A 55978-nucleotide genomic window follows, 5' to 3' on the forward strand; every position below is an offset into this window, starting at 1 on the left:
TGTAATTTCAAAATACCGCCAATTGCTTGCGTTTGGGTTTAACTTTTCCAACGTGCAGTTAATCAAATTGATGCTAAATGGTATGCTCGTACTACGCCCATTTCTCTCTAATTCGCCGACTGTGATCACACCTAAATCTACAGTTTGATTTAAGCTGTTCATATCAATGGTGCAGGCGCTTTCGATAATGCTGCCACGCATATTCAATCTTCCATGGCCAGCATCTTTGCCAACAACAGGATTAATAAAAATAATGTCGAGACATAAAAGTAGAAAGAATATGGTTTTTTTCACGATTTATTCTCGCTTTAAGCAGACACGAAAAGTAAATACTTAACGTGCCTGTATTAAAGTTACTTATCTGAATTATTATTCGTAAGCAAGCGCGTAGTTAGCGATAGAGGTGAATTCACCTGGGATAATAGAAACACCCGGACCGGTATCACCCTGAAGATAAGCAGAGAATACTAACGTATTGCTTCCGTCCATAATCAGTTGCTTAGCGGTAGGAGTACCAAACTTAATTGGAGTACCTGCGCCATCGGTCAGAACGATACTTGCACCTTTCGCAGAACCAGTAATACCCAGCAGGTCTGTATTATTTGCTGATGCTGGACCAGTAAAGGTTGCGGTTACGCCAGGAAGAGAAGTTGTATCACATTTCTCTAGGTCGATTTGGAAAGTAACAGGAGTTGATTTCCCACCATCTTGCAAAGCAGTTGAAGAAATCTGACCCAACTCAATGTTCTGGTTAGAGGTGCCTGGGGTAATTGAACAAGGCGCTTCAATGATTGAACCTGTGAATTTGATCTGACCTTTACCTGCTTCAGTAGCAACAGCAAATGCATTAGACATAAAACCGGCAGCAACGACCAGTGCTAAAATATTTAATTTCACCTAATTTCTCCTTTGTGATTTTCTACTTTTCATAGAAAAGTATTTTCCTGCCCTAATGTTCCTGGCCTTTATAGGTGACTACACTCACTTCACCACAAATCCACTTAACCTGATTGGGCAGAAGGACTATAGGGGGAATTTATATCGCGTTCATCCAAAACAAGCTCAAATAACATTTATCCAATTAAAACAGATGGTTATGATTTTATTTTTTGTTAAGGATAATGCGTCATTCAATTGATTTAATACTTTTTCAGGGTGGTTTTAAAAAGTTATGCCTTAGAGACGGTAAACAGGTGAGGCAGGATGAGAACCTTTTGTGCGGAATACTCTGTATCTCACAGGGACAAAGGAAAAAGGTAGAAATGGCGTACTGTCTGCACTGATCTGAGAAGCCAGCTGAGCAGATACTGTTTGGATAACCCTGGACGGGTAATGGAAGATATTCTGGAGGGGCCTTCAGACTTCGTGCTAGCGGATAGTCGGGGAAGAATTATCCGGAAGAGGTAAAAAAAGAGACCGCTACGTTATCCGTTACGGCCTCCTTCAAAACTTAACTGGCAATCATCAGGTTTTTAGGAAGAATTAAAAAACACCTGGCGTGCATATAACTGAGAGTTAGTTATAGTTATAGTTTTAGGAATGTATTGGTTGAGTAATAAAATATGTTCTTTAATTAGTTACATCTGAAGTTATTCTCAATGTTTTCTGGTTAAATAAATCCTAAGTATAATAAACTAGAGTCGGCATAATCTATACCTATAATAATTAATCAACGCTTTATTGAAATCCCCTTTTCGTTCACATCCTATTTTTTTCATTATTCTCATGCGATAGTAGCTAACAGTTTTAGAGTGAATCCCCAGCAATGAGCCTATAAATGATGGAGTAAAACCATTATATAGATAAAAGCATATACGCTTCTCTCTCTGGTTTAGACTCCAGAATGAGGAGTGTTCACGTACCCGGAATTGTTGAGAATGAGCAGGGTTCTGTGAGTTTAGCATTTTGTCAAAATAGCTTAAATTGCAATCCTCGCTTGATATGAAAGAGACAGACCGTGAAATCTCTTCATTTACCCCAAGCCCCAGCATATGTAAAAAGTCCTTATCTGCAATAATGACGTGTGAGGTTTTTCTTAAGTAAGAGTTTCTATGAATATCTTCATAAACAGAGAGTACTTTTCCAGAGAGATAACACTGGATGGAAATACCAGCGTTTAGTTTTCCTGGTGCTATCTTACTGATGGTGTTTTCAATATACTTTACGACACCTAGACTAAAGTACATATTGTCTGTGACTATATAATAGTTAATATTTTTGACAGGGGAATCATAAGATAATTTGATTGCTCCATTATCCATAATGGTTCCATGTAGCCCATCAACCTCAGGCAGGCAGTTAAATTCACTCATGATATTAATCTCATCTCTCTTATAATTCTTAATTTCTATATGTATAGAAAATAAGGCTAAGATAAACTAGCAAATGAGAAGTTGTGTCTCTTTGCGTTGTTGGTAAGAATTATCTGACTTCAATGTTAGCTATTCTAAGAATAAAGTAAACTCAATAAAAATTAATAAGCTTTTTTTGGGTTTTGGTGGGGAATGATGTTAATGACTCAACCCCCGCGTACCAACATAGAGGTTCTTAATTTACGAGTATAACAATATGATATTTAAGGATAAAGATTGTGTTAAGCTAAATTGTTTCTTTATGGGCGTACTGAGAATACCATCCTTGAAGGCGCTACCGACTCGAAAATTCTGATATTAATGTCGATAACCACAATGTTAAAATTATAACAAAATATCAAGGGGTTAATGCGACTTAAATGACTTTCCTCCCCATGTTGATAATGAAAATGTTAAAATAACACCATGGCATCAAGTAATTAATGCGACTGAGGTATTAGTTCTGTGAAAATTGCCAATCTTCGTCATAGTTGAAACCATTGATCACCAAAGAAACCATAACTAATTGATACTAATCAGTAAATAATAATTCATCGCGAAATTACCTTACTAAGTACAGTGTTAATTTAAGGCGATGGCCTGCTCATTTATTGGTCTTACAGAAAATTCTTAGACACAGATCAAAGCGAGAGCCGTAGCTTAATGTCATAATATTCACATTATTTAATGGAGGTAATGTAATGGATAACGTCATTAAGACCAGCGACCAGGAGACATCATCATGCTTTGTGATCGCGGATGCTGTTATCTTTTGTCCCATGGAAAATATTTTTAAATCAATTAGTAATGGAGTTGAGTTCCCTATCCTTGTCTCAGCTTCTGAATGTTTTCTCCACCTGATAAAAAATCATGGAGTCCTCATCACTAAGGGCACTCTCATGCAAATAGGGTGGGAGCAATATGGGCTTCATGTCAGTGACAATACGTACTATCAGAATATCCTCACTCTGCGTAAAGGGCTCAGGCAATGTGGTATTGATTGCGAAGTGATCAAAACAGTCCCCAGAAAAGGTTTATTGATACCGAGTTCTATTAAAATTATACCGTTATCTAGTGGCGTTCAGGTTGTTCAAGAAGCTCAAGAAGCTCAAGAAGCCCAAGAAGTCCAAGGCGTACAAGGCGTACAAGACGTTCAAGGCGTTCAAGGCGTTCAAGGCGTTCAAGGCGTTCAGGCCAACATCTCAACTATTTCACCACAAGATCAAGTATCTGCTCGCCCAGTTGAAGAGATACCAGTACAAACCCAAGTTTTAACGCATCATCCAGAATCATTAAGAAGTAAGCGAATAATGCATTTTGCCTTTGGCATACTTGCATTCATATCGTTATTCGTCGGAGGGGGAGTATTTCTTTCGGAGAGCTACTCATCAATGTTTCATAATATTGGCAATATAAATGGTTGTCGGGTTAATATTAATGAAAATAGAAGCACAGAAGATGACTTTTATAAGTTTAATGCTAAAAATCCGGTCAGTTGTCAAGGTGACGAAGTAGTCTATTTCTCAACTTTTCAGTTCATACCCAGGGTTTCCGTTATAAAGTGCCGGGATGAGTTTTCGTATCTAAGCCGAAATGATTGTATCTCCAATTACTATATAGAGAATCAATCGTGATTAAAAAATCGTTTTTTTTATTTATATATGCATCAGCCATTGCTATTACATTCATAATGCTAGGCAAATGGTTGTTTACAGGCGTTGGTTATTGGCGTGATGCGCACTTTTCGTGCGATACAACGCTCATTGTCAAGAAAGAAGATAGTGAAATTTCGCTGGTAATGACATATTTTTTAAACGGGGATAATGGTTTTGTGGTAATAAAAGGCCAGCTAGAGAAAGAGAAACGTCAATACAATGTGAGCCGCAAAACCTATTTTAGTATGCACAAAACGGGGCATTTATTGCATGTAAAATCAACATTAACTGTCAAAACACCAGCCGATGACACCTTAATGCCTGATTTAAAGGATATTTTGCCTGTCTTTTATTTAGAAAAAGACATGAGAATGGAGATAGCTGTTGATCGACAGGGATGGAATGGTTACCTGTTTTCCACAGGATATGTTCCTTCATTTTATTGCAAAAGAACATAAATATCGTGAGGCTAAAAATCGAGAGTTGCAATAAGTACTAAGACAAAAATAAATTGCAAAATTTGCGAAATAAAAAATCCGAACGACATACAGGCTAGGAAGGCGCTATTTAGCCACAGCCTGTGGTGCCTTTCATTACCCTGCATGACGATTAGAACAAAATACTTTGGGCGAGAGTTATGCGTTCAGATTATTGCTGGCCATCGGCGGCCAGCAGCGTTTGATCGTGAAATTACCCCTATTAAAATAGGGGAGTTGAGCGCTATTTCGCCTGGGCTAACACGTTACCTTCCCAACCCTGTTGGGCATAGTCGTTAAGATGTGCGATCTTACGCACCGGTTGCCCTTGGCTGAAGTTGATGTTATGCAGAGGAACCCAGACCTGCGAGGCCGCAAAGGCCGACTTGAAGTGATATTCCGCATGGCTCAGATCTGAAATCGCCGTCCAGTAAGTCCCGATGCCTTTGTTTTGGTCCGGGCGCTTGCTGTATTTGGCATACATGTCGGTGACCTTTTGTTCGCTTGGCTCTGCCGGTGAGCCGATCGGGTAAGCCACATTATTAAGCACCGATAAGATGAAGCCCTGTGCCTGATTTTTATTGTCCGGCTGCGGCAGGTTTTTCAAATCATAGCTGGCACGAACCAGGCGTTCATCCGCTTCCAGGCCGCCAGGGATCTCGCTGCGCTTGGCATTCTGGTACTTGGCCAGGTTTTTGAGTTGTTGGTCGTAAGAAGGGGGATTGGTCATCACCCGATAATTTTTGTCGTGATAGATGTTCACTTTGCCGTTATCGATCTCGATGATGGCCGAGTCACCGCTAACGTCTTCGATCGCGATGTGTTTGGTATCCGAAGCGTAATCGATAGGCATATGGGCGGCGGCCAGGCGCACATCGCTACGGATGGCTTTAACTGCTTCCTCAACGGTGGCGTAATTATCCAGGATATAGCTCAACCAGGCGCGGCTTTCGATCACCGGCTTGCCCTGATTGTCCTGCTGCACCTGGCTGCCGTTCATATAAAACAGCGTATGGCCCGCTAGCCCCTTTTCATTCATACCGTCCATTGGGAACACGCCATCGGCGTAAACCACGACGCTGCCGTAATGGGTTTGCCACTGGGCGGCGTTCTTCGCATCCCCACCGTTATGCGCAATCCCGCGTGGCGTGATCACCAGTGAGGGATCTACCGGCCCGAAGAAATCCAGATTACGGGCGCTAACCATATAGCCCGGATACATATTCATAAAGGCGCGGGTGCAGGCTTGCGCCCCGGTTGCCAGGCTGGCGCTGAGTGCAGCACCTACCAGTAGGGCTGATACGCTGTGTGTGAACTTTTTCATGGTTTTTTCCTTACCTGAATGAGGTGAACAAAATAATGGTAAGCCCGCGAACTCATATCGTAGAGTGGATGAACGGGGGAAAATCCCCCGCAATTTTGTGGAGGAGAGATGGGGAAGATAGGTTTTTCGTTGGCGCAGATTGAAGCTTTCGCCAGCGTTTGCGAGACCGGCAATCTCACCCAGGCCGCCAAGCGGTTGGGGAAGGATCGCACCACCGTCAGTGAACTGATCGAAAATCTGGAGTTGGATCTAGGCTATTCACTGTGCGATCGCCGTACCCGCCCATTACAACTGACCGAGGCGGGACAACGCCTTTACCGGCAAGCTCGGCTGTTTTTGCAGGAGGCAGAGGCCCTTAGCCTGCTGGCCCAGCATATTCCGCAGCAGGTGCGGCAGAAACTGACACTGTGCTATGACCCGTTTACTCCGCGTGCTTTTTTAACGGAACTGGCGATGTTTTTGGGCCAGCGCGGCATTCAGCTTGACTTGCTGATGATGGAGCGTGGCGAGGGTGAGCTGGCGTTGGCAGACGATGTGGCGGATATTGGCGTTTATCAGGCGATCAACCGCTCGATTGGCGAAAAATTTAAGTGGCGAGCCCTGGGGGCTATTGAGCTGGCCGCCTATGCTCGCGAGGGTTTTTTCCCCGCAGGTAGCCCGGTCACCTTGCTGTCGCTGGCATCCAGCACCCAACTTATTCCCTTTTATGACCTGCCCGAACCGATGGCGAAGCGCTTGCAAATCGCCGATCGCATTCAGGTCGTCAATGAACCAGCGTTGCTGCAAACGTTGTTAACCGCCGGGCTGGGATGGGCATTCCTGCCAACACATCTGAACATGCAGCACTTGCCGCAGGTAGAGCGGCTCGATACGGAATTGGGGAAACAGGGGTTGATGCACCCGATGGTGGCACTGTGGAAGCCTGGGGCCAATAGTGAATTGCTGAGCCTGATCGAAAGCATGCAGCAGATCTTTGATGGTTCTGTGGTGGCTTGAGAAACAATTCGCCCCCTTATCTGGTGTCACGCTTGCCAGCTAAGGCGACTCATTTCCCCTTATCCAAGGTATGCCACCAAATTTTCAGACTCACTCGATCGGTCCCCTCTCCTTTTGGGAGAGGGTTAGGGTGAGGGGCATTACCGCTCGTCTTTCTGCTCTTCAGCCTCGACCTTACGGTACCAGCGGGGGTGATGCTTCTTCGCCCAGCGGCGGCTGACTTTGCCTTCAATCATGCCTTTGATCGAGCCTTTCACCCAGAATGCCATATACATATGGATCAGAATGGCGTGGATCAGGACGATCGCCGACGCGGCGTGGATCAACAGCGCATAGCGGATCACCGGGATCGGGAAGCTGTGGGCGAAATAAGGGCGCCAAATGATAATGCCGGTGATCAACAGCACGAAAATCATGCTCATGATGCTCCAGAACATCATCTTCTGGCCGGCATTATATTTGCCGACGTCAGCAACCTTATGCTCATTGCCCTTCAACACTTCCACGATGCCTTTGACCCACGGCAAGTCCTCTTTCTCGGGGATGTTATGCTTCACAAAGCGGAAGAACATAAACATCAGCGCGATAAAGATCAGCACGCCAAAGAAAGGATGCAGGATACGGCCCATCTGCGGCGTACCAAAGGTCTCGGTCAGCCATTGTAGCGTTGGGAAGAACAGCGCAATGCCGGACAGCGACACCAGGAAGAAGCAGATGACTACCGTCCAGTGACAGGCCCGGTCGATAAACTTGGTGCGAACGATCATTTTACTTTTGCTCATGATGGTCCTCCTCGTCTTCATCATCCACTTCCTTGTTCGGGCCAATGCCGATGTAGTGGTAAATCAAACCGGCAAAGGTGGCGATAAAGCCCGCCACGGATAAAGGTTTGAGCACGCTTTTCCACAGCCCGATCGACAGATCGATATGCGGGTCTTTTGGCAGATTGTGGTACAGCTCGGGGTTATCGGCATGGTGCAGTACATACATCACGTGGGTGCCGCCAACGCCTTGCGGGTTATACACGCCCGCATGCTCAAAGCCGCGTTTCTTCAGCTTTTCGACCCGCTCTTGTGCCACGTCCAGCATTTCTGCCTTGGTGCCAAAGTGGATAGCACCTGTCGGGCAAGTCTTCACACAGGCCGGTTCCTGGCCCACGCTGACGCGGTCAACGCACAGGGTACATTTGTACGCCCGGTTGTCTTGCGGGTTCAGCCGTGGAATATTGAACGGGCAGCCGCTGATGCAGTAACCACAGCCGATGCAGTGCTCGGACTGAAAATCCACGATGCCGTTGGCATATTGGATAATCGCGCCAGCAGACGGGCAGGCCTTCAGGCAACCTGGATCTGCGCAGTGCATGCAGCCATCCTTGCGGATCAGCCATTCCAGCTTGCCGTTCTGCTCCACTTCCGAGAAACGCATCAGCGTCCAGGATTTGGCACTCAGATCGGCGGGATTGTCATAAACCCCGACGCAGTGGCCCACTTCATCGCGAATGTCGTTCCATTCGGAACAGGCCACCTGACAGGCCTTGCAACCAATGCAGGTGGAAACGTCAATCAGCTTGGCGACCTCAACCTTGTAATCACGCGCTTGCGGAGGCGGTGTCAGGGTGTTGGTGGCCGAACGTTTGATAATGTCTTGGGATTGCATGGACATAAATTCGGCTCCTTACACCTTTTCCACGTTAACCAGAAACGCCTTGTATTCCGGCGTTTGCGAGTTGGCATCGCCGACAAACGGCGTCAGGGTGTTGGCCAGATAGCCTTTGCGGGCAGCCCCTTCAAAGCCCCAATGCAGTGGAATACCGATGGTGTCGACATCCTGCCCGTTAACCTTCAGGGTTTGCAGACGGCGGGTCACCACGGCTTTCGCCTTGATAAAGCCGCGTTTGCTGCTGACCTTGACGGTATCGCCTTGCTCAATCCCTTTCTCTTTCGCCAGACGTTCACTGATTTCCACGAACTGTTCCGGCTGCATGATCGCGTTAAGGCGCGCGTGCTTGGTCCAGGTGTGGAAATGCTCGGTCAGACGATAGGTGGTACCGACGTAAGGGAATTCGGATTTGTCACCCATGCGCTTGGCGTCAGACGGATAGAGACGGGCCGCCGGGTTGGAGATCACGTTTGGATGCAGTGGGTTGGTGCCCAACGGCGTTTCAAACGGCTCGTAGTGTTCCGGGAACGGCCCTTCGGCCATTTTGTCGAGCGCAAACAGCCTGCCAAGCCCTTCCGGTTGCATGATGAACGGCCCAACGCCGCTGCCCGGGGCGGCGGTGTTGTAGTCTGGAATATCATTCCCGACCCACTTGCTGCCGTTCCATTCAATCAGCATGCGCTGCGGATCCCAAGGTTTACCCATTGGATCGGCGGAGGCGCGGTTGTAGATAATGCGGCGGTTCAGCGGCCATGCCCAGGCCCAGCCCAGCGTGTTGCCCAACCCGGACGGATCGCTGTTATCACGGTTGGCCATCTGGTTGCCCTTGCTGGTCCAACTGCCGGTATAGATCCAGCAGGCTGAAGCCGTGCTACCGTCATCGCGCAGCATCGCGAAGGAATCCAGCAACTGGCCTTTTTTCGCCAGCAGATTACCGTTGGCGTCATACAGATCTTCCAGCGCGTAGCCGTTGCTGTCTTTGGCCACTTCCTCGGATTCTGGGTGATCTGGCCGTTCATAGTGCCAACCCATCTTCAGTAACGGTTCGACACCTTTACCGCCCTCGCTGCCATACATCTGGCGCAGGCGATGGTACAGACCGGCCAGGATCTCGCCGTCGGTAATCGCTTCACCTGGGGCATCGCCGCCTTTCCAGTGCCATTGCAGCCAGCGGCCGGAGTTGGCAATCGAGCCGTCTTCTTCGGCAAAGCAGGTGGAGGGCAGCCGGAACACTTCGGTTTGGATCGACGCGGTATCGACATCGTTCATCTCGCCGTGGTTTTGCCAGAAATTGGAGGTTTCCGTGACCAGCGGGTCAATGATCACCAGATACTTCAGCTTGGCCAGTGAGGCGACCACCTGATTTTTATCCGGGAAGGAGGCGACCGGGTTAAAGCCCTGGCAGATATAGCCGTTGACCTTATTCTGATCCATCATCTGGAAGTACTTCATGACGTCGTAGGACTGATCCCACTTCGGCAACCAATCAAAGCCCCAGTTATTCTCTTTCTGAGCAGCGTCGCCATAGAAGCTTTTCATCAGACTGACGAAGAATTTGGGGTAATTGCTCCAATAGTTAACCTGGCCAGGTAGGGTGGCCTTTGGCGTATTGGCGGCCATATAGGTAGCCAGATCGGTCTGTTTATCCGAAGGTAGCGTCAGGTAACCCGGCAGGCTGGTGGACAGCAGGCCAATGTCGGTCAATCCCTGAATGTTGGAGTGACCGCGCAGGGCGTTGATGCCACCACCCGCCATGCCCATGTTGCCGAGCAACAACTGGATCATCGCCATGGTACGGATGTTCTGCGCGCCGACCGTGTGCTGAGTCCAGCCCAGGGCGTACAGGAAGGTGGAGGTTCGGTCTGCTGCGCTGGTGGAAGCCAGGACTTCACACACTTTCAGGAAATCTTCCTTCGGGGTGCCGCAGATGTTTTCCACCACTTCTGGCGTGTAGCGGCTGACGTGTGCTTTCAGCAGGTTCCAGACGCAACGCGGATGCTGGAGCGTATCATCACGCAAGGCATAGCCATCTTCACCAAACTGGTAGTTCCAAGTGGTTTTGTCGTACTGACGTTTTTTTTCGTCATAACCGCTGAACAACCCGTCTTCAAACGTAAAGTCATCCCGGACCAACAGGTTGGCGTTGGTGTAATGCTTCACGTATTCAGCGTTGATCTTGTTGTTGGAAATCAGGTACAGCAACACGCCCGACAGGAAGGTAATGTCGGTGCCGGAGCGGATCGGCGCGTAGATATCGGCGACCGAAGCGGTACGGGTAAAGCGGGGATCGACGACGATTAACGTGGCGTCGTTGTTGTTTTTGGCTTCCATCGCCCAGCGGAATCCCACCGGATGCGCTTCAGCGGCGTTGCCGCCCATCACCATCACAACGTTGGCGTTTTTGATATCAACCCAGTGGTTGGTCATCGCACCGCGACCAAATGTTGGAGCAAGACTTGCTACCGTTGGTCCGTGTCAGACACGCGCTTGGTTATCAACTGCCAGCATGCCCAGCGATCGGACAAACTTTTGTGTCAGCATGCCGGTTTCGTTACTGGCTGCAGAGGCGCATAACATCCCGGTGGAGAGCCAACGGTTTACCGTCACGCCAGCGGCGTTGGTGGCTTCGAAGTTGGCATCCCGGTCATTTTTCATCAGCCTGGCAATGCGGTCAAAGGCCTCATTCCAGCTGATACGCTGCCATTTATCTGAACCCGGCGCGCGATACTCAGGGTAACGCAGGCGGCTATCGCTGTGGATATAGTCCAGCAGGCCGGCGCCTTTCGGGCACAGTGCCCCGCGGTTTACCGGGTGATCCGCGTCGCCTTCGATATGGAAAATCGTCGATTTGGCGTTTTTTGCCCCATCGCCCAGGCTATACATCAATAAACCGCAGCCTACGGAACAGTAGGTACAGGTGTTGCGGGTTTCTTTGGCGCGCAATAGTTTGTAGTTGCGCGTTTCCGCTAACGCAGCCTTTGGCGCGAAGCCTAATGCTGCCACCGTGGTCCCAGCCATCCCGCCAGCGCAGATTTTAAAAAACTGTCTGCGATTGACGTCCATTGCTTTCCCTAATGCTTATCAGTGGTTTTTTAGTCATGGCAAACTAACAGTAATAACCCAAGCGTTATTGAGGGAAATCAACATAAGGGAGAGTTAGCGGGAAAATACTCCTTAATAAGTAGCCAGCGGTGCGGGGAGTAATCCTTAATTTATCGCCATCAGCTGAAATTCGGTAAGTGGTTAATTTAAATTATTAATTTCAAGTGAAAACTATCTGTGAATATTGTAGATAAACCTGTTTCACTGATTGCCAGGCGAATTATCGACGGCATTTACTTATCCATTTCCGAATGGGTATGGTTTTTAAGTGGTTATTTTCTTGCAAGAAATAGAGTTAATTTGGAATTTGTTTCGCAAAGTTAATACGCGATCCGATCGAATCGTTGAATAGTTCGTTTTGCAAGCAACAATAGGTGGGGAACTAGCCGCGAGAATGACGGATAGATTTTTTAAGGACGGAAACCCATGATGCAGACCTACCTGACGTTGCGTGCGTTGGCGAGGGGGATTAACCCAGAAACGGGGGAGTTTTTGAATCACACCTCGCTGGTTCATTCCCCAGAGACGATCCGGATGCTGTTTGCCCTGGCGGATGAGTTTTACGCCGAGCGAGAACGGGTGAAAAAGGCAAAGTTATCGCCCGAGGAGCGGCGGCAGAAAAATATTGCCGTGGGTAGGCCCGCTAACTTCAATTTCCCCTGGTCGGAAGACGACAGGAAGCTATTGGAGGAAGGCTATAGCGGTGGCAAAACGATAGAGGCGTTAAGCGTGGAGCTTGGGCGTTCACTGCGCGGCATTGCGGTTCAACTTGAAAAGATGGAGCTGATCACCGAAGAGCAGGCCGCCGCTTATAATTGACCGGGTTAAGCCTCCCTTCTGGAGGCCACTTGTCCGCTAGCTTCAATCTACCGGCGAGGTGGGTAGGCGAACGATGTCCTGATTGTCGTTACCCATCCAATAGACGCCTTCTTTTGCCCAGAAGGGGCCTTCGACAAAGTCGAGCAGGTCGGAATACTCTTCGTAGAGCTGCTTGCCGTTTTTGTCATAAACCCGCATGTAGCCCGAGTAATGCCCGCCATCGCCTGGCATGGTGAAGCGCGGAATAAACTCGAAGGTTTTATAATTGCGCACCACATACTGCTGGTTAGGGCTCCACTCTTCGTATCGCAGTGTCCCTTGTTTCCACCACAGGTAGCTGCCAACAATGGCCGCCACCAGGATCGCCAGCGCTGCCCAGCGCTTACGCTCGCGTACCAGAGTTTCCTGGCTTTTTATTTTTGGCATCAGTGTCAGACCCATTCCAATTTAGCTTTTGACCAGCATACCAGCACCGCCGCTTTTACTGACCTATGTCACATACATCGGCCGTATCAATCTCTATCATGCTGCATAACGTCCGAGGTTCGGAGTTATTTGGAGTCACACCCCTCATGCAGCATCCTACCTTCCCGACGCCATTTCCCTGTTTTCCGTATCACCAACCCCACTGGGGTAAAGGATCTTATCGTGGAGACATCAACGCCGTCTACGGCACAGTTTTATGCCTTGCGTCTGTTACCGCAACAAGACCTGCTGGCTGCACTTCGTGATTTTATCCGGCAGCAGGGTTTGCGTGCCGCCTGGATCAGCGGTTGCGTCGGTAGCTTGAGCGACGTGGCGTTGCGCTATGCCGCCTGCGAAGACCCCACGTTATTGAGCGGAAAATTTGAAGTGGTCTCACTGATTGGCACGCTGGAGGCCGGAGGCGAACATCTGCACCTGGCGGTGGCCGATGAGCATGGCCATATGACCGGCGGCCATGTGATGGCAGGTTGCACCGTGCGCACCACGCTCGAATTGGTGATTGGGGAATTGAACGATGTCGTATTTAACCGACAACCTTGCGCGCTTTCGGGCTATGACGAATTAAACGTCGAGCAACGCTAATTTTCCTACTAGTTGAGTGAGGTTGTTATGGCACGTAATGGGTTATCGAGTCAGACGTTGGTGTTGATGGTGATTTCAATAGCCATCAACATGATCGGCGGGCAGTTGGTATCGATGTTGAAGCTGCCTATTTTTCTCGATTCTATCGGTACCTTGCTGAGTGCAATCCTCGCCGGGCCGATTATCGGCATGTTGACCGGTTTATTGACCAACCTGGTCTGGGGCCTGCTCACTGGCCCGATAGCGGCGGCATTCGCTCCGGTGGCGATGGTGATTGGTTTGGTGGCTGGCCTATTGGCGAGCATCGGCTGGTTCAGGACATTACCGAAAGTGATCTTAAGCGGAGTGGTGATCACCTTGGCCGTAACGATAGTTGCCGTGCCGATCCGTACCTATCTCTTCGCTGGGGTCACTGGCAGTGGTGCAGACTTCTTTGTCGCCTATGTGCATTCGATGGGCAGCAACCTGATCGAATCCGTCGCAATGACCGTGCTGGGGATTAACCTGATAGATAAAGTGCTGGTTGCCATCATCGTCTGGCTATTGGTGCGTAATATGTCGCAGCGAACCCTGCGTAATTTCCCTGCAATGGCCGCCGTGCGTTAATGCACCCGTTTACCTCGCTGGCTCTTTGGCTGGTGCTGGGTACCAGCAGCTTGCTGATGCCGTTTGGTTATCCGTTGCTAGCCTATAGCCTGGTGAGCTTTCTGTTGCTGATCCTGATGAAAAGAACAAGGCATCGTTGGCGCTATGTGGCGTGGATCATGTTACCCATGGCGGGTGGATTATGGTTGGTGCATAGCGGTTGGCTGGCGTGGTGGCTACGGGGTGAGGCGCGTGATGATAGCGAAATGCTCAACGCTGCCGCGCTCTGGCTACGCTTGTTGGCGTTGCTGAGTTTTGGGCAAATCTGGCTGCAATACGTGCCGCCGCAGCGTGTTATTCGCGCTCTGTTTGCCAGCCGTTTGCCGCTCGGGCTGGCCTACCTGCTGGCAGGGCCGTTGCTGGTTGCCGAACAGCTGCGCGCGCAACTGGCCGCGATTTACCAGGCACAGCTGGCGCGAGGCGTACCGCTAGACGGTTATTGGTATCAACGGTTGCGCTACATTCCGGCATTGGTTATCCCGTTAACCCACAGTGCGTTGAATGATTTAACCGCGCGCAGCACGGCGCTGGATATGCGCGCTTTTCGGCTACATCCCAGACGCACAACGCTGTGGGCACCGAACGATAGCCCGCTGCAACGTAGCGTGCGCTATGGCTTGCTGTTGGTAGCGGCATTGGAAATAGGAGCCTGGCTGTGGTTGTGGCACTGAATGCACTGAGCTTTATTCCTCAAGGTAGTATCTGGCAGTTGGAAAACATCGATCTACATTGCGAGGTTCCAGGCTTATATGGCATTAGCGGTGGGAATGGCAGCGGAAAAACCACGCTTGCCCAACTGCTGGCAGGCTGTTTCCCCGATTTTTTACCCGGCACATTTCAGGGGCTAGGACAGGTCCTCGGTGATGAAATAGGTTCGCGCCCGCTGGTTGAAATGGCGCAGCAGGTGCAGCTCATTCAACAGGCACCCCAGTTGCAACTCTCCGGTTGTACCTTCACGGTCGAAGAGGAGATCGCCTTCGGGCCGGAGAATCTGTGCCTGGATGAAGCCGAGATCATGGCGCGTATCGAACAGGCGCTGACGTTCACCGATTGCCACGCTTTACGCCATCGTCACCCGGCCACGCTCTCTGGCGGCGAAGCGCAGCGAGTGGTGCTGGCCTGTGCATTAGCGATGCGCCCTCGGTTGTTATTACTGGATGAAGCCTTTAGCCGTCTAACCCCCGATGCTACCACCAAGCTGTTACAACAGCTGGCCACCTACGCTAACCAGCAGCAGTGCGTGATTTTGCTGTTTGAACGGTCGCTCACCAAGGTTGCCGCTTATTGCCTGCAAACCTGGGCGCTGGAGCAAGGCAGGCTCTCATTATGCTAACGATTGAATCGCTGGAATATCAGTGGTCAAGCGTGAGCGGACCCGTCATTAACGGTTTGGATCTCACCATTGAGGCAGGGGAATGGGTGGCCCTGATCGGGGATAACGGCGCCGGGAAATCCACGTTATTACGCCTGATGGCCGGGTTGCTAAAACCGACCGGCGGCAAGGTTTTCTTACAGGGGCGAAATATTGCCACCCTTAAAGCGGCACAGCGTGCGCCGTTGCTGGGAGTATTATTTCAGGAAGCGGAACGGCAGATATTTCGCAACCGGGTACGCGATGAGATCGCTTTTGGCTTACGCCATCAGGGTGTGCGCGGCGATAGTCTGGAGCAGCGAGTTGCCCAAACGCTGGCGCTTTGTGAGCTAACGGATGTAGCGGATGCCCATCCATTGGATTTACACGCAGGGCAGCGGCGTATGGTAGCCGTTGCTAGTCTCGCTGCCGTTGCGCCGCCTCTGCTGCTGTTGGACGAACCCAGCCGTGACTTTGATAACTATTGGTTGGGGGTATTTACCCGCTGGTTAGCGGTTTGCCGTTCGCAAGGCACCACCGTGCTGGCCATCAGCCATGATTATGCTTTTGTTAAAACGTACTTTCCGCGCGTGATCCGTTTGGCCGATGGGGTTATTGCGGAGGATGGTGATGCGGCGCGGGTATTGGGCTAGCCTTCAACTCCATCATCGTTTTATCCCATTCTTGACGCATATCGAGTGATGATTTTCCCTGGTTTTTTCTTACCGTATCAACGGCTGCCTGCGCATATTTGGACATAGGAACACCTCGATTGGTGATATTAAAAAGCCCGCGGTTATGCGGGCTCTCTGTTCAATGATGACGCTTAAAACTTACTCGATATTCTGAATTTGCTCGCGCATCTGCTCAATCAACACCTTCAGCTCAATCGCTGAGGTAGTCACTTCGGCATTGATCGACTTGGACGCCAGCGTATTCGATTCGCGGTTGAATTCCTGCATCATAAAGTCGAGGCGACGGCCAACGGCTTCTTTCTTCTTCAGGATGTTGTGCGTCTCTTTGACGTGCGCTTCCAGGCGGTCCAGCTCTTCGGCGACGTCGATACGCTGTGCCATCAGCACTAGCTCCTGCTCCAGGCGAGTGTTTTCCAACTGCACCTGGGCTTCTTCCAGCTTGCTGACCAAACGTTCGCGCTGCCATTGCAGGATATTAGGCATCTGGGCGCGTACTTTGATCACTTCGGCGCTCACGCCGTCGAGGCGTTGCTCGATCAGAGCTTTCAGCGCGGTGCCTTCGCTTTCGCGTGCCACGATGAAATCATCCAGTGCGCCTTCCAGCGCCTGCATCAGTTCGTTGCTGATGAGGTCCAGATCCTGTTCCTGAGCGGACATCACGCCCGGCCAGCGCAGGACGTCGATTGGATCGATTTCCCCTTCGTCGCTCTGCATTTTGACCCAGTTGGCGGCTTCAACCAGCTGCTTGGCCAGTTTTTCGTTCAGGATCATCGAGCTTTGTGCGCTTGGGTCGAGCTCAAAGCGCAGGTTGCACTCCACTTTGCCACGCGTCAGGCGGCCACGGATACGCTCGCGGATCACTGGCTCGAGGCTGCGGAACTGCTCAGGCAAGCGGATGTAGGTTTCTAAATAGCGTTGGTTAACGGAACGCAGCTCCCAAGCTGCGCTGCCCCATTCACCCTTGATTTCACGCCGGGCGTAGGCGGTCATGCTGCGGATCATTGTGCGTACCCGTAAATAGGAAAAGATGGAACGATTATAGCGTTGCACCTGCGGGCAGGATAGGCATAACGTCACGAAGCCCGTATAATGCGCAGCCAAACGTTAATAAGAAGCCGGAGAGAGCCCATGCGTCCTGCAGGCAGAGCACCACAACAAGTTCGCCCCCTGACACTGACCCGTCACTACACGAAACACGCTGAAGGTTCAGTGCTGGTTGAGTTTGGCGATACCAAAGTTTTGTGCACCGCCACGGTAGAAGAGGGCGTTCCGCGCTTTTTGAAAGGCCAAGGGCAAGGGTGGATCACCGCAGAATACGGCATGTTGCCGCGTTCGACCCACAGCCGTAATGCCCGCGAAGCGGCCAAAGGCAAGCAGGGTGGCCGTACGTTGGAGATCCAGCGTCTGATCGCTCGTTCACTGCGTGCCGCGGTGGATCTGAAAAAGCTCGGTGAGTTCACCATCACTCTGGACTGCGATGTGCTGCAAGCCGATGGTGGTACCCGTACCGCTTCTATCTCCGGAGCCTGTGTGGCACTGGCCGATGCGCTGAATGCGCTGGTTGCGGCCGGTAAACTGAAAGCCAACCCGATGAAAGGGATGGTGGCCGCAGTTTCTGTCGGTATCGTTGGCGGCGAAGCGCTGTGCGATCTGGAGTATGTGGAAGATTCCGCCGCAGAAACCGATATGAACGTGGTGATGATGGAGGATGGCCGCATGATCGAGGTGCAAGGCACCGCCGAGGGTGAGCCGTTCAGCCACGATGAGCTATTGGCGCTACTGGCGCTGGCCCGAGGGGGCATCGAAACCATCTTCCAGGCGCAGAAAGCGGCGCTGGCAGACTGATTTTTAAAGGCGACCAAGCAGTCGCCTTTTTTATGCCCGGAAATCGGGCTGCAATAGAACTAAAGTTACCGACCAAATTAGGAGAAGCAGTAATGAAAGCCTACCAGCGCCAGTTTATCGAGTTTGCGCTCCGCAAGCAGGTATTGAAATTCGGCGAGTTCACCCTGAAATCCGGCCGTACCAGCCCCTATTTCTTCAATGCCGGCCTGTTTAATACCGGGCGTGATCTGGCGCTGTTAGGGCGTTTTTATGCCGAAGCGCTGGTGGATTCCGGCATCGAGTTCGATCTGCTGTTTGGCCCAGCCTACAAAGGTATCCCGATCGCGACCACCACCGCAGTGGCATTGGCAGAACATCACAATCTCGATGTGCCTTATTGCTTCAACCGTAAGGAAGCCAAGGAACATGGCGAAGGCGGCACGCTGGTAGGCAGCCCGTTGCAGGGCCGCGTGATGCTGGTGGATGACGTGATCACCGCCGGGACGGCCATCCGCGAATCGATGGAAATTATCAGTGCCCATAACGCCAGCCTGGCTGGTGTGCTGATTTCTCTCGATCGTCAGGAGCGTGGCCGTGCCGACATTTCTGCGATCCAGGAAGTGGAGCGTGATTATCACTGCAAAGTGATCTCGATTATTACGCTCAAGGAGCTGATTGCTTATCTGGAAGAGCAGCCGGAAATGGCCGAAAGCCTGGTGGCAGTGCGAGCCTATCGCGAGCAGTACGGAGTTTAAAATAATAGCGCCGGGTTGAACCCGGCGATATTTGTTACTGCAGTTGCGCGGCTAACAGCGGCCAGCGGGCATCGAAATCCTGCGTTGGGCGGTAGCGGAATTCAGAGCGAATATAGCGCGACAGCATCCCTTCACAGAAGGCCAGTATCTGGCTCGCCAGCAAGGTTTCATCGACGATAAAGCCCTTCCCTTCCCGGAGTTTACGTTCCTTCAATACCTGACGCAGTTGCGCTTCAATACGCTCGAACAACTGGTTGATCCTGCCCTGAAGGCGATCTTGCTCAAACATCAGCGCGTGGCCGGTCATGATCCTGGTCAGGCCTGGATTGCGTTCTGCAAACCCCAGAACCAACAGCACAATCAGGCGTAGGCGGTTGAACGTCTCTTTTTCATCCTGCAAGATCAGGTTGATGCGCGTTATCAGGCTATCTTCAATAAACTCGATCAGGCTATCAAACATCCGCGTCTTGCTGGGGAAATGCCGATAAAGGGCAGCCTCAGAGACACCAACGTTTGCGGCAAGCTTGGCTGTGGTAATGCGCTGGCTGCCGTCGCTGGATTCCAGCATCTGGGCTAACGCCTGCAATATCTCCTCACGCCGATTCCTTTTGGTATTTTCTTTTTCTGCCATGTTTGATTAGACCCTTGCTAAAACGGCTTATCCCCTCAATCTCTTCGGGTATAGATTTGCGAAAACCCGCGCACCGGCCGTTGCAGAGTAAACTCTGTGCGGCTTATAAGATCGCTGTTGTACGGTGTAATGGTTAACGGTCTTGCAGACCCTTATTCTCCGTGCGTTACTCTCAATTGCCAAACCAACCGTGCCGCATTGCATGCGGCGCGGTTACAGGCGCCATCCCTGTAGATCATCTTGTTATGGGTGCGATCTATTGGCGGCCAGAGTGGCCAAAACCACCGGTGCCCCGTTCGCTGCTATCGAACTCTTCCACCAGATTAAACTCGGCTTGCACCACCGGCACAAATACCATCTGTGCGATGCGTTCACCTGGCTCGATGGTGAAGGATTTCTGGCCACGGTTCCATACGGACACCATCAGCTGGCCCTGATAATCGGAGTCGATCAGGCCAACCAGGTTACCCAGCACTACGCCGTGCTTATGGCCCAGACCGGAGCGCGGCAGGATCACTGCAGCAAGACCGGTATCGGCGATGTGGATAGCCAGGCCGGTAGGCAGCAGGGTGGTTTCGCCTGGTGCCAGCTCAACCGAGCTGTCCAGACAGGCGCGCAGATCAAGCCCGGCAGAGCCTGGGGTGGCATAGGTTGGCAATGGGAAATCTTGACCGATACGTGGGTCAAGGATCTTAACGTCGATTTTTTTCATCATAACGGCTGACTATCTCGTCTAGTAAACGTTGGCCAAGGAGTGCCTTGTCGCTATGCGGTAGGCGCTTGTCTCCATCCTGCCAAAAAAGATGCAGGGCATTGGTATCACTGTTAAAACCGTGCTCTGCAAGCGATACATCGTTAGCGCAGATTAAATCCAGTTTTTTACGCAGTAGTTTTTGTCGCGCATATTCTTCCACATTCTGGGTTTCAGCCGCAAACCCGACGACAAAGGGACGATTTTGGCTCATCGCGGCAACGCCCGCGACAATATCCGGATTCTTGATCATCTTGAGGATGATTTCATCACCCTGCTTTTTGATTTTCTCATCGGCAATCTGTTCTGCCCGGTAATCCGCCACGGCGGCGCAGGAGATAAAGATGTTCTGCTGCGCAGCGTGCTGTTGTACCGCTTGCTCCATTTCCAGCGCGCTGACGACATCCACACGGGTTACCCAGGGCGGTGTAGGCAGGCTGACCGGCCCGGCGACCAACGTGACTTGCGCACCGCGAGCGGCGGCGGCCTTGGCGATAGCAAAACCCATCTTGCCGGAGCTGTGGTTGCTGACGAAACGCACCGGATCCAGTGCCTCACGGGTGGGGCCCGCGGTGATCATAATCTTTAAATGTTGCAGATCCTGCGGCGCAGAGAAATGAGCGTTAGCCAGTTCCACTATCGCCAACGGATCCAGCATGCGGCCAGGCCCGATATCACCACAGGCCTGGCTCCCGCTGTCTGGCCCCCACAGCAGCACACCACGCCCTTGTAGGGTCTGTAGATTGGCCTGAGTAGCGGCAGCGCGGTACATCTGTTGGTTCATGGCCGGTGCTGCCGCGATCGGGGCATCGGTAGCCAGGCAGACCGTGGTCAGCAAATCGTTGGCCATGCCGGCGGCAACGCGGGCCAGCAGATCGGCGGTGGCCGGGGCCAGGATCACCAGATCGGCCCATTTTCCCAATTCAATATGGCCCATGGCGGCTTCTGCTGCGGGATCCAGCAGATCGTCGAAAACCGGATAGCCGGAAACGGCCTGCAGCGTCAGTGGGGTAATGAAGGCTTTGGCAGCGCTGGTCATCACCACTCTTACCTCGGCGCCTCTGTCGCGCAGGCGGCGCACCAGCTCAGGGCATTTGTAAGCGGCAATACCGCCACTGATGCCAAGCACAATATGTTTGCCGGAAAGTCCCGTCATCATGATTGTCCGATTGAAATCCGAAAGAGGCGAACATTTTAGCATAACCGCCGCCAGGTGGAGCGATTCTGCTGTGTATGCAGCCAGTTACATGCGGGTTTTCGTAACACTTCGCAATATTATCAATCACCTGTCGCACGATGAAATTCCCCGTGACATGCTGCTGTAGCAGGCAGGGAGGTGGCAATGAGCAATCAGGATATGTCGTTATGGCCTGGGGCTTTGGCACCCAGGGAAAAATTGATGCGTGATGGCGCAGCGGCGCTCTCCGATAGGGAGCTGTTGGCAATTTTCTTGCGAACCGGGCTACCTGGGGTTCACGTCTCACAGCGGGCCGAACAGTTGCTGACGCACTTTGGTTCGCTGTATCACCTGGTTTCGGCGGACTACGAACAATTTCATAGTCAGAAAGGGTTGGGGATTGCCACCTATGCGCAGCTGCAGGCAATTTCCGAATTAGCCTTCCGGCTGTTTTCCGGCCCCCATTTGTTGGAAAACGCGCTGCTGAACCCGAAAATTACCCAGCATTACCTGCACAGTTTGCTGGCTCACCATGAGCGAGAGGTGTTTTTAGTGTTGTTTTTAGACAATCAGCACCGGGTTATTCGCCATCAGGAGATGTTTGCTGGTACCATCAACAGCGTCGTTGTCCACCCAAGAGAAATTGTGCGTGCGGCGTTGAAGGCTAATGCAGCAGCCCTCATTCTGGCGCATAATCACCCTTCGGGTAAGGCTGAACCCAGTCACGCCGACCGTTTGATAACCGAGCAAGTGGTTAATGCTTGCCGATTATTGGAGATCCGAGTGCTCGATCATTTGGCGATAGGCCGGGGTGAATGCGTCTCTTTTGCCGAGCGCGGATGGCTATAAGCAACTTTTTCGCGATCCTTGAGGGATCTTTAGCTGTTCGGGACTTGAGCACTTACGCTTCAGAGCGTATACTACGCCACCTTTGAGAATCTTGGGTTTGGCGTTAAGAGCCTATCTCAGCAGGTTTCCAACCTGATGTGAGGTTTCTGACCTGATGACGAGAGTCTCCTCAGTATGAAGTTTGCTGAGATGGGCTCTAAAAGCCTGACGAGGCGGCCATACCCTATACGAAGCTCGAGCTGATTTGATTTTTGGAGAATAAGACATGTCACGAGTCTGCCAAGTTACTGGCAAGCGCCCGGTGAGCGGTAACAACCGTTCCCACGCAATGAACGCGACCAAACGCCGTTTTCTGCCTAACCTGCACTCACACCGTTTTTGGGTTGAGGCTGAGAAGCGCTTTGTAACTCTGCGTGTATCTGCTAAAGGTATGCGTGTTATCGATAAGAAGGGTATTGAGACGGTCTTGGCCGATCTGCGTGCCCGTGGTGAGAAGTATTAAGGAACTGCATCATGGCTAAAGGTGTTCGCGAGAAGATCAAGCTGGTTTCTTCTGCTGGTACTGGTCACTTCTATACCACCACGAAGAACAAGCGTACTAAGCCGGAAAAATTGGAACTGAAGAAATTCGATCCAGTTGTCCGTCAACACGTGATCTACAAAGAAGCTAAAATTAAATAATTTTAGTGGATTAATGAAAACCCGGCCTAGGCCGGGTTTTTTCATTTTATAGGGGTAGCAAACGGAGAGGGAGCCAGTCATGCCTGAATTACCAGAAGTCGAAACCAGCCGCCGCGGTATTGAGCCTTATCTTGTTGGCCACAACATCCAGTACGCGGTGGTGCGTAACGCTCGCCTGCGTTGGCCGGTCTCCGAGCAGATCCTGGCGCTGAGCGATCGGCCGGTACGCAGCGTACAGCGCCGTGCCAAATATTTGCTGATCGAGTTGGACCATGGCTGGATTATCGTGCATCTCGGGATGTCTGGCAGCTTACGTATGCTGGCAGAGGAAACCGAGCCAGGTAAGCATGACCACGTCGATCTGGTGATGAGCAACGGTTTTATCCTGCGCTACACCGACCCGCGCCGCTTTGGTGCCTGGCTGTGGTGTGACGATCTGGCCGCCAGCAACGTATTGGCTCATCTTGGCCCGGAACCGCTGGGTGAAGAGTTCAATGGTACCTACCTGTACGAAAAATCCCGTAACAAGCGCACGCTGATCAAGCCTTGGTTGATGGATAACAAGCTGGTGGTTGGCGTGGGGAATATCTATGCCAGCGAATCGCTGTTTACCGCCGGGATCCTGCCGGATCGTCAGGCGGGATCTTTGACCAGGGCGCAGGCGGATCTGCTGGCCGAAACCATCAAGGCGGTGCTGCTGCGTTCAATTGAACAAGGGGGAACAACGCTGCGTGACTTCCTGCAGTCGGATGGTAAGCCGGGGTATTTTGCGCAGGAACTGCAGGTTTATGGCCGGGCAGGTGAACCCTGCCGCGCCTGTGGCACACCGATCGAGAGCGCCAAACACGGGCAGCGCAGCACCTTCTTCTGCCGCCGCTGCCAGCACTGATTACTGCGCGGCGAGCTTTTCCATCAACGCTTTGGTGACGACATCCGGCAAGAACGGTGCAATGTCGCCGCCATGACGTGCCACTTCCTTCACCAAGGAAGAAGAGATAAATGACCACTGCTCGGAAGGCATCAGAAACACGCTTTCCAACGTTGGCATCAGATGGCGGTTCATGTTCGCCAGCTGCAATTCATATTCAAAGTCGGACACCGCCCGCAGGCCGCGTATCAGAATATTGGCGTTCTGATGGGCGGCGAAGTGCGCCATCAACTCGCTGAACCCCAACACCTCGACGTTATCCAGATGAGAGGTCACCTGCGTGGCCAGGGCAACGCGTTCTTCCAGCGAAAACAGCGGTTTTTTGCTTGAGCTGGCGGCAATGGCCAGGATCACGTGATCAAACATCAGTGAGGCTCGGGTGACCAGATCCAGATGGCCGTTGGTCAGTGGATCGAAGGTACCTGGGTAGATGGCTTTGCTGCTCATGGTTCACTTCTCTGAATAGTTGCGGCCCAATGCCCACAGTGCGGCATATTTATTGAAGGTATATTGCGCGTTGACCACGGCTAACAGCAAGCCCTGTTTGCCGTCGAGGAAACCGGCCCGCAGCAGCCAGGTTTTGCAGAACGCCCCTAGCGTGTGGGTGAGGATCGACAGATAACCGCAGCGTTTACCGGCCTGGTGGCGTTGGATTGCCCACTGCTCGGCGTAGTGCAGCTGTTTGCGCTGGAAAGCAAAAAAGTCACGGCAGGTCAGGTGTAGCAGATCGCCTTGCAGCGGTACGACTTTTGCGCCGCCGGTGTTGAGGGATTCATGGACCAGATCGTCGTTATAGCGATAGCGCTGATTGGCATACAGCCGGTTTACCCGATCGGGATACCAACCGCTGTGGCGCATAAAGCGGCCAAGAAACAGGTTACGGCGGCCCAGGCTGTAGACGACGTTATCGTCGGCGTTGGCTAAAACCTGTTCGATGGCGTGGCGCAATTCTGGCGTGACGCGCTCGTCGGCGTCGATCATCAGCACGTAATCCTGAGTGGCGTAGCTTTGTGCCTTCTGCCGCTGCTTGCCGAAGCCTTGCCAGTCGGTATGGATAAATACCTTGGCACCCAAACTTTCCGCCAAAGCGACAGAGCCGTCGCTACTGCCGGAATCTAGCACGATGATTTCATCAGCCCAGGCGACCGATTGCAGGCATTCGCTCAGCAACTCGGCTTCGTTTTTGGCGATCATCACTACCGACAGGCTGTTACGGTGGCTCATTCAGTGGCTCCGTGGCGGCAGGTGTGGCTCCAACAGCTGCAGCAGGCGTTGCAACGCACCCTGGTTCTGATACAACACTTCAACGGCGTGGCGGCCGTAATAGCGGCGATAATCTTCATCGGTCAGCAGCGTTTCTATCTCTTTCACCAAGGAATCGACATCGCTGATGGTGATCATCCCGCCCGCTTCGGAGAGTTTGGCGCAGATATCTTTGAAGTTGAACGTATGTGGGCCCATCAGCACCGGAATGGCATGGGCGGCTGCTTCCAGGGGGTTATGCCCCCCGCGCTCAACCAGGCTGCCACCGACGAAGGCCAGATCGGCAATGCCGTACAGCAGCATCAGTTCACCCATGGTATCGCCAATCACGACCTGTGTGCTGCTGGAAGGGATTTCGCCGCTGCTGCGGGTGGTGTAGCTGAAGCCCGCTTTTTGTGTCAGTTCTTTGGCGGTTGGGAAGCGTTCTGGGTGGCGTGGCACCAGGATAAGTAATAGGTCGGGGTGTTTTTCCAGCAACCGACGGTGGGCTTCCAGCAGAATGGTTTCTTCACCTTCGTGAGTGCTGGTGGCGATCCATACCGGGCGGCGTGGTGCCCATTGGCGGCGTAGCGTAACGGCTCTGGCCGCCAGCTCTGGCGTTACGGAGATATCGAACTTCAGGCTGCCGGTGACGGTCAGCTGAGAACGCTTCAGGCCCAGTTCGATAAAGCGCTCGCCGTCTTCCTGATTTTGCGCAGCGATCAGGGTAATACGGCGCAGGATATCACGGATAAAACCGCCGATCTTCTTGTAGCCAGCCGCCGAACGGGCGGAAAGGCGCGCGTTGGCAATTACCAGCGGGATTTGGCGCTGATGCAGGGCGTTAATCAGGTTGGGCCACAGCTCGGTTTCCATGATGATCACCAACTTGGGATCCACCTGGTCGAGGAAACGGCGCATCGAACCCGGCAGATCGTAAGGCAGGTAGACATGATGCACATCTTTACCGAAAGCGGACTGCACCCGTTCGGAACCCGTTGGCGTCATTGTGGTCACAGTAATCGGCAAGTAAGGGTAACGATGGCGCAGGGCGCGAACCAGAGGGATCGCCGCCAGGGTTTCGCCAACAGAAACGGAATGCAGCATAATGCCGCCCGATACTACTTTCCCGGCGCAGAAACCATAGCGTTCCGCCCAGCGTTTACGGTAGGCTGGTGCTTTGCGGCTGCGCAGCAGTAAGCGGAGCCAGATCAGGGGTTGGATAAGGTAGAGTAGTACCTGATATAAACGGAGCAGCATTCTATCAATTTCATTTATATGGGTTATCCAGAATAGTACCATAACCGGAAGGGAAAGGCGCTAACTTGGTGGCTCGGTGTCAGGTTGGGACAACAGGCGAGAGATGTCGCCGATAGGTTTGTAATGAAGAATATTTTAATTATCCGCCGCGACAATATTGGCGATCTCGTGTGCACTACCCCGCTGATTGAAGGGGTGAAAACCGCTTACCCTGACGCCAACCTCTATCTGCTTATCAATAAAGTCAGCCAGGATGTGGTGAAAAATAACCCGCATCTCACCAAGGTGTTTGTTTATAAGAAGGCCAAACACAAGGCCAAGAATGAGACTACCTTGGGAGTCTATTTTGAACGGCTGATGATATTTTTAAAGCTGAGAAAAATTAAGTTTGATGCAGCTATTCTGGCTAACCCGGTGCCGTGCAAATATAGCCTGCGTCTGGCAAAAATGGCCGGGGTTAAAAATATTATCGGCGCAGATCTTGGCACCAGTGAAATTCATCACCCTTTCCGCGCGGCGGATTTTCACGGCAAGCATCAGGTGGAACACACGTTCAGCTACCTGTCTGCCATTACCGATCGCTCCATTGCCATTCCTCCGGTGAAGGTCTTCCTCACCGCGGAAGAACAGCAGCAAGCGCAGCAACGTTTACACAGCCTGCTGCCCCCGGTTGAGCGGGTGTTTGCCGTGCATATCAGCAGCCGCAGCCCGAAACGGCGCTGGCCCATTGAGCGCTATGCCGAAATCATCAACCGCCTGGTTGCCGATCCCACCACCGGCGTGCTGATCTTCTGGTCACCGCAGGGGACGCTGACGCCTGATGATATCGGCGATCAAAAGCGGGCGGAGCAACTGTTGGCTGGCTGCCTGAATGAAAGGGTAGCGCTTTACCCAACGGCCTCGGTACGCGAACTGTTGGCCGGTTTCGAGTTATGCGACAGGGTGCTGTGCAGCGACGGTGGCCAGATGCATCTGGCCGCGGCATTGAATAAAAGCATGGTGGTCTTCTTTGGCGATACGGATAAAGAGTCTTGGCATCCGTGGAGCGGGCAATATCGGATCCTGCAAACCGAATCGGGTGATTGCGTCGATGTTACCGTCGACGAGGTGTGGCAAGAAATACAGGCCTTGAATTAATTAACAACCAGGCAGGGTAAACCTGCCTGGACTTATTTCTTTAACGCCAGATACTGTTGGCAAATAGGCTCAAGGCCATAACTCAGCAGTTGCTGGTGATTAATGACCGGCGGCTGGGCATAAATCTCTGCCATTTTCTCCGCCAGTGAGGCTTCATTTAATTCCGCCAATGCACGGGTCAACCCCGCCTTTTCCAGAATTTCCTCAGGCCCGCCAGGGCAACGGGTGCTGACGACCGGCGTGTCGCACAGCAAGGCTTCAACCAGCACGTTACCGAACCCTTCGCTGTCTGAACTGAGCACCAGCATCGCGGCGTGTTTGATCAGGGGATAGGGATTGGCCTGAAAACCGAGGAACAGCACACGATCGCTAATGTCTAACTCTGTGGCAAGGCGTTTGGTCTCGTTGATTTGCGCTTCATTGCCGGCACCCACCAGTGCCAAAGGTGCCTGGATACCAGACAGTGCGTAGGCTTTCAGCAAGCGGTCGTGGCGTTTATGTGGATGAAAACGGCCCACGTGCACCAGATAGTCTTTGCCTGCCAGTTCACAAGGCTCTGCCGCCTGCTGTTCGATGGCGGCGATATCGAACGGGTTGTTGATCACCGCCAGCTGGTTAGGAGAAATCCCCAGATTTTGCTGGAGATCGTTGCCCACCGCCTGCGAGACGGCAACGATATTCTGCCGCTGGTAGACGCCCGCGACCTTGCGGCGTTTCAGCCAGCGATCGAGGCCGGTACGGTGACCGAGGTAGGAGGTGGACAGAATACCGTGAATGCAGAACCACAGCCGGGTGCGGTCCAGCACTTTGCTATGGCTGACGATACGATCGGTCTTATGCAGGTTGGAGAACACCAGGTCGTAGAGGCCGTGCTGCTGCTCGTTGGCGGCAACCGCGCGATCCAACATCGCGGCGCGGCGTGCCAGCTCGGTCAGTTTACGCCAAGGCGATCGACAGTTGTCGCTGAGCACCTGATAATCAATGCCGGTGGGGATCGGGTAGTTGCAGACGTCCCGTAATGAGATCAGGCTGACATCATGCCCCAACTGCTGCATGCCCTGGCACAGCGTCAGTACCACCTTTTCGGCTCCGCCGCCCGGCAGACCGTCGATAATCATCAGAATACGCATAAGTTAGTCCAGCAGTCGGTTATACAATGAGATGAGCTGTTCTGAGAGGTGTGCTGGCGTGGCAGACATGATACGCAGCCGCGCCGCCTCTCCCATGCTCGATCCCAGGGCTTGCCGTGGCAGTGCAACGATAGCCTCGGTGAGGGCACTGACGTCCAATGCATCACAGACAAAGCCGTTTTGCCCAGGAGTGATGAACTCAGCGCCACCGCAGGTGGTGCTGGTGATCACCGGAAGCCCGCATGACATGGCTTCCAAAATCACATTGGGGAAGGGATCGTACAACGTTGGCAGCAACAGAGCGTCGGCGGCCTGATAGAACGGCAACGTCTGTTTCTGCACGCCCATGAAGCGCACCCGGTCATCACAACCCAGCTTTTGTGCCAGTGAACGGTAACGCTTTTCAGCTTTATCCTTGCCCACCACCAATAGGTAGCTGTCGGTGGCAGCTACGGCGCGAATTGCGGCAGCCAATCCTTTACGTTCAAAGCCTGAACCGACAAAGATCAGGCAATGTGCCTGTTGCGGGAGTTGATACTGCGCCCGCAACTGCTGCCGCTGTTGCTCATTCGCCGGTAAAAATTTCTGATTGTCGATGGCATTGTAGATCACCGTGATCTTATCGGCAGGCACGCCGAAATCGGCGATGATTTCCCGTTTGATCATCTCGGCGTTGCAGATCACCGCTTTCAGCTCTGGCGCGGCATACATGGCGCGTTCGGCACACATCACATAGCGGTGATAGCGGTTGGAGAACAGCCATTTGCGCCGCCACTCCGGCAACAGGCGTGCCCGTTGCAGCAGCCAGCGGCGATGGACACCGTCACCGGCGCGATAGATATCACAACCGGGGATGCGTTCATGGCTTTGTACCAGATCGAAGCTCTCTTTCTGCCACAGGGCCCGAGCCGCTTCGGCAAAACCACGTTCGCGGCTGATGCGCCCGAACTTCATCGGGTTACACAGGTGGATGTGCCAGTTCGGGTTGACGTCCCCCTGCCACTCGCGGGTGATGACGTTCAGATCTAGATCTTGTTGTTCCAGCGCCTCCAGGGCACGGGAAACGAAACGTTCTGCCCCGCCGTCCGGGCGGTATTTTTGGCGGACAATCGCCAGGCGAAATGCTTTCATGCAAGCGTGCTCCGCGCGGCTGCAATCACCACGTCTGTAGGAATAAGGTCCAGGTAGCGCTCATCGGTGCCGGTATTGATGGCATCCGGGTCCGGCAGGCTGCCGTAGTCTCCGGCCCAAATGACCTGGCCGATAACTTGCCAGGGGCGCCAGAATACCAGCTTGGATGGCCCGAACAGCGCCACGCAGGGCGTCTGTAATGCGGCCGCCATATGCATGGGGACAGAGTCTACCCCGATAAACAGTTTGGCATGGTCGATCAACGCTGCCAGCTGACGCAGGGTCAACTGCCCGGCCAGAGAAACCACCCCTTGCTGCGGGCACTGTTTCAGTATTTGCGCCACCATGTCCTGCTCTTTGGCATCCGGCCCCGAGGTGATCACCAACTGGTGCCCTTCGGCCTGCAATGCGCTGATGGTGGCCGCCATTTTTTCTTCGCTCCAGCATTTAAAGAACCAGCGCGAAGTGGGTTGTACCACGATATAGCTACCGGTGACGCCATTTTGTTGCAAAAGCTGGTGGCTGGCCTGCCAATCTTGTGGGCTGTAGCTCATGGTGACCTGCTGATTTTGCTCAGGTAAACCCAGAGGTTGCAGCAGAGAGAGGTTTTGTTCAACGGTGTGCAGATGCTCGTGCCCGGCTACCGGCACCAACTGAGTGTGGCAGTAGCGCCACAGAAAACCACGGCGCTTGGGGAAATCGAACCCCAGACGAATGCGTGCACCGGTGAGGCGAGTAATCAACGCGCTGCGCCACTGATCGGCCAGGTTGACCACCAGATCGTAGCGTTGTGCCTGCAATTGACGGATCAGATGCAGTTCATGGCCCAAGTGTGCCTTGGTGCCCTGTTTTTTCCACTGGCGATCGATGACAAAGATTTGCGATAGCGCCGGGTTGCTCGCCAACATCTCCTGCGTTTCTTTGTACAGCAGGATGTCGATCTGAGCATCGGGATAGTTCTGCCGCAGCGTATTGATGACCGGAGTGGTCAGCAGCATATCGCCATGATGGCGCAGCTTGACGATCAGAATACGCTGTATGGGCGTGGCAGAAACAGGGGCTGGCGCGTCGTTCATAGTCAGTCGCTTTCAGGGAAACCAATCTTTGATTCTAAATGACCCGATTGCATGTGGCTACTGTTGCTCGGTTTTCTTGCCTGCGCAGAAAAAAAATAGTGGCGTAGGGTGACAATTACGGCTCAATGTTGTCCAAACGAGGCAATAAAGTCGTTTGCCCTGAGGGATCGGGCTGCGTAACATAATGTCAATCTGTGACTATCAGGTTCCCAATGTATGACTAAACCGGCGTTTCTTATCACGATTGATACCGAAGGCGATAATCTGTGGCAAAACCACGACCGCATTTCGACCGAGAACACGCGTTTTTTGCCGCGCTTTCAGGCGCTGTGCGAAAAATACGCCTGCAAGCCGGTTTATCTGACCAACTATGAAATGGCGGTGGATACCCAGTACGTTGAGTTTGCCCGCGACGTGATAGCACGCGGCACCGGCGAAGTGGGCATGCACCTGCACGCCTGGAACAGCCCACCGTTGACGCCGCTCACTGATGATGACTGGCGGCACAAACCCTATCTGATCGAATACCCGGCCGACCAAATTCGCGCCAAGGTCGATCATATGACCAAGCTGCTGGAAGATACCTTCCAGACCAAGATGCTCAGCCACCGTGCCGGGCGCTGGGCGTTTAATGAGTTTTATGCCTCATTGCTGCTGGAATATGGCTATCAGGTCGATTGTTCCGTCACCCCGCGAGTGAACTGGCAGTATTCGCCCGGCAATCCGCAGGGCAACGGCGGGACCGACTATCGCCATTTCCCCGCGCAGGCCTATTTTATCGATCCGGCCAATATCGCCAAACCCGGTGATTCCACGCTGTTGGAAGTGCCAATGAGCATTCAGTATAAACATTCGGCGCTGATGAATGCGGTGAAGCAGGGCTATGACAGCCTGCGGGGTAAAAAGCGTTCGCCGTCGGTACATTGGCTACGTCCCTCCGGTAACAATTTGGACAAGATGAAGCTGGTGGTCGAGCGCTCTCTGGCACAGGGACACGATTACGTCGAATTTATGCTGCACTCTTCCGAGTTTATGCCGGGAGGTAGCCCAACGTTCAAGACCGAGCAGGATATTGACGCGTTATATCGCGATTTGGAGCTGCTGTTTGCCTGGTTGCAACAGCGCACGGTTGGCATGACCTTGGCTGAATACTATCAACTGAAAGTGAATTAACATGTCAAAAAAATGGAAAATCAAGGCCGCTGACTGGTTCTTGCGGCGCTATACGGCAAAGCATGGCCGTTTCCAGCCGCCAGCGACTTTCGACAGCCGTCTCCAGTTCGAGAATATCGTAATTTATTCCACGACGGCACTGGGGGATTTCATGTTCAACACCCCGGTGTTAAGAGCAATGCGCGAACGCTACCCGGCGGCGCATATCACGCTGGTGGTGCATCAAAAGAATAGGGAACTGGTAGAAAACGGCCGCTATTACGATCGCGTAGTTTACTGGAACAGCAAAATAAAGACCCTGGGGCCTCTGTTGAAATCGTTGCGTGAGCATCAGCCTGATTTGGCGCTGATCATGCATTCACATCTGCCCTATGACATTATCAGCGCCATTATGGCCGGGGCTAAATATGTCATCCGGGATAACTACAGTTCGGGGATCTGCGGGCTTGAGCCTTGGCTGACCAACTACGTATTCCATTATTACGGCCACTTTATCCGCCGTAAGCTGGAACTGGTTTCTATTCTGGGCTGCCGCAGCGACGATCCGACCATGGAAATACCGGCCCCTTATACGCCAGGCATTAAAAACCCTGATTTCTGCACCATTGGCTTCCAGCTAGGTGCATCAACAGAATCACGTTGCTGGCCGGTGGGGCACTTTGCCAAGCTGGCGGATATGCTGGTTGCTCGCTATGACAACATGCGCTTCGTGCTGATCGGCGCGCCGATGGAAGAAGGAAAAGCTCAACAGTTCCAGCGGCTGATCAATGCCAATACCCAGGCCTGCGTTGATAACCAGATCGGCAAAACCGGGCTGCAAGGGGCGCTGACGCTGATTAGCAGCCTCGATGTGCTGGTGACCGGCGATACCGGGCCGCTCCATCTGGCGGTGGCCTTGAAAACCAAAACCATCAGCCTGTTTGTCACCGCCGATCCGCGCTCAACCGGGCCTATCCAGGATCACCCGTTGCACCGTATCATTCATCAGTCACGCACGGGCTACACCATGCCATTGGAAGCGGATGGCCCGGTGGGTGTTATACAACCGCAGCGAGTTTTTGATGAAATCGTGGCCCACGTGCCGCTGAACCCTTGAGAAAAAAACGCATCGGTCACCCGGTGCGTTTCTTCAGCCATCGACGGATTTTAGACAGGCAGCTATCCACGCGTGCGAAACGCATCTGGCGGACTTTCTTGTGCGGTACATCGCTGTTGCTACACAGGGCCGCCGTTTGGTGCAGGATCGCCAGGGTTTCCGGCGGGTAGCGATAATAGCCGTAAACCGCCTTCGACATGGCTTTTAACTCTGAGAAAGCGTTGGCGAGCATCAGGGCGGCCAGTTGCCGCAGTGGTTCATCACCGCGATGAGCGTCCACGAAGCGCAGCATCTTCTGCATGGCAAACAGCATATCTTCACTATCTTTCGCCCGGATATTGCGGGTGATCCCCCGGTCATTATCCCGATAGAAGTAGAGCGGGTGGTCGAGATGAGCGATTTGGCGAGTTTTGAAATATTGGAACGGCGTGAAGATAACGTCTTCATAGCGGCGGCCGTTTTCGAACGTTTCCCCAGCCAGCAGCGTACGCCGGTAAATCCGGCTCCAGACGTGCCACATTGAGTGGGCAAACAGCGGCTTCAGACTGGCCAGACCCTGCTGTTCGAAATCGTAGATGCGGTAGCGTATCTCGCTATTGGTGGGCACTGCTGGCGGGCTGCCAGAGAATTTCTGATAGTTGAAATCAATCAGGTCATCTCTGCCCGTGAGTAACAGTGGGCGCAGGAGCGCCAGATAGTCGCTGCTCAGTAGGTCATCGCCGTCCAGGAATGCGACGTAGCGTCCGCTGACGTGTTGCAAACCGACGTTACGGGCGTGAGCAACGCCGCCGTTTGCCTGAGTAATGAATTTGCTATGCGGGTGCTGCCTTGCTGCCAGGAATTGGCTCACAAGGGCCGCAGACGCATCGCTTGAGCCGTCATCGATAATCACCACTTCAATATCATCGGCGATCTGATCGTATAACGAGCTCAGACTGGCGATGACAAAGTCTTCATTGTTGTAAATCGGCACAATAAAGCTGAGCAGCAGCGGTGACGAACTCATACCGACGGTTCCTGACGCTTTTTCACCGACAGCACGCTGGCGATGATGGCCAGGCAGAAGACTGCCGTGCCTTCGGTGCTGAAGAAAATAACGTCGCTAAGCCCGTAGACAAACAGGCTGAAGGTCACCCCCAGCAGCAGCGCATTGCGATACGGCTTAAATGAGGAGATGAATAGGCCGATGTAGAGTGCCAGTAACAATAAACTTCCCCAGAGGCCTTTAAGCGAATAGGTTTCCAGCAGTTCGTTATGCAGATGCACGTTGATGTAAGGCGTTACCCCGTACAGCCGCGGCTCCTGCGCAACGATGGCGCGGATCTCTTCCCCACGCTGTTCGGCAGATTGCCCCAATGGTGCAAGCGAGCCAGTGCGTATTGCGATGACCTGCATTGTCAGGCGGGAAATAATCGAGTTATCCACTTCGGGCTGGTCGATCATTTGCAGATTGGTTTTGAAATCGGCAACGCGCTGTTCGATCTGTGACTTAAAGGCGAAGCCGCAGACTAATAGCAATACAGGTACCGAGGCGACTAGCTGGATCTTATGCTTGCGGGTCACCAGATCTTTGGTTGCCAACAGCGACAGGCAGATGGCAACGGGGTACACCAGTATGGCCGCCCGCGTTCCGGTGAGGATCAGGGTGGAGAAGGTGAGCAAGAAGCCAACCACGTACAGCGGGATGCGATATTTGGTCCGCAGCATCAGTATTGCCTTCATCATGACCAGGCTGATGGCGGTCATCAGGTAGGCAACAACGGTGGCCCGGTCGAAGTTAAGCTCCACGCGCGAGATATCTAAGCGCAGGCCCTGATAAAGCGCATAGCCATTGACGGCCAAGCCGCAAGCCAGCGCCACGACAATAAAGGCGCGCTGCATGCAAAGGCGCTCATTCAGCGCGATCAGCAAAATAAACGCTGTAGCAATCTGCAGTTTGCCGGTCGACATATACGAGCGATAAATATTGATGTATTCGCCGGGCTGTTTGAAATGGTTCATCCAGAAAATCGTCCCCATGCCCACGCAGAAAAACAGCAGCGGCAGGATCAGGTTTCTTTTGTTTTTCAGGAAATACCTTAAGTGCAGGCAAACGGCAATAAAGGAGATATAGCTGGAGACATAAAACAGGTTACGCCCCGTGTCGAAGCCGAAAGGAATGGTACAAAAGGCAATAGCGCATCCCAGATAGATCAGGTAACTGAAAATGGCGTGTGGGGCTGTTTCTTTAAACATGGAGTAAGGTTTCCGGCTCACATTACGGTTAGGCAATAAAGGATTGCAGCGTGTCGTCGAATTCTGTTTTGAACAGAGCATAGCTGAAATGTTGAGCGGGGTAGTGCCGGGCATTCTGGCTCATCTGGTTATAGGTTTCCGCCACCAGCAGTTTCTCTACCGCATCCGCGCAATCGATATGCGACAACAGCTTCGGTGTGACCAGGCTGTCGGAGAGGGGATCGTAAACCTCGTGCGGGAAATCGACCTTGATGCCGGTTAACCGCTGGTGCTCTTCAATGGACACCGTCGGCGTCAAGCCAATGCCGCAGTAGCCATCTTTCACCGCTTCCGGCTGGCCGTCTACCATGGGGAAGATCACCGGTACGCCAAAATAGAGCGACTCCATGCAGGATAAGCCGAAGGGTTCGGTGATCGGCGTGCTGATATAGATTTGTGTACGGTTGAAGAAATCTGCCACGTTATCCTGAAAGCCGCTGAAGACGACTCGATCACCGAGCTGCAGTTTGGCTGCCAGGGCTTCAAACGCTGCCCGATCCGGGCCTTTGCCCGCAATTTCCAGATAAACGTCGTGCCCACGGCGCAGCAGCTCCTGCATCATCAGCAAAGAAACGCTGATGCCTTTCAGGCTCACCAGGCGCGAGGCGGTCCCAATCCTGATCGGCTGTGCCAATGATTTTGGCGTCTCACTGATCCCGGTAGGCGTTTTGATACGGTTGATCACCACCGGGTTCGGGCAAGGCAGATGAAAACGTAGCTCCATCACCCGTTTTGAGGCATGGGAGGCGGAAATCACGCCGTCCAGCATGGCGAAGAAGCGCAACGTCTTGTGGTTTTTGGCGTAGCGCCAAGAGCAGCCATGATCGTAATAAACCAGTTTGCCACGCTTGGGCTTGGCTGCCAGTCCTGGGATCAGATCCCACACGATAATTACGTCGGCGTTTGCCCGCTCGATTTTTCTTTGCAGCAGGTATTTGCGCAGAAACTGTGGGCAACGCAAAGGGAATGAATTGAACAGCCGATTGGCGAAGGTGACCTGCTGGTTCGGCATCTGTTGGCGGATCTCTTCGCCAACTTCACCGCTGACGCAAATCACCTGGTTACTGCCGTCGTGGGTATCATTGATATACTGCAGGAACAGGCGCTCAACCCCGCCCATCTTGCCTAAATTGATAATATGCAGCTTTTTCATTCAATAACCTTTTGCAGTTCTGTCCAAACGGCGTCGGCGGTGAGGGTGGCCATGCTTTTTTCCGGCGAAATCAGTGAGTGCTGATTCTGCCCGTAACCGCCAATCAGCCCCGGATCGGTCGGGCCGAACAGGGTGATATTCGGGCGATCCAGCGCGGCGGTCAGGTGGCTGAGCCCGGTATCTACCGACACCACGGCTTTGGCCCCAGCCAGCACTTCGGCAACCTGTTGCAGACTGAGCTTGGGCAACACTTCAACGTGTTCAAACCCTTCTGCCAGCCGTAAAGCGCGTTGGCGTTCGTGCTCAGCCCCCCAAGGTAGCTTGATGTTTATTCCGCTCGGAGCGATCAGTGCGATCAGTTCGCGCCAGTTTGCCTCCGGCCAGTGTTTTTCATCCCGCGTAGTGGCGTGCAGGAACACCAGATATTGCCCGGCCTCGGTAGGAGGGGAGCTGAGAAACCGAGCGGCAATGGCGTAATCACCCGTGCTCTGCGGCTTTGCATACCCCAGGCTCTTGGCGAACAGCTCGCGAATGCGTTCCACCGCATGCTGCTGCTTGTCGACCTCATGGCGATGATTATAGAACCAACTGGCAAAAGGCTCACGGACGCTTTTGCAGTCCAGACCGTGTTTGCTGCCGTGCGCGATGCGCGTCACCAACGCCGCGCTCTTGATCAGGCCCTGTGCATCGATCACGATGTCATAGTTGCGTTCCTGGACCTGGCGCTTGAAATCGCAGCGCTGCTGGCGCGCTTCACTGCCGAACCAGTTTTTACGCCAGCGGCGAATGGCTACCGGGATCACGCGATCCACCGCCGGATGCCAGGTAGGGATCTGGCTAAACCCCTCTTCCACCACCCAATCGAAGCGGATACCGGGGATGGCCTGCATCGCGTCGGTCAAGGCCGGCAGCGTATGGAGTACATCCCCCATCGAAGAGGTCTTTACGATCAGCACCTGCATGATTATTCCTCGCTGGCGGCTAGTAACGGCGTCAGCGCGTCTAACACCTGCTGTGGCTGGATGTCGATCAGGCTCTGGTGATAACCCTGGTCGGCATCGCCTTTGCGCACCTTGTGATAGCCACTGATCAGACGGATCACCTTGGCCTGATGAGACAGCGGTGGGGTGAAGTCCGGGCTGCTCGGGCCGTACAAGGCTATCAGCGGTTTGTTCAACGCCGCTGCAACGTGCATCAAGCCGGAATCGTTACTGACTACGGCCCGGCAAGAGGCCAACAGGATCACTGCCTGTTCGAGCTGGGTTTCTCCGGCCAGGTTGAAGCAGAAATCGCGAGACTTTTCCGCCAAGGCGGCACGGATCTGCTCACCGGCTTCGTGGTCTTTGGCCGAACCAAACAGGGCGATTTGATAGCCTGCATCGATCAGCATCTGTGCCAGTGTGGCGTAATGGTAATGCGGCCAGCGTTTGGCTGGGCCGAATTCGGCACCTGGGCAAAAACCGATAATGGGCCGGTGGTCGGTGAGATTAAACGCCGAAGTGGTTTCGGCAATCTCTTCGTCACTGACCTGCAACTGTGGCCAGAGTATCGGCTGCGGCAGATCTTCAGCGCGCTGTATCCGCTGCTTGTCGTAGGCCAGCGCGACGTAGCGCTGCACCATCAACGGGAATGCCGCTTTATCCAGTACGCGGAGATCGTTGAGCAGGCCGTAGCGCATCTCGCCGCGCCAGCCGGTACGCTGTGGCACGTTGGCAAAGAAGGGCACCAGGGCAGACTTGAATGAGTTGGGCAGCACATAGGCACGGTCATAGCCATTGGCGCGTAGCGCATGGCCAAGACGGCGGCGTTCGCCCAATGCCAGGGCACCATGGCCCAGCGGCATTGCCAACGCTTGGTTGACTTCGGGCATTCGCGCCAGCAGAGGACGGCACCAGGCAGGTGCCATCACATCGATTTCTGCCGACGGGTACTCGGCCTTCAGGGTGCGGTAGAGACTTTGCGACATCATCATATCGCCAACCCACGAAGGGCCAATGACCAGTATTTTCATACCGTGAGTAACTTCCTTCAGCGCTTAAGCGGGACGATTCAACCAGGCCATGTATTCTTTCACGCCTTCGGCTACGGTTTTGAACGGTGCGTCATAACCGGCAGCGCGCAGCTTGGTTTGATCGGCCTGGGTGTAAGCCTGGTAGCGGCCTTTCAGCTTTTCCGGGAACTCAATGTATTCCACGGCACCGGACTGATGGTATTCCACTACCGCATCGGCCACCGCCTGGAAGGTTTCCGCACGGCCGGTACCGCAGTTGAAGATGCCGGATACGCCGTTTTTCCAGAACCACAGGTTGACCGCCGCCACGTCGCCGACGTAGATGAAATCGCGCTTGAAGTTTTCGCTGCCGGCGAACAGTTTTGGATTTTCGCCACGGTTGATCTGGTTGTTCAGGTGGAATGCTACGCTGGCCATGCTGCCTTTATGGCCTTCACGCGGGCCGTAAACGTTGAAGTAACGGAAGCCACACACCTGCGAATCCGCTTCTGGCAGGATCTCGCGCACGTATTGGTCGAACAGGAATTTGGAGTAACCGTAAACGTTCAGCGGCTGCTCAAACTGACGCTCTTCGATAAAGTTATCGGTGCGGCCGCCGTAGGTGGCGGCAGAAGAGGCATACAGGAACGGGATCTGACGATCCAGGCAGTAATGCAGGATGTCTTTGGAATACTGATAGTTGTTATCCATCATGTATTTGCCATCCCACTCGGTGGTGGAGGAGCAGGCACCCTCGTGGAAAATGGCGTCGATGTCACCCAGATCGTCACCGGCCATGATGCTGGCGATAAAGTCTTCTTTATCGACATAGTCAGCGATATCAAGGTCGACAAGGTTAACGAATTTGGTGCCATCTTTCAGGTTATCCACCACCAGGATATCGCGATATCCGTTTTCATTCAGTGCCTTGATGATGTTGCTGCCAATCATGCCAGCGCCGCCAGTGACGATAATCATTGGGTTTACCCCTGTATTCTTCCCGGTGGCGCACAATGCCCCACCCTATATGCTGCCTATAATAGCATTTCATGCCATTGGGAACATCGGTACGGCTCTTAATATCCCGTGCCGTTACACGATGCGCCGGTTTGCCGTGATATCTGCTGCAATTTTCAGATTCTCTGCGGCGGTATGTCGTCAGTTTGCTGGCAAAGCAGTAAAATATGCCGAAAATGCCCCTATCCTGGAGATGACCGAATGTCTGCGTCTTTTTACCAGCAGCTGGAACAGCAGCTTGCTACCACTCGCGCCGAAGGGCTGTTTAAACAAGAGCGCATTATCACTTCTGCCCAGCAGGCCGATATTTCGGTGGCCGATGGTCGCCAGGTGATCAACTTCTGCGCCAATAACTATCTCGGGCTGGCTAACCACCCGGAGCTGATCGCGGCGGCAAAGGCCGGGATGGACAGCCATGGCTTCGGCATGGCGTCGGTGCGTTTTATCTGTGGTACACAGGATAACCATAAGCAGCTGGAACAAAAGTTGGCCGATTTCCTGGGAATGGAAGATGCGATCCTCTACTCCTCTTGTTTTGACGCCAACGGTGGCCTGTTTGAAACCCTGTTGGGCCCGGAAGACGCCATTATTTCCGACGCGCTGAACCATGCCTCAATCATCGACGGTGTACGCCTGTGCAAGGCCAAGCGCTACCGCTATGCCAACAACGATATGGGCCAACTGGCTGAGCAACTGCAGCAGGCCAAGGCAGACGGTGCTCGCCACATCATGATCGCTACCGACGGGGTGTTCTCCATGGACGGCGTGATCGCCAACCTGAAGGGCGTGTGCGATCTGGCGGACCAATATGATGCGCTGGTGATGGTCGATGATTCCCACGCGGTGGGGTTTGTTGGCGCCAATGGGCGCGGGACGCACGAATACTGCGAAGTGATGGACCGCGTCGATATCATCACCGGCACTTTGGGTAAGGCGTTGGGCGGCGCTTCCGGCGGCTATACCGCAGGCAAAAAAGAGGTGGTGGAGTGGTTGCGTCAGCGTTCACGCCCTTATCTGTTCTCCAACTCGCTGGCTCCGGCCATCGTGGCAGCCTCGATCAAAGTGTTGGAACTGCTCGAAGACGGGGACGCTCTGCGCGATCGCCTGTGGGCCAATGCCAGCCTGTTCCGCGAAAAAATGACCGCAGCGGGCTTTACGCTTGCCGGGGCCGATCACGCCATCATCCCGGTGATGTTGGGTGAAGCAAAACTGGCGCAGGATTTCGCCAACGCACTGCTTAAGGAAGGCATCTACGTTACTGGTTTCTTCTACCCGGTGGTGCCAAAAGGTCAGGCACGTATCCGCACCCAGATGTCTGCCGATCACTCACCGGAGCAGATTGAACGTGCCGTTGAGGCGTTTATCCGCATCGGTAAGACGCTTGGCGTTATTGCATAAGGTAATTTGATGAAAGCATTAGCAAAACTGAAAGCGGAAGAAGGTATTTGGATGACCGATGTGCCTCAGCCTGAGCTGGGCCACAACGATGTCATGATTAAGATCCGCAAAACCGCTATCTGCGGTACTGATGTGCATATCTATAACTGGGACGAATGGTCGCAGAAAACCATTCCGGTACCGATGGTCGTTGGCCACGAATATGTGGGCGAAGTGGTCGCCATCGGCCAGGAAGTCAAAGGTTTCAGCATCGGCGATCGCGTTTCTGGCGAAGGGCACATCACCTGTGGCCACTGCCGTAACTGCCGCGGTGGCCGTACGCATCTGTGCCGCAACACCACCGGCGTGGGCGTAAACCGCCCAGGATCATTTGCCGAATATCTGGTGATCCCGGCGTTTAACGCCTTTAAAATCCCGGACAATATCTCGGACGAGCTGGCCTCGATCTTTGACCCGTTTGGCAACGCCGTGCATACCGCGCTTTCCTTCGATCTGGTTGGGGAAGACGTGCTGGTGTCTGGTGCCGGCCCGATCGGCATTATGGCCGCTGCGGTATGTAAACACGTTGGGGCACGCCACGTGGTGATCACCGATGTGAACGAATATCGCCTGGAGCTGGCGCGCAAGATGGGTGTGACCCGTGCGGTAAACGTCAGCAAAGAAAACCTGACGGATGTAATGGCCGAGTTGGGCATGACCGAAGGGTTTGACGTGGGCCTGGAGATGTCCGGCGCGCCACCGGCGTTCCGTTCGTTGCTCAATGCCATGAACCACGGCGGCCGTATTGCGATGCTGGGGATCCCACCTTCGGATATGTCAATTGACTGGACCCAGGTGATCTTCAAGGGGCTGTTTATCAAAGGGATCTACGGCCGCGAAATGTTCGAAACCTGGTACAAGATGGCGGCACTGATCCAATCTGGTCTGGATCTGACGCCGATTATCACCCACCGTTTCTCAATTGACGAGTTCCAGCAGGGCTTTGACGCCATGCGTTCCGGGCAGTCGGGGAAAGTGGTGCTGAGCTGGGATTGATGTAACGCCCCTCACCCTAACCCTCTCCCAAAGGGAGAGGGGATCGAACGAGTGTATTTGAAAGTGTTGAGTTCTGTCTTGGATGTGGAGGCGATCGAGTTTGCTGAGATGAACTCTTTACTTCCAAAAGAGCTGGGGCTAACAGCTCCCTCTCCCTGTGGGAGAGGGGCGGGGTGAGGGGAAAATGAGTTATGGCTTGGTAGGTGTTGAGCCCATCCAGTGCTGCCAATGGCGTTTGATCACCACCACGACCGGTGACTGTGCCACGCTTTCTGCAACGATGCCCAGCGCATGGCTGGCATTCGTGCCTTCCTTCGGCAATTTAACTTTGCACTGCTTGATGCCACCGGTGAACGGATTTTTCGGCTGCGGTTTGTGTGGCTTGGATGGCGGCACATAGCCGCTTCCGCTCTGCTGCGGTTCATTGAGCAGCGAGCTGGGTTTCACCAGTACGATGTCGGAGGGCAGCGTAGCCAGCATCTGTTGCAGCACTTTTACCGTTGCCGGGCGCGGATGGCCTATGGCGATGGCCGATCCGTTGCGGCGCGCCAATTCGACGGCACGATTAAACTGGCGGCGGATATCGTCCGGGTTGGCCGTATCGTCGAGGAACACCTTGCGTTTGATCACCTTCACGCCGGTGCCCGCTGCCGCATGCGTGGCCTGGCTGTTGCCGATGGTCATGCTGTCGAGAAAATAGAGATGGTAGCTTTCCAGCGCCTGCATGACCTTTTGCATGCCCGGTAGGCTGGAGGTCATGGCGCTGCCCATATGGTTATTCATACCCACCGCAAAAGGCACGTTATTCACCGCATTACGGATGATACGCTGCACTTCTTCACTGCTCATGGAGGGTTGTAAGGTATCGCGCTCCAGCGGCTGTTTGCTAAGCGGGGCCATAGGCATGTGGATCAGCACTTCGCGCCCCTGGCTATGGGCTTTGGTGGCCATCAGATGGGCGTGAGGTGCGTTGGGCAGCACGGCAACGGAGATCGCCGTCGGCATTTGCAGTACGGCGTTTTCTTCATGTGGACGATAGCCCACGTCATCGATCACGATAGAGAGCTTGCCTGCCTGTGCTGCGCTAACGAACAGCAGCGCACTCAACAACAGGGCAGTACGCGTTTTGCTATAGTACAAATCTATCTTCCCAACCACGGCTGTGGGTTAACGGCCTGACCCTGGCGACGGATTTCGAAATAGAGCGATGGCGTTCCCTGACCACCGCTGGTACCGACCAGGGCGATAGGCTGACCGGCACGCACCTGCGCCCCGACGCTAACCAAAGCACTCTGGTTGTAGCCATACAGACTCATGTCGCCCTTACCGTGTTCGACCACCACCACCAGACCATAGCCTTGCAGCCAGTCGGCCAGCAGCACGCGGCCATCGGCAATGGCTTTCACTTCGCTGCCTTCGGCCGCGGAGATCACCATGCCTTTCCAGCGTAACTCACCTTGCAACTGTTCGCCAAAGCGATGCTCTATGCGGCCACGCACCGGCCATACGGCTTGGCCCGCAGGCTGGCCTAAACCGCCGGTTCGCGCCATCAGAGAACGCTCACCTTCGCTTGGTTTATAGCTGGTGCCGGTTTTCTTCGCCTGCTGTTCTTTGACTTTGACCTGCTCACGCACCTTGGCTGCTTCACGCGCTTCGCGTTCGGCTCGGGCGCGGGCTTCACGTTCGGCACGGGCGATCTGATCGCGCAGGCGGGTTTCGTTCTGGCGCAGTTCCACCAGCCGCTGCTGATCTTTTTCCAACGAGGCTTCTAACGCGGTCAGGGTTTTTTTACGGGCGATGCGCGCCTGTTCCAGTTTTTGCTGCTGGGTTTGTTGCTCGCCAAGCAAGGATTTCTGCTGACCCTGTTTGGCCACCAGCGAGCTCTTTTGCTCTGCCAATTGCTTGCGGGTCTGCTTGAGCTGTTCAATGGACTGCTGGCGCGCTTCGTTCAGATAGCCAAAATAGGCCAGCATGCGTTCACTGCGCTGGGTTTCTTCACCGCTGAGCACCAGCTGCAAGGCGCTGTGTTGCCCCTGACGGAAGGCGGCATCGAGCTGTTTGGCGAGGATTTCCTGCTGGGTGGACTGCTGTTTTTGAAGCTTGGCGATGGAGGTGTTCAGCCCGGAAATGTCTTTGCTCAGTATGTCGAGCGTACCTTGGGTATCACGCAGCGAACGGCTGGCTTGCGCGATGGTCTTTTCCTGGAGTTTGAGCTGATTTTGCAGCGAACTGCGCTGTTGTTGCTGTTGTTTAACCGCTTTTTCTTTTTCAGCGATGCTCTGCTGAATGTCTTTGAGCTGGGATTTGTTATCTTCCGCGGCGTTGCCGGTAAATGGCAACAGCAATGCGCCAGCGAAAAACACGCTGGCGCAGATAGTGGTTAACTTCCGTGGCGCGGAGCGTTCAGGCAGCGGTTGGCTGCCTGAGTTTGCGCTTCGGGTTACCCTTGATAGTGCAAAATTCGCCTTCTCCCTCATGGGAAAGGATTATTCCACGATGAACAGCGGCTTACCAGTCATCTCTTGCGGGATTTCCATTCCCATCAGTGACAGCATGGTTGGAGCGATGTCGGACAGTTTGCCACCTTCTACCGCTTTGGCGGGTTTACCGATGTAGATCAACGGCACTGGCAAGCTGGTATGGGCGGTGTGCGCCTGGCCGGTAGCCGGATCGCGCATTTGCTCGGCGTTACCGTGATCGGCGGTGACCAGCAGTTGGCCGTCAACGGCTTTCACCGCTTCTACTACCTGCTCAATACAGTTATCCAGGGTTTCTACCGCTTTGACGGCTGCATCATAGACACCGGTGTGGCCAACCATGTCGCCATTCGGGTAGTTACAGATGATGGCGTCATATTTACCGCTGTGGATGGCTGCCAGCAGCTTTTCGGTCAGCTCGGCGGAGCTCATCTCTGGCTGTAAATCGTAGGTGGCCACTTTTGGCGAGTTGATCAGAATACGGTCTTCACCTTTGAACGGTTCTTCGACGCCGCCGTTATAGAAGAAGGTGACGTGAGCGTATTTTTCGGTTTCCGAGATGCGCAACTGGGTTTTGTCGTGCTTCATCAGCCATTCACCGAAGGTGTTGGCCAGTGAGGCTGGTGGATAGGCACAGGCGGTTTTGATGTCGGCGGCGTATTCGGTCAGCATGACAAAATCACCAAACTTGACCACTTTGCTACGTGGGAAGCCATCGAAATCGGCATTGACGAAGGCGCGGGTGATCTGGCGCGCACGGTCGGCACGGAAGTTCATGAAGATTAACGCGTCGCCGTCGTTCATCTCGGCGCTGGCTTCGCCCGCTGCCTGGATCACGGTCGGTTTAACGAACTCGTCGTTTTCGCCACGGGCATAGGCAGCCTGTAGCGCGGCCACGGCGTTGTCGGCGGTGAATTCGCCTTTTGCCTGGGTCATCAGATCGTAGGCCAGCTGTACGCGGTCCCAACGATTATCACGATCCATTGCATAGTAACGGCCGATCACCGTGGCGATACGTCCGGCACCCAGCGTGGCAAATTCGTCACTGAAACGTTTCAGTGAATTTTCAGCACTGCGCGGTGGAGTGTCGCGTCCATCCAGGAAGGCATGCAGGTAAACGGCTTTGGCTCCGCGTTGTGCGGCCAGTTTGATCATCGCCAGGATATGTTCTTCATGGCTGTGGACGCCACCAGGAGACATCAGGCCCATGATATGTACCGCTTTGCCTGCCTTCACGGCCTTGTCGACGGCGCTGGTCAGCGTTGCGTTGGTGAAGAAGTCACCGTCTTTGATCTCTTTATCCAGGCGGGTCAGGTCCTGATACACGATGCGGCCTGCGCCGAGGTTCACGTGACCGACTTCCGAGTTACCCATCTGGCCATCAGGCAGGCCGACATCCAGACCGGAAGCGGCAATCAGGGTATGTGGCTGTTGTTGCCACAGACGGTCCATGACCGGCGTTTTGGCGTTCAGGATCGCGTTGTCCTGTTGCTCTTCCCGGTGGCCGTAGCCGTCCAGGATCACCAGTACCATGGGCTTTTTCTTGCTCGACATTGCAGTAACCTCTTTATGATCGTTTTAAGTTGTGAATAGCCATCAGCCCATTGGCACTGGAATGATGGCTATTCACCCTCTGGAACCTGATGATACTACAATGTGGCCGACTAAAAAGAGCCCAAAGAGATCAAAGATGCGGTGAACAGCCTCGACTTTCTCAACGTCATGACGGTAATTTTCCAGTGTACTCCGCAGTTTCTGCATTCCCGTTTGCTTATTGGCTGTATTTGACGCATTCGGCAGGTATACTCTGAAACCTTGACTTATTTTTCCCTTAACTGACGGGAGTTGTTACACCCCATGCTGCAAGAAATTATGCAATTTGTTAGCCGGCACCCCATACTTAGTCTGGCCTGGGTCGGTCTGCTGGCTGCCGTGATCGTCATGACCTTCAAGAGCCGTTTTTCCAAGGTTAAAGAGATCGCCCGCGGTGAAGCTACTCGCTTGATCAATAAAGAAGATGCGGTAGTAGTAGATACCCGTACCCGTGATGATTTCCGCAGAGGCCATATCGCCAACGCGATCAACCTGACGGCGAGCGAGATCAAAACCGGCAGCTTCGGCGAACTGGATAAACACAAGGCCCAGCCGGTCATCGTGGTCTGTGCCAATGGTACCACCTCACGCGAACCCGCAGAAAACCTGAGCAAAGCCGGGTTTGAACAGGTCTATACCCTGAAAGACGGCATTGCCGGCTGGAGTGGGGAAAACCTGCCGTTGGCGCGTGGCAAATAAATTATAGTGTGATTGAAGGGGTTTCCATGGCTAACATTGAGATCTACACCAAGGCAACCTGCCCGTTCTGTCATCGCGCCAAGGCGCTGCTGAACAGCAAGGGAGCTGCGTTTAGCGAGATTGCCATCGATGGTGATAACGTCAAGCGTGAAGCAATGATTGCGCGCAGTGGGCGAACCACCGTGCCTCAGATTTTCATCGATGGCCAACATATTGGCGGCTGTGATGATTTACATGCACTTGATGCTCGCGGTGGGCTGGATCCGCTGCTGTAAACCAGCGGCGGTCCCACTGCCAAGATGTGGGTATTGCAACCACTGAGTGTCTCTAAGGATAGTTAACCAAGGGTATTACACACATGTCAGAACAAAACAGCACAGAGATGGCTTTCCAGATCCAACGCATTTACACCAAGGATATCTCATTCGAAGCGCCAAACGCTCCGCAGGTATTCCAGCAAGAATGGCAGCCAGAAGTTAAGCTCGATCTGGATACGGCTTCCAGCCACCTGGCAGACGACGTCTACGAAGTGGTACTGCGCGTTACCGTTACCGCCTCTCTGGGTGAAGAAACCGCATTCCTGTGTGAAGTTCAGCAGGCAGGTATCTTCTCCATCTCCGGTATCGAAGGCACGCAACTGGCACATTGCCTGGGTGCATACTGCCCGAACATCCTGTTCCCGTACGCGCGTGAGTGCATCACCAGCCTGGTTTCTCGCGGTACCTTCCCGCAGTTGAACCTGGCACCGGTAAACTTTGACGCGCTGTTCATGAGCTATTTGCAGCAGCAGGCGGAAGGCGAAAGTGCTGAACCTCATCAGGATGCCTGATGAATACCGTCAATGCTTCAATGACTGTAATCGGTGCCGGCTCGTACGGCACCGCTTTAGCCATTACGCTGGCGCGTAACGGCCACCCGGTAGTGCTGTGGGGGCATAACCCCGAGCAGATCCAGATTATGCAGCGCGATCGTTGCAATCAGGCGTTCCTTCCCGGCGTCCCTTTCCCCGATACCCTGTTGCTTGAAACCGATCTTGCTCGTGCATTAGCGGCCAGCCGTGATGTGCTGGTGGTGGTGCCTAGCCACGTGTTTGGTGACGTATTGCGTCAGTTGAAACCCCATCTGCGCCCAGATGCCCGCATCGTATGGGCGACCAAAGGTCTGGAAGCAGAAACGGGGCGGCTATTGCAAGACGTGGCTCGCGAAGCGCTGGGGGATACCATCCCACTGGCGGTCGTTTCTGGGCCAACGTTTGCCAAAGAGCTGGCGGCCGGATTGCCAACGGCGATCGCTCTGGCAGCCACCGACGAGCAGTTTGCCGAAGATTTACAGCAGCTGCTGCACTGTGGCAAAAGCTTCCGCGTCTACAGCAACCCGGATTTCATTGGGGTACAGCTGGGCGGTGCGGTGAAAAACGTGATTGCCATCGGTGCCGGTATGTCTGACGGTATCGGTTTTGGTGCCAACGCGCGTACCGCATTGATCACTCGTGGCCTGGCTGAAATGAGCCGTCTCGGCTCCGCATTGGGTGCCGATCCTTCCACCTTTATGGGCATGGCTGGGTTGGGCGATCTGGTGTTGACCTGCACGGATAATCAATCGCGCAACCGTCGTTTCGGTATTATGCTGGGGCAAGGCAAGGGCGTGCAGGAAGCGCAGGATAGCATCGGCCAGGTGGTTGAAGGCTATCGCAATACCAAAGAGGTATTGGCACTGGCGCAGCGCTTTGGCGTAGAAATGCCGATCACCGAACAGATCTATCAGGTGCTGTACTGTGATAAAAATGCCCGTGAGGCAGCGTTGACTCTGCTTGGGCGCACCAAGAAAGACGAAAAGCACAGTGCTTGACCTTGGCTGCGGTACAGCAATGTATCGCGCCGCGACAATTTGATTAGGTTACCCTGCCGGGATCAGGCGGGGTAGTCTGTTTTGGCAGAGAGGAAGCGATGTCGTCAGAAGAGTTAGAACAGGTCTGGAGCAGCATTAAATCAGAGGCGAGAGCACTGGCAGATTGTGAACCGATGCTGGCTAGCTTTTTCCACGCGACCTTGCTCAAGCATGAAAATCTGGGCAGCGCGCTCAGCTACATTCTGGCGAACAAACTGGCCAATCCGATCATGCCGGCGATTGCCGTGCGTGAGGTGGTGGAAGATGCCTATCGTTCCGACGCACAAATGATCGTCTCTGCGGCCCGCGATATTCTGGCGGTGCGGTTGCGTGACCCCGCAGTAGATAAATATTCAACGCCGTTGCTATACCTGAAAGGTTTCCATGCCTTGCAGGCGTACCGCATCGGCCATTGGTTGTGGATGCAGGGCCGCCAGGCATTGGCGATCTACCTGCAAAATCAAATCTCGGTCGCCTTTGGGGTGGATATCCACCCGGCGGCCACCATCGGCTGCGGCATCATGCTCGACCACGCCACCGGCATTGTGATCGGTGAAACCGCCGTGGTGGAGAATAACGTCTCTATCCTGCAGTCGGTAACCCTGGGCGGGACGGGCAAAACCAGCGGCGATCGCCACCCTAAAATCCGCGAAGGTGTGATGATTGGCGCGGGGGCTAAAATCCTCGGTAATATCGAAGTGGGGAAAGGGGCCAAGATTGGTGCCGGTTCCGTGGTGCTACAGCCCGTGCCACCACATACCACCGCCGCAGGCGTGCCCGCACGTATTGTTGGCCGCCCGGAAAGCGATACGCCATCGATGGATATGGACCAGTACTTCAACGGTGCCAATCACGGGTTTGAGTATGGCGACGGTATCTGAGTAACTCCTCAGTGGTAATATCCCCAAATCCCATGTAAACGCCGTGTGATGGCAATATCACACGGCGGTTTGTCGCTTACACCTTATGTTTTTCTCTCAGTGGAGCTGCGCCTTGAACCGCCTGACCGAAAAGCAGCTCCAGACTCTCTTGCTGCAAAAAAACCTCGCCAAGCAAACAGTCCCCGAAGTTTCATTAACTACTGCGCTGGCCGCTGCTTTCAAGACGATGATCCAGCAGGGTGAGTTCATCACGGGGCAACGTTTACCGGCCAGCCGTGCGTTGGCAGCCTCACTGCAGTTATCCCGAGGGACCATTGAGAACTGTTATACGGCGCTGGAAACCGAGGGATACGTCTGCAGAGAGGTGGGGCGGGGAAGCTTTGTTGCGCAAAGGCAGCAACCTTTGCTGGGTCTGACTAGTGAGCACTCAGCTGCACCTTCCGGCAGCCAGGTCACATTGAGCCGGAGATCGTCACAGCATACCAGGCCTGAATCAGGCAACCTGCCCCAGCAGCGGGCATTTGGCCCCGGCATGCCTGAAACCCGCAATTTTCCGATCCATACCTGGCTCAGGTTATATCAGCAAACCGTCAAAGAAGAGGGGTTGTCTATCTCGGCAGGCAGCAACTTGCAGGGCAATATTCACCTGCGGGAAGCCATTTGTGACTTCCTGCTGGCCGAGCGGGGCGTGAAGGCACAGGCCGATCGAATTCTGATTGTGAGCAGTACGCAACAGTCGCTGTCTTTATGTGCGCAGGTCCTGGCAGACGCTGACGATAGCGTCTTTATCGAAAATCCGGGGTATACCGGTGCGATTAAAGCCTTCCAGGCGGCACAGCTCAAGCCGATCCCGATTACTGTGGATGAACAGGGGATTTGCACCGATGAAATCATTCACTCGCAGGCTAATGCCAGATTTGTCTATGTCACCCCTTCCAACCAATATCCGACCGGTCGAGCACTTTCGCTGGCCAGGCGGTTGGCATTGATTGAGGCGGCAAAAGTTCGGGATATGTGGATCATTGAAGATGACTACGACAGCGAGTTTCATTACCAAGGCATTGCGACGGCCTGTTTGCAGGGGTTAGACCCTCATCAGCGCACCATTTATATGGGCACGTTCAGTAAAACCCTGTTTCCGGATCTGCATGTGGCTTATATGGTACTGCCAGAAGCGCTGGTAAAACCCATGACCACTGCGCGGGCGAATACGGACAGCCAGGTTTCGGGGATCGCTCAGCGCACGTTGGCAAAATTTATTATGCAGGGACATTACCGAGAACATGTCCTGACGATGAAGAAAATATATTCATCGCGTGCGGCGTTGTTTATTAACGAGATCAACAAGCACTGCGGCTTAAAGGTGAAGGTTATTGTACCTAACTGCGGCTTGCAAATACTCTGCCTGGTGGAAAGTAAACAGCTTGAGCAAGAGGTTGCCCATCGCGCTGCGCAGAATAAGTTAACCCTGAAAAGCCTTTCCGAGTTTTGTACGGCAGATATTCCCTTATCTGGCTGGCTGCTGGGCTTCGCGGCGCTGGATCCTATTGAGATAGCCTATAACGTCGAGCAGTTTTCCCAGTTGCTAACGCGCTGTTTAAACGAGATGGATACTTAGCCGCTGAAATGGTCCGGTGTCTATAGCGGATTGGTCCATTAACCCCACCCTATGGCATCGCCTATACTTGCGCCACTTTGAACATGCAGGGGTAGGACTATGTTGATGACTAAAAATGGCGTTACCATTAGGGACATAATCGCTTCAGATAGAGCGGGTTGGGAGCATCTGTGGCAGCAATATCTGCACTTTTATCGTGCCGATGTCAGCGCCGAAATCACCGAAAAAACCTTTATCCGCCTGTGCCAAAAACAGGATTTGGTCGGGCTGGTTGCCGTTAACGATCAGGGGCAGATCCTCGGTTTTATGCATTTGGTTTATCACGCCTCGACGTGGAGCGATAAAAACTATTGTTATATTGAGGATCTGTTCGTTGATAAAAGCGCGCGGGGACAAAACGTGGCGGAGAGCCTATTTACTGAAGCTTATCAACAGGCGGAAGTGAGAGAGTCAAGCCGCGTTTACTGGATGACCCAGGAGTTCAACTCCTCTGCCCGTTCGCTGTACGATAAAATCGGCCAAAGAACCTCGTTTATTATTTATAGTAAAAAATAGTACGGCGTTAATAATAAGGCGACGGGGTTTAACCGTCGCCTGTTGATTATTCCAGATAAAACACTTCACGCAGCGGTGAGCTGACCGGGCTATGATCAGGATTGCTCGGCATCACGTCGCCCATATGCTGCCACCAGCGCTGGCAGACGGCGGTGTTGGCCACTGCATCCCAACGTTCTTCTGACTCAATCTCCACATAGCCAAACAGCAGGTGGCGTGCTTCGTCCAGGAAGATGGAATAGTGGTGTGCACCGTGCTCCTTCAGCACCTGTTCCAGCTCTGGCCAGATCGGGCTGTGGCGGCGCTGGTATTCGGCGTGTGCATCTGGGTTTACCTGCATCACAAAAGCTTTACGGATCATAGGTTTTCCTTAAAGATCACAGCGCGGCTAAATACAGCGCACGAACCTGTTCGCGATCTGCCGTGCGTGGGTTGCAAGGGGCGCATGGGTCAGCCAGCGCTTTATCCAACCAGCCTTCGATATCCGCTTCCTTGATACCCAGGGCCGAGAAACCTGCCGGGATACCCACGCGCAGCGAAAGCGCGTGAATGGCGGCTATCGCCTGATGGCTGGCCTGTTCTTCGTTCATGCCTTGCGTGTCTGCCCCCATTGCCTGCGCAATACGGGCAAAGCGAGCCACGGCATTCGGGCGGTTAAACTCTTCGATTACCGGCAGCAGGATGGCATTGCAAACGCCGTGTGGCAGATTGTGGGTCGCGCCTGGCTGGTGAGCCAATGCGTGCACCAGGCCAAGCCCGGCGCTGTTGAACGCCATCCCCGCCAGGTATTGCCCATAGGCCATCATTTCCCGCGCTTGCAGGTTTTTGCCGTCATCTACCGCGGCAGGTAGCCAGGTGCTAATCAGGCGGATGGCTTCCAGCGCTGAGTGATCGGTCAGAGGATGAGCGCCCACGGAAACATAGGCTTCCACCGCGTGGGTCAGCGCGTCCATACCGGTGGCGGCAGTCACGCTGGCGGGAATATCCAACATCACCTGCGGGTCGTCCACGGCGATGTCAGGGATGATGTTGGTGTCGATGATCACTTCTTTGACGTGGCGCAGGCTGTCGATGATCACCGCGTTGCTGGTCATCTCGGCTGCGGTGCCCGCAGTGGTATTGATCGCCACCAAAGCTACGCCCGGATGTTTGACTTTGCCAACGCCGGAATAGGCGGTAGAGGGGACAGGGTTGCCGGTGAGGATTTTGATCGCCTTGGCGGTATCGATCGGGCTGCCGCCACCGAAGGCAATCAGATAGTCGCACTGCTGCTGTTTGAACGCTTGCCAGCCTTGCTGCACCAGTCCTTCGGTAGGGTTGGGAAATACCTCATTGAACATGGCATAAGGCAGAGCATGCTGCTGCATGGCGCTGAATAGCCCTTCCAGCAGGCCGAGCTCAACCAACTGACCGTCGGTGACGATCAGCGCCTTACCCCATTGCTTCTGTGCCAGCAGCTTGACCATATCTTCAATGGCGCCGCAGCCGTGCAAACTGATTTTCGGTAATGCCAGCATGAAACTCATGATATTGCTCCTGAAATGAGAAACCGTTGTGATGCGCCCGCCGTAGCGGACGCAGGGCACCGATGTCTCAATCCTTGAGCGCGGCGGCCAGTGGCGTTACGCCGAAACGCTTGGCCAGCGCCGTCAGTTGGCTGCCGGAAATGGTTTGCTTCTTGCCACCCATCGACAGCACTTTCACCATGATCTCGGCCGATTTTTCTGCGGTGTCGATCAGGCCGAAAGCGTCGTCTAGCGTTGGGCCAGAGCCGAAAATGCCATGGAACGGCCACAGTACCAGACTGTGTTCCTGCATCTGTTCGGCGGTCTGGGTGCCGATGCCGTCGGTTCCTGGCACCATCCAGGGCACGATGCCTATGCCGTCTGGGAACACCACCAGGCACTCGGTGCTGCCTTCCCACAACAGGCGGGTGAAGCTGGCGTTGTCCAATTCCTGCACAAAGCTTAGGGCGATCAGGTTGGTGGCATGGCAGTGCATGATGACGCGATCACGGCCAGAGGTGACGTTCATGCGCACGATGTGCGACTGGAAATGCGCCGCCAGTTCCGAGGTCGGAAAACCTCCCTGGGAAAGCCCCCAGTGGATGTGGTATGCGGTGCCGTTGTGGTTCAGTTGCAACAGCACCAGATTCTCTTGCGGCGCCAACTGCACGTTGCGGAAGAACTTGCCTGAACCGGTGACCAGGAACCAGCAGTTGGCCAGTTCGGTTGCCGGTTGCGTTAGCTCTACGCACCGCGGATCGGCCACGAAATCGCTACGGAAAGGCTCAACATCTTCCGCCAAAAGCCGCAGGCTGACGTTGCCGCCGTTGCGCTCATCCCAGCCTTTTAGCCACATGTCGCTGGTGGCTTTGATCATGCCCTGGACGAACCAGGAGGAAACTATCTGTTGCATTGCGCTACCCTTAACGTTGGCTGAGGATCTGTTGTTCGTAGTTGCGTACGTTGTTGAGCCAGCTGGCATCGGCCGGGACATCGTTACGCTGACAGTAGGTTTCCCACACGGCTTGCCATGGCAGGCATTTCTGTTCTTCCAGCAAGGCCAGGCGGGCGGTGTAATCGCCGCTCTCTTCGATCTTGCGCAGCATCTCGGTCGGCTCCAGCAGCGCACGCAGCAGGGCTTTCTTCATGTTGCGGGTACCGATCACCCAGGCGGCGATGCGGTTGATGGAGGCGTCGAAGAAGTCCAGGCCGATGTGGACGCGGTTGAACAGGTTGTTGCGCACGATCTCACCGGCAATCGCCTGCGTTTCGTCGTCCAGCAGCACCACGTGGTCACTGTCCCAGCGTACCGGGCGGCTAACGTGCAGCAGCAGGCGTGGTACATACAGCATGGCGCTGGAGATCTTGTCGGAGATCACTTCGGTTGGGTGGAAGTGGCCCGCATCCAGACAGAGTGCGGTCTGGCGGCTGGTGGCATAGCCGAGATAAAACTCGTTGGAACCCACGGTGTAGCTCTCTGCGCCAATGCCGAACAGCTTGCTTTCCACCGCGTCGATATGGTGTGCCGGGTCGAGTTTTTCGCTAATTACTTCGTCCAGCGCGCTCATCAGACGCTGGCGCGGTGCCAGGCGATCGATCGGCGTATCTTTCATACCGTCCGGGATCCAGATGTTCATCACCGAAGGCGTACCGAGCTGTTCGCCAAAATAGGCCGAGACGCGGCGGCTAGCCTGGCAATGTTCAATCCAGAACTGACGGATTTCCGGGTTGGCATGTGACAGCGTAAAACCGTCGGCGCTCAGCGGGTGCGAGAAGCATGACGGGTTGAAATCCAGCCCCAACTGGTGCTGTTTGGCCCACTCCACCCAGTTTTTAAAATGGCGTGGTTCAATTTTGTTACGGGCTACCGGGGCATCCGACTCCAGATAGATCGCGTGCAGGTTCAGGCGTTTCGGGCCAGGGATCAGCGCCAAAGCCTGTTCCAGATCGGCCCGCAGCTCTTTGGCGTTGCGCGCTTTGCCCGGGTAGTTGCCGGTGGCCTGAATGCCGCCGGTCAGGGAGCCTTCCGGATTTTCGAACCCGGCCACGTCATCTCCTTGCCAGCAGTGCATCGACACTGGCAGGGTTTCCATAGCGCTAATCGCGGCTTCAACGTCCACGCCAACGGCAGCAAAGCGCTGTTTTGCCAGTTCCCAAGCTTGATCGATCGAGCTTTTCATATGCAAAGTTCCTTAGGTAATTGACTCAACGACTGAAATTGCGACCAGTGGGCGGCAAAGTCTGGATTGTCGCGAGGGGTAAAGTGTTGTAGTGGGAAGTTCTGTGCCACGATGCGGCGGAATTGCCCAATGTCGCTGACGGCGTCCAAGGCCATCAACTGGCAGCCGACGTTGCCCAGGGTTGAGGCTTCGATTGGCCCGGCGCTGATGGCCAGCCCGCAGGCATCGGCACACAGCTGATTAAGAAAATGGTTCTGGCTGCCGCCGCCGACGATATGCAGATGGCTGAGTGGGCGGCCGTGCATCGTCGCCAACTCCTGTGCGACCTGGCGGTAGAGCATGGCGAGGCTGTCGAAGATGCAGCGCACCAGTTGGGCTGCGGTTTCCGGCACCGGCATCCCGCGCTCGCGGCAGCTGTCCTGAATGGTTTGGCACATGTTGGCCGGGTTGATAAAACGATCGTCATTGGGGTTAACCAATGAACGACAGGCTGGCTGTTGGGCCGCCTGAGCGATCAGGGCTGGCAGATCGCTGATGTTCAATTCCTGCGTGGCGCGTTGCAGCAGCCAAAGGCCCATGATGTTTTTCAGCACCCGATAGCCCGTTGCGCCGCCCTCATTGGTGATATTGGCCGCCAATGATGCCGGGTGAACCACCGGGACTGGGCTTTCGATGCCCATCAGCGACCAGGTGCCGGAGCTGAGATAGGCGGCATTGGCATCTTGCAATGGCGT

59 protein-coding genes (2 of these 59 only partly in view) are annotated in these 55978 nt (G+C 53.9%); 27 read left to right on the top strand and 32 right to left on the bottom strand.

What is annotated here, in order from left to right; translation table 11 throughout:
* From N6G83_RS41300 to N6G83_RS41310, 3 genes are all read right to left on the bottom strand, one after another.
* Positions 1–294, bottom strand: the 5' portion of a protein-coding gene (locus N6G83_RS41300; protein ID WP_152529901.1) for a fimbrial protein. Its footprint begins 237 nt before the window's first position; 294 of the gene's 531 nt are visible here — the first part of the coding sequence; its start codon is at positions 292–294; its stop codon lies beyond the left edge, outside the window.
* A 75-nt stretch (positions 295–369) separates the two neighbouring features.
* Positions 370–897, bottom strand: coding sequence for a fimbrial protein (locus N6G83_RS41305; protein ID WP_024527848.1), 528 nt, complete (start codon positions 895–897; stop codon positions 370–372).
* Positions 898–1634: 737 nt separating this feature from the next.
* Positions 1635–2312, bottom strand: coding sequence for a LuxR C-terminal-related transcriptional regulator (locus tag N6G83_RS41310; protein WP_211135457.1), 678 nt, complete (start codon positions 2310–2312; stop codon positions 1635–1637).
* A 740-nt stretch (positions 2313–3052) separates the two neighbouring features.
* Here N6G83_RS41310 and N6G83_RS41315 point away from each other — a divergent pair.
* Positions 3053–3985, top strand: coding sequence for a hypothetical protein (locus tag N6G83_RS41315; RefSeq protein WP_260524155.1), 933 nt, complete (start codon positions 3053–3055; stop codon positions 3983–3985).
* Positions 3982–4464 carry a hypothetical protein gene (locus N6G83_RS41320; RefSeq protein ID WP_260524156.1) on the top strand — a complete coding sequence of 161 codons (483 nt, stop codon included), beginning with the start codon at positions 3982–3984 and terminating at the stop codon, positions 4462–4464. The genes N6G83_RS41315 and N6G83_RS41320 overlap by 4 nt, the downstream gene beginning before the upstream one ends.
* Before the next feature lie 262 nt (positions 4465–4726).
* Here the strand turns inward: N6G83_RS41320 and N6G83_RS41325 are convergent, their stop codons facing one another.
* The gene (locus N6G83_RS41325; protein ID WP_211135737.1) at positions 4727–5806 is read right to left on the bottom strand and encodes a linear amide C-N hydrolase; all 1080 of its coding nucleotides are present in this window, start codon (positions 5804–5806) and stop codon (positions 4727–4729) included.
* 108 nt (positions 5807–5914) lie between these two features.
* Here N6G83_RS41325 and N6G83_RS41330 point away from each other — a divergent pair, with 108 nt between their 5' ends.
* Entirely contained in the window at positions 5915–6802 is an 888-nt protein-coding gene (locus N6G83_RS41330; RefSeq protein WP_211135736.1) for a LysR family transcriptional regulator, read from the top strand.
* Between the two features lie 140 nt (positions 6803–6942).
* Here N6G83_RS41330 and fdnI read toward each other — a convergent pair whose 3' ends face one another.
* Genes fdnI through fdnG form a run of 3 tightly spaced genes read right to left on the bottom strand, consistent with a single transcriptional unit; the run spans position 6943 to position 11524 of the window.
* Positions 6943–7584 (bottom strand): formate dehydrogenase-N subunit gamma, encoded by a 642-nt coding sequence (gene fdnI / locus N6G83_RS41335; protein ID WP_211135735.1) that lies wholly within the window; start codon positions 7582–7584, stop codon positions 6943–6945.
* A complete protein-coding gene (gene fdxH / locus N6G83_RS41340) occupies positions 7571–8464 on the bottom strand; it encodes a formate dehydrogenase subunit beta (RefSeq protein WP_024527856.1) in 894 nt (297 codons plus the stop codon). Before fdxH ends, fdnI begins: the two co-directional genes overlap by 14 nt.
* Before the next feature lie 12 nt (positions 8465–8476).
* Positions 8477–11524: a formate dehydrogenase-N subunit alpha gene (gene fdnG, locus N6G83_RS41345; protein ID WP_211135734.1), complete on the bottom strand. Its 3048-nt coding sequence runs from the start codon at positions 11522–11524 to the stop codon at positions 8477–8479.
* 468 nt (positions 11525–11992) lie between these two features.
* Here fdnG and N6G83_RS41350 point away from each other — a divergent pair, with 468 nt between their 5' ends.
* A complete protein-coding gene (locus N6G83_RS41350) occupies positions 11993–12382 on the top strand; it encodes a hypothetical protein (protein WP_211135739.1) in 390 nt (129 codons plus the stop codon).
* 42 nt (positions 12383–12424) lie between these two features.
* Here N6G83_RS41350 and N6G83_RS41355 read toward each other — a convergent pair whose 3' ends face one another.
* Positions 12425–12808, bottom strand: a complete 384-nt coding sequence (locus N6G83_RS41355; protein WP_024527860.1) for a hypothetical protein — start codon at positions 12806–12808, stop codon at positions 12425–12427.
* Between the two features lie 219 nt (positions 12809–13027).
* Here N6G83_RS41355 and N6G83_RS41360 point away from each other — a divergent pair, with 219 nt between their 5' ends.
* The 5 genes from N6G83_RS41360 to N6G83_RS41380 are packed head-to-tail and all read left to right on the top strand — an operon-like array spanning position 13028 to position 16099.
* Positions 13028–13450, top strand: coding sequence for a PPC domain-containing DNA-binding protein (locus tag N6G83_RS41360; protein WP_029710950.1), 423 nt, complete (start codon positions 13028–13030; stop codon positions 13448–13450).
* Positions 13451–13477: 27 nt separating this feature from the next.
* Positions 13478–14056, top strand: a complete 579-nt coding sequence (locus N6G83_RS41365; protein ID WP_098929405.1) for an ECF transporter S component — start codon at positions 13478–13480, stop codon at positions 14054–14056.
* Positions 14056–14766: an energy-coupling factor transporter transmembrane component T gene (locus N6G83_RS41370; RefSeq protein ID WP_211135733.1), complete on the top strand. Its 711-nt coding sequence runs from the start codon at positions 14056–14058 to the stop codon at positions 14764–14766. Before N6G83_RS41365 ends, N6G83_RS41370 begins: the two co-directional genes overlap by 1 nt.
* Positions 14751–15428: an energy-coupling factor ABC transporter ATP-binding protein gene (locus N6G83_RS41375; RefSeq protein ID WP_409529735.1), complete on the top strand. Its 678-nt coding sequence runs from the start codon at positions 14751–14753 to the stop codon at positions 15426–15428. Before N6G83_RS41370 ends, N6G83_RS41375 begins: the two co-directional genes overlap by 16 nt.
* Positions 15422–16099, top strand: a complete 678-nt coding sequence (locus N6G83_RS41380) for an energy-coupling factor ABC transporter ATP-binding protein (protein WP_211135732.1) — start codon at positions 15422–15424, stop codon at positions 16097–16099. Before N6G83_RS41375 ends, N6G83_RS41380 begins: the two co-directional genes overlap by 7 nt.
* A 180-nt stretch (positions 16100–16279) precedes the next feature.
* Here the strand turns inward: N6G83_RS41380 and N6G83_RS41385 are convergent, their stop codons facing one another.
* The gene (locus tag N6G83_RS41385; RefSeq protein ID WP_021181835.1) at positions 16280–17143 is read right to left on the bottom strand and encodes a YicC/YloC family endoribonuclease; all 864 of its coding nucleotides are present in this window, start codon (positions 17141–17143) and stop codon (positions 16280–16282) included.
* Positions 17144–17269: 126 nt separating this feature from the next.
* On the opposite strand from N6G83_RS41385, the gene rph reads away from it, so the two are divergent.
* Together rph and pyrE are read left to right on the top strand one after the other, a co-directional pair.
* Positions 17270–17986 (top strand): ribonuclease PH, encoded by a 717-nt coding sequence (gene rph / locus N6G83_RS41390; RefSeq protein WP_024482927.1) that lies wholly within the window; start codon positions 17270–17272, stop codon positions 17984–17986.
* A 92-nt stretch (positions 17987–18078) separates the two neighbouring features.
* Positions 18079–18720, top strand: a complete 642-nt coding sequence (gene pyrE, locus N6G83_RS41395) for an orotate phosphoribosyltransferase (protein WP_024482926.1) — start codon at positions 18079–18081, stop codon at positions 18718–18720.
* A 34-nt stretch (positions 18721–18754) separates the two neighbouring features.
* Here the strand turns inward: pyrE and slmA are convergent, their stop codons facing one another.
* The 3 genes from slmA to coaBC form a co-directional block, all read right to left on the bottom strand.
* A complete protein-coding gene (gene slmA, locus N6G83_RS41400) occupies positions 18755–19351 on the bottom strand; it encodes a nucleoid occlusion factor SlmA (RefSeq protein ID WP_021181838.1) in 597 nt (198 codons plus the stop codon).
* Between the two features lie 256 nt (positions 19352–19607).
* Complete coding sequence (dut, locus tag N6G83_RS41405; RefSeq protein WP_024527867.1) at positions 19608–20066, bottom strand: dUTP diphosphatase; 459 nt, start codon at positions 20064–20066, stop codon at positions 19608–19610.
* Positions 20044–21261: a bifunctional phosphopantothenoylcysteine decarboxylase/phosphopantothenate--cysteine ligase CoaBC gene (gene coaBC / locus N6G83_RS41410; RefSeq protein ID WP_211135741.1), complete on the bottom strand. Its 1218-nt coding sequence runs from the start codon at positions 21259–21261 to the stop codon at positions 20044–20046. The genes dut and coaBC overlap by 23 nt, the downstream gene beginning before the upstream one ends.
* A 183-nt stretch (positions 21262–21444) precedes the next feature.
* Between coaBC and radC the strand changes: the two genes are divergently transcribed.
* The 4 genes from radC to mutM all read left to right on the top strand — a co-directional run bounded on the left by radC (position 21445) and on the right by mutM (position 23698).
* Positions 21445–22128 (top strand): RadC family protein, encoded by a 684-nt coding sequence (radC, locus tag N6G83_RS41415; RefSeq protein WP_211135742.1) that lies wholly within the window; start codon positions 21445–21447, stop codon positions 22126–22128.
* 265 nt (positions 22129–22393) lie between these two features.
* Positions 22394–22630 carry a 50S ribosomal protein L28 gene (gene rpmB / locus N6G83_RS41420; RefSeq protein ID WP_004931195.1) on the top strand — a complete coding sequence of 79 codons (237 nt, stop codon included), beginning with the start codon at positions 22394–22396 and terminating at the stop codon, positions 22628–22630.
* An 11-nt stretch (positions 22631–22641) separates the two neighbouring features.
* Positions 22642–22809, top strand: a complete 168-nt coding sequence (rpmG, locus tag N6G83_RS41425) for a 50S ribosomal protein L33 (protein WP_004392084.1) — start codon at positions 22642–22644, stop codon at positions 22807–22809.
* A 79-nt stretch (positions 22810–22888) separates the two neighbouring features.
* Positions 22889–23698 carry a bifunctional DNA-formamidopyrimidine glycosylase/DNA-(apurinic or apyrimidinic site) lyase gene (gene mutM / locus N6G83_RS41430; RefSeq protein WP_024527870.1) on the top strand — a complete coding sequence of 270 codons (810 nt, stop codon included), beginning with the start codon at positions 22889–22891 and terminating at the stop codon, positions 23696–23698.
* Here the strand turns inward: mutM and coaD are convergent, their stop codons facing one another.
* The 3 genes from coaD to waaA are packed head-to-tail and all read right to left on the bottom strand — an operon-like array spanning position 23699 to position 26239.
* A complete protein-coding gene (gene coaD / locus N6G83_RS41435) occupies positions 23699–24184 on the bottom strand; it encodes a pantetheine-phosphate adenylyltransferase (protein WP_098929413.1) in 486 nt (161 codons plus the stop codon).
* 3 nt (positions 24185–24187) lie between these two features.
* Positions 24188–24961, bottom strand: a complete 774-nt coding sequence (locus tag N6G83_RS41440; protein ID WP_074029831.1) for a glycosyltransferase family 2 protein — start codon at positions 24959–24961, stop codon at positions 24188–24190.
* Positions 24962–26239 carry a lipid IV(A) 3-deoxy-D-manno-octulosonic acid transferase gene (gene waaA, locus N6G83_RS41445; RefSeq protein ID WP_024527873.1) on the bottom strand — a complete coding sequence of 426 codons (1278 nt, stop codon included), beginning with the start codon at positions 26237–26239 and terminating at the stop codon, positions 24962–24964.
* Between the two features lie 123 nt (positions 26240–26362).
* Between waaA and N6G83_RS41450 the strand changes: the two genes are divergently transcribed.
* A complete protein-coding gene (locus tag N6G83_RS41450; protein ID WP_024527874.1) occupies positions 26363–27376 on the top strand; it encodes a glycosyltransferase family 9 protein in 1014 nt (337 codons plus the stop codon).
* A 32-nt stretch (positions 27377–27408) separates the two neighbouring features.
* On the opposite strand, the gene N6G83_RS41455 is transcribed toward N6G83_RS41450, so the two are convergent.
* The 3 genes from N6G83_RS41455 to rfaQ are packed head-to-tail and all read right to left on the bottom strand — an operon-like array spanning position 27409 to position 30713.
* Positions 27409–28506 carry a glycosyltransferase gene (locus tag N6G83_RS41455; RefSeq protein ID WP_211135743.1) on the bottom strand — a complete coding sequence of 366 codons (1098 nt, stop codon included), beginning with the start codon at positions 28504–28506 and terminating at the stop codon, positions 27409–27411.
* A gap of 3 nt (positions 28507–28509) precedes the next feature.
* A complete protein-coding gene (locus N6G83_RS41460; RefSeq protein ID WP_161711613.1) occupies positions 28510–29637 on the bottom strand; it encodes a glycosyltransferase family 4 protein in 1128 nt (375 codons plus the stop codon).
* A complete protein-coding gene (gene rfaQ, locus N6G83_RS41465) occupies positions 29634–30713 on the bottom strand; it encodes a putative lipopolysaccharide heptosyltransferase III (protein WP_024527877.1) in 1080 nt (359 codons plus the stop codon). The genes N6G83_RS41460 and rfaQ overlap by 4 nt, the downstream gene beginning before the upstream one ends.
* A 216-nt stretch (positions 30714–30929) precedes the next feature.
* Here rfaQ and N6G83_RS41470 point away from each other — a divergent pair, with 216 nt between their 5' ends.
* Both N6G83_RS41470 and N6G83_RS41475 read left to right on the top strand, forming a co-directional pair.
* Positions 30930–31886, top strand: a complete 957-nt coding sequence (locus tag N6G83_RS41470) for a polysaccharide deacetylase family protein (protein ID WP_211135744.1) — start codon at positions 30930–30932, stop codon at positions 31884–31886.
* A gap of 1 nt (position 31887) precedes the next feature.
* Positions 31888–32982: a glycosyltransferase family 9 protein gene (locus N6G83_RS41475; protein WP_074029840.1), complete on the top strand. Its 1095-nt coding sequence runs from the start codon at positions 31888–31890 to the stop codon at positions 32980–32982.
* Positions 32983–32998: 16 nt separating this feature from the next.
* Here the strand turns inward: N6G83_RS41475 and N6G83_RS41480 are convergent, their stop codons facing one another.
* From N6G83_RS41480 to rfaD, 6 genes are read right to left on the bottom strand one after another with little or no spacing between them, the layout of a single operon-like run.
* Positions 32999–33988: a glycosyltransferase gene (locus tag N6G83_RS41480; protein ID WP_074029849.1), complete on the bottom strand. Its 990-nt coding sequence runs from the start codon at positions 33986–33988 to the stop codon at positions 32999–33001.
* Positions 33985–35217, bottom strand: a complete 1233-nt coding sequence (locus N6G83_RS41485) for an O-antigen ligase (protein ID WP_211135745.1) — start codon at positions 35215–35217, stop codon at positions 33985–33987. The genes N6G83_RS41480 and N6G83_RS41485 overlap by 4 nt, the downstream gene beginning before the upstream one ends.
* Positions 35218–35245: 28 nt before the next feature.
* Positions 35246–36409 carry a glycosyltransferase gene (locus tag N6G83_RS41490; protein WP_074029853.1) on the bottom strand — a complete coding sequence of 388 codons (1164 nt, stop codon included), beginning with the start codon at positions 36407–36409 and terminating at the stop codon, positions 35246–35248.
* The gene (rfaC, locus tag N6G83_RS41495; RefSeq protein WP_211135746.1) at positions 36406–37371 is read right to left on the bottom strand and encodes a lipopolysaccharide heptosyltransferase RfaC; all 966 of its coding nucleotides are present in this window, start codon (positions 37369–37371) and stop codon (positions 36406–36408) included. The genes N6G83_RS41490 and rfaC overlap by 4 nt, the downstream gene beginning before the upstream one ends.
* A 2-nt stretch (positions 37372–37373) precedes the next feature.
* Positions 37374–38420, bottom strand: a complete 1047-nt coding sequence (rfaF, locus tag N6G83_RS41500; RefSeq protein WP_024482909.1) for an ADP-heptose--LPS heptosyltransferase RfaF — start codon at positions 38418–38420, stop codon at positions 37374–37376.
* Between the two features lie 24 nt (positions 38421–38444).
* Positions 38445–39377 (bottom strand): ADP-glyceromanno-heptose 6-epimerase, encoded by a 933-nt coding sequence (rfaD, locus tag N6G83_RS41505; protein ID WP_021807264.1) that lies wholly within the window; start codon positions 39375–39377, stop codon positions 38445–38447.
* 240 nt (positions 39378–39617) lie between these two features.
* Between rfaD and kbl the strand changes: the two genes are divergently transcribed.
* Positions 39618–40814 (top strand): glycine C-acetyltransferase, encoded by a 1197-nt coding sequence (kbl, locus tag N6G83_RS41510; RefSeq protein ID WP_024527884.1) that lies wholly within the window; start codon positions 39618–39620, stop codon positions 40812–40814.
* Between the two features lie 9 nt (positions 40815–40823).
* Entirely contained in the window at positions 40824–41849 is a 1026-nt protein-coding gene (tdh, locus tag N6G83_RS41515; protein ID WP_021181859.1) for an L-threonine 3-dehydrogenase, read from the top strand.
* Between the two features lie 189 nt (positions 41850–42038).
* Here the strand turns inward: tdh and N6G83_RS41520 are convergent, their stop codons facing one another.
* From N6G83_RS41520 to gpmM, 3 genes are read right to left on the bottom strand one after another with little or no spacing between them, the layout of a single operon-like run.
* Positions 42039–42989 (bottom strand): divergent polysaccharide deacetylase family protein, encoded by a 951-nt coding sequence (locus N6G83_RS41520; protein WP_211135747.1) that lies wholly within the window; start codon positions 42987–42989, stop codon positions 42039–42041.
* Between the two features lie 2 nt (positions 42990–42991).
* Complete coding sequence (envC, locus tag N6G83_RS41525; RefSeq protein WP_024527886.1) at positions 42992–44326, bottom strand: murein hydrolase activator EnvC; 1335 nt, start codon at positions 44324–44326, stop codon at positions 42992–42994.
* Between the two features lie 9 nt (positions 44327–44335).
* Positions 44336–45880 (bottom strand): 2,3-bisphosphoglycerate-independent phosphoglycerate mutase, encoded by a 1545-nt coding sequence (gene gpmM, locus N6G83_RS41530; RefSeq protein WP_074029864.1) that lies wholly within the window; start codon positions 45878–45880, stop codon positions 44336–44338.
* 303 nt (positions 45881–46183) lie between these two features.
* On the opposite strand from gpmM, the gene N6G83_RS41535 reads away from it, so the two are divergent.
* The 7 genes from N6G83_RS41535 to N6G83_RS41565 all read left to right on the top strand — a co-directional run bounded on the left by N6G83_RS41535 (position 46184) and on the right by N6G83_RS41565 (position 51559).
* Complete coding sequence (locus tag N6G83_RS41535; protein ID WP_021807259.1) at positions 46184–46618, top strand: rhodanese-like domain-containing protein; 435 nt, start codon at positions 46184–46186, stop codon at positions 46616–46618.
* Between the two features lie 26 nt (positions 46619–46644).
* Positions 46645–46893, top strand: a complete 249-nt coding sequence (gene grxC / locus N6G83_RS41540) for a glutaredoxin 3 (RefSeq protein WP_024482902.1) — start codon at positions 46645–46647, stop codon at positions 46891–46893.
* A gap of 83 nt (positions 46894–46976) precedes the next feature.
* The gene (gene secB, locus N6G83_RS41545; protein ID WP_021181865.1) at positions 46977–47447 is read left to right on the top strand and encodes a protein-export chaperone SecB; all 471 of its coding nucleotides are present in this window, start codon (positions 46977–46979) and stop codon (positions 47445–47447) included.
* On the top strand, positions 47447–48466 hold the full coding sequence (gene gpsA / locus N6G83_RS41550; RefSeq protein WP_024482901.1) for an NAD(P)H-dependent glycerol-3-phosphate dehydrogenase: 1020 nt from the start codon (positions 47447–47449) through the stop codon (positions 48464–48466). The genes secB and gpsA overlap by 1 nt, the downstream gene beginning before the upstream one ends.
* Positions 48467–48564: 98 nt before the next feature.
* A complete protein-coding gene (gene cysE, locus N6G83_RS41555; RefSeq protein ID WP_021181867.1) occupies positions 48565–49386 on the top strand; it encodes a serine O-acetyltransferase in 822 nt (273 codons plus the stop codon).
* Between the two features lie 112 nt (positions 49387–49498).
* The gene (locus N6G83_RS41560; RefSeq protein WP_211135748.1) at positions 49499–51004 is read left to right on the top strand and encodes a PLP-dependent aminotransferase family protein; all 1506 of its coding nucleotides are present in this window, start codon (positions 49499–49501) and stop codon (positions 51002–51004) included.
* A gap of 99 nt (positions 51005–51103) precedes the next feature.
* Positions 51104–51559 carry a GNAT family N-acetyltransferase gene (locus N6G83_RS41565; protein ID WP_024527889.1) on the top strand — a complete coding sequence of 152 codons (456 nt, stop codon included), beginning with the start codon at positions 51104–51106 and terminating at the stop codon, positions 51557–51559.
* A gap of 46 nt (positions 51560–51605) precedes the next feature.
* On the opposite strand, the gene rhaM is transcribed toward N6G83_RS41565, so the two are convergent.
* The 5 genes from rhaM to rhaB form a co-directional block, all read right to left on the bottom strand.
* Positions 51606–51920, bottom strand: coding sequence for an L-rhamnose mutarotase (gene rhaM / locus N6G83_RS41570; RefSeq protein ID WP_024527890.1), 315 nt, complete (start codon positions 51918–51920; stop codon positions 51606–51608).
* Positions 51921–51936: 16 nt separating this feature from the next.
* Positions 51937–53085: a lactaldehyde reductase gene (gene fucO / locus N6G83_RS41575; RefSeq protein WP_211135749.1), complete on the bottom strand. Its 1149-nt coding sequence runs from the start codon at positions 53083–53085 to the stop codon at positions 51937–51939.
* Between the two features lie 67 nt (positions 53086–53152).
* The gene (gene rhaD / locus N6G83_RS41580) at positions 53153–53977 is read right to left on the bottom strand and encodes a rhamnulose-1-phosphate aldolase (RefSeq protein ID WP_065683752.1); all 825 of its coding nucleotides are present in this window, start codon (positions 53975–53977) and stop codon (positions 53153–53155) included.
* A gap of 10 nt (positions 53978–53987) precedes the next feature.
* A complete protein-coding gene (locus tag N6G83_RS41585) occupies positions 53988–55244 on the bottom strand; it encodes an L-rhamnose isomerase (protein ID WP_024527893.1) in 1257 nt (418 codons plus the stop codon).
* Positions 55241–55978: the 3' portion of a rhamnulokinase gene (rhaB, locus tag N6G83_RS41590; RefSeq protein ID WP_248006633.1), read on the bottom strand. Its footprint extends 678 nt past the window's final position; only the last 738 of its 1416 coding nucleotides appear in the window; its start codon lies off the right edge, out of view; it ends in the stop codon at positions 55241–55243. Before rhaB ends, N6G83_RS41585 begins: the two co-directional genes overlap by 4 nt.

The organism is Serratia sp. PL7, from assembly GCF_945957435.1.

Excerpts from the sequence above, each read along its gene's own strand:
- rfaD (WP_021807264.1), bottom strand. The coding sequence starts at position 39,377 with ATGATTATCGTCACTGGCGGCGCTGGCATGATTGGCAGCAACATCATC.
- secB (WP_021181865.1), top strand. The coding sequence starts at position 46,977 with ATGTCAGAACAAAACAGCACAGAGATGGCTTTCCAGATCCAACGCATT.
- N6G83_RS41355 (WP_024527860.1), bottom strand. The coding sequence starts at position 12,808 with ATGCCAAAAATAAAAAGCCAGGAAACTCTGGTACGCGAGCGTAAGCGC.
- rpmB (WP_004931195.1), top strand. The coding sequence starts at position 22,394 with ATGTCACGAGTCTGCCAAGTTACTGGCAAGCGCCCGGTGAGCGGTAAC.
- N6G83_RS41565 (WP_024527889.1), top strand. The coding sequence starts at position 51,104 with ATGTTGATGACTAAAAATGGCGTTACCATTAGGGACATAATCGCTTCA.
- dut (WP_024527867.1), bottom strand. The coding sequence starts at position 20,066 with ATGATGAAAAAAATCGACGTTAAGATCCTTGACCCACGTATCGGTCAA.
- rhaM (WP_024527890.1), bottom strand. The coding sequence starts at position 51,920 with ATGATCCGTAAAGCTTTTGTGATGCAGGTAAACCCAGATGCACACGCC.
- coaBC (WP_211135741.1), bottom strand. The coding sequence starts at position 21,261 with ATGATGACGGGACTTTCCGGCAAACATATTGTGCTTGGCATCAGTGGC.
- N6G83_RS41380 (WP_211135732.1), top strand. The coding sequence starts at position 15,422 with ATGCTAACGATTGAATCGCTGGAATATCAGTGGTCAAGCGTGAGCGGA.
- tdh (WP_021181859.1), top strand. The coding sequence starts at position 40,824 with ATGAAAGCATTAGCAAAACTGAAAGCGGAAGAAGGTATTTGGATGACC.
- N6G83_RS41475 (WP_074029840.1), top strand. The coding sequence starts at position 31,888 with ATGTCAAAAAAATGGAAAATCAAGGCCGCTGACTGGTTCTTGCGGCGC.
- N6G83_RS41350 (WP_211135739.1), top strand. The coding sequence starts at position 11,993 with ATGCAGACCTACCTGACGTTGCGTGCGTTGGCGAGGGGGATTAACCCA.
- N6G83_RS41310 (WP_211135457.1), bottom strand. The coding sequence starts at position 2,312 with ATGAGTGAATTTAACTGCCTGCCTGAGGTTGATGGGCTACATGGAACC.
- N6G83_RS41385 (WP_021181835.1), bottom strand. The coding sequence starts at position 17,143 with ATGATCCGCAGCATGACCGCCTACGCCCGGCGTGAAATCAAGGGTGAA.
- gpsA (WP_024482901.1), top strand. The coding sequence starts at position 47,447 with ATGAATACCGTCAATGCTTCAATGACTGTAATCGGTGCCGGCTCGTAC.
- N6G83_RS41365 (WP_098929405.1), top strand. The coding sequence starts at position 13,478 with ATGGCACGTAATGGGTTATCGAGTCAGACGTTGGTGTTGATGGTGATT.
- rph (WP_024482927.1), top strand. The coding sequence starts at position 17,270 with ATGCGTCCTGCAGGCAGAGCACCACAACAAGTTCGCCCCCTGACACTG.
- N6G83_RS41325 (WP_211135737.1), bottom strand. The coding sequence starts at position 5,806 with ATGAAAAAGTTCACACACAGCGTATCAGCCCTACTGGTAGGTGCTGCA.
- kbl (WP_024527884.1), top strand. The coding sequence starts at position 39,618 with ATGTCTGCGTCTTTTTACCAGCAGCTGGAACAGCAGCTTGCTACCACT.
- rpmG (WP_004392084.1), top strand. The coding sequence starts at position 22,642 with ATGGCTAAAGGTGTTCGCGAGAAGATCAAGCTGGTTTCTTCTGCTGGT.
- N6G83_RS41450 (WP_024527874.1), top strand. The coding sequence starts at position 26,363 with ATGAAGAATATTTTAATTATCCGCCGCGACAATATTGGCGATCTCGTG.
- fdnI (WP_211135735.1), bottom strand. The coding sequence starts at position 7,584 with ATGAGCAAAAGTAAAATGATCGTTCGCACCAAGTTTATCGACCGGGCC.
- N6G83_RS41485 (WP_211135745.1), bottom strand. The coding sequence starts at position 35,217 with ATGTTTAAAGAAACAGCCCCACACGCCATTTTCAGTTACCTGATCTAT.
- cysE (WP_021181867.1), top strand. The coding sequence starts at position 48,565 with ATGTCGTCAGAAGAGTTAGAACAGGTCTGGAGCAGCATTAAATCAGAG.
- waaA (WP_024527873.1), bottom strand. The coding sequence starts at position 26,239 with ATGCTGCTCCGTTTATATCAGGTACTACTCTACCTTATCCAACCCCTG.
- N6G83_RS41490 (WP_074029853.1), bottom strand. The coding sequence starts at position 36,409 with ATGAAAAAGCTGCATATTATCAATTTAGGCAAGATGGGCGGGGTTGAG.
- coaD (WP_098929413.1), bottom strand. The coding sequence starts at position 24,184 with ATGAGCAGCAAAGCCATCTACCCAGGTACCTTCGATCCACTGACCAAC.
- slmA (WP_021181838.1), bottom strand. The coding sequence starts at position 19,351 with ATGGCAGAAAAAGAAAATACCAAAAGGAATCGGCGTGAGGAGATATTG.
- N6G83_RS41460 (WP_161711613.1), bottom strand. The coding sequence starts at position 29,637 with ATGAAAGCATTTCGCCTGGCGATTGTCCGCCAAAAATACCGCCCGGAC.
- fucO (WP_211135749.1), bottom strand. The coding sequence starts at position 53,085 with ATGAGTTTCATGCTGGCATTACCGAAAATCAGTTTGCACGGCTGCGGC.
- N6G83_RS41455 (WP_211135743.1), bottom strand. The coding sequence starts at position 28,506 with ATGCGTATTCTGATGATTATCGACGGTCTGCCGGGCGGCGGAGCCGAA.
- N6G83_RS41370 (WP_211135733.1), top strand. The coding sequence starts at position 14,056 with ATGCACCCGTTTACCTCGCTGGCTCTTTGGCTGGTGCTGGGTACCAGC.
- N6G83_RS41440 (WP_074029831.1), bottom strand. The coding sequence starts at position 24,961 with ATGAGCCACCGTAACAGCCTGTCGGTAGTGATGATCGCCAAAAACGAA.
- radC (WP_211135742.1), top strand. The coding sequence starts at position 21,445 with ATGAGCAATCAGGATATGTCGTTATGGCCTGGGGCTTTGGCACCCAGG.
- N6G83_RS41470 (WP_211135744.1), top strand. The coding sequence starts at position 30,930 with ATGACTAAACCGGCGTTTCTTATCACGATTGATACCGAAGGCGATAAT.
- gpmM (WP_074029864.1), bottom strand. The coding sequence starts at position 45,880 with ATGTCGAGCAAGAAAAAGCCCATGGTACTGGTGATCCTGGACGGCTAC.
- mutM (WP_024527870.1), top strand. The coding sequence starts at position 22,889 with ATGCCTGAATTACCAGAAGTCGAAACCAGCCGCCGCGGTATTGAGCCT.
- N6G83_RS41315 (WP_260524155.1), top strand. The coding sequence starts at position 3,053 with ATGGATAACGTCATTAAGACCAGCGACCAGGAGACATCATCATGCTTT.
- rfaQ (WP_024527877.1), bottom strand. The coding sequence starts at position 30,713 with ATGAACGACGCGCCAGCCCCTGTTTCTGCCACGCCCATACAGCGTATT.
- rfaC (WP_211135746.1), bottom strand. The coding sequence starts at position 37,371 with ATGCAGGTGCTGATCGTAAAGACCTCTTCGATGGGGGATGTACTCCAT.
- envC (WP_024527886.1), bottom strand. The coding sequence starts at position 44,326 with ATGAGGGAGAAGGCGAATTTTGCACTATCAAGGGTAACCCGAAGCGCA.
- pyrE (WP_024482926.1), top strand. The coding sequence starts at position 18,079 with ATGAAAGCCTACCAGCGCCAGTTTATCGAGTTTGCGCTCCGCAAGCAG.
- N6G83_RS41480 (WP_074029849.1), bottom strand. The coding sequence starts at position 33,988 with ATGAGTTCGTCACCGCTGCTGCTCAGCTTTATTGTGCCGATTTACAAC.
- rhaD (WP_065683752.1), bottom strand. The coding sequence starts at position 53,977 with ATGCAACAGATAGTTTCCTCCTGGTTCGTCCAGGGCATGATCAAAGCC.
- N6G83_RS41585 (WP_024527893.1), bottom strand. The coding sequence starts at position 55,244 with ATGAAAAGCTCGATCGATCAAGCTTGGGAACTGGCAAAACAGCGCTTT.
- rfaF (WP_024482909.1), bottom strand. The coding sequence starts at position 38,420 with ATGAAAATACTGGTCATTGGCCCTTCGTGGGTTGGCGATATGATGATG.
- N6G83_RS41535 (WP_021807259.1), top strand. The coding sequence starts at position 46,184 with ATGCTGCAAGAAATTATGCAATTTGTTAGCCGGCACCCCATACTTAGT.
- N6G83_RS41330 (WP_211135736.1), top strand. The coding sequence starts at position 5,915 with ATGGGGAAGATAGGTTTTTCGTTGGCGCAGATTGAAGCTTTCGCCAGC.
- grxC (WP_024482902.1), top strand. The coding sequence starts at position 46,645 with ATGGCTAACATTGAGATCTACACCAAGGCAACCTGCCCGTTCTGTCAT.
- fdxH (WP_024527856.1), bottom strand. The coding sequence starts at position 8,464 with ATGTCCATGCAATCCCAAGACATTATCAAACGTTCGGCCACCAACACC.